The 56884-nt window shown below is 72.3% G+C and carries 54 protein-coding genes; 38 read left to right on the top strand and 16 right to left on the bottom strand.

Annotated features, from left to right (window positions below):
- Positions 1-85 precede the first annotated feature (85 nt).
- The 12 genes from secY to truA all read left to right on the top strand — a co-directional run bounded on the left by secY (position 86) and on the right by truA (position 8368).
- On the top strand, positions 86-1423 hold the full coding sequence (gene secY / locus ABD352_RS30740; protein ID WP_344616051.1) for a preprotein translocase subunit SecY: 1338 nt from the start codon (positions 86-88) through the stop codon (positions 1421-1423).
- Positions 1423-2076 (top strand): adenylate kinase, encoded by a 654-nt coding sequence (locus ABD352_RS30745; RefSeq protein ID WP_344616000.1) that lies wholly within the window; start codon positions 1423-1425, stop codon positions 2074-2076. Before secY ends, ABD352_RS30745 begins: the two co-directional genes overlap by 1 nt.
- A gap of 20 nt (positions 2077-2096) precedes the next feature.
- The gene (map, locus tag ABD352_RS30750; RefSeq protein WP_344616001.1) at positions 2097-2942 is read left to right on the top strand and encodes a type I methionyl aminopeptidase; all 846 of its coding nucleotides are present in this window, start codon (positions 2097-2099) and stop codon (positions 2940-2942) included.
- A gap of 79 nt (positions 2943-3021) precedes the next feature.
- Positions 3022-3510: a DUF1707 SHOCT-like domain-containing protein gene (locus ABD352_RS30755; RefSeq protein ID WP_344616002.1), complete on the top strand. Its 489-nt coding sequence runs from the start codon at positions 3022-3024 to the stop codon at positions 3508-3510.
- A gap of 185 nt (positions 3511-3695) precedes the next feature.
- The gene (gene infA, locus ABD352_RS30760; RefSeq protein WP_007073013.1) at positions 3696-3917 is read left to right on the top strand and encodes a translation initiation factor IF-1; all 222 of its coding nucleotides are present in this window, start codon (positions 3696-3698) and stop codon (positions 3915-3917) included.
- Between the two features lie 82 nt (positions 3918-3999).
- The gene (gene rpmJ, locus ABD352_RS30765; RefSeq protein WP_014440745.1) at positions 4000-4116 is read left to right on the top strand and encodes a 50S ribosomal protein L36; all 117 of its coding nucleotides are present in this window, start codon (positions 4000-4002) and stop codon (positions 4114-4116) included.
- 169 nt (positions 4117-4285) lie between these two features.
- The gene (gene rpsM / locus ABD352_RS30770) at positions 4286-4666 is read left to right on the top strand and encodes a 30S ribosomal protein S13 (RefSeq protein ID WP_344616003.1); all 381 of its coding nucleotides are present in this window, start codon (positions 4286-4288) and stop codon (positions 4664-4666) included.
- A 40-nt stretch (positions 4667-4706) separates the two neighbouring features.
- Positions 4707-5117: a 30S ribosomal protein S11 gene (rpsK, locus tag ABD352_RS30775; RefSeq protein ID WP_223099064.1), complete on the top strand. Its 411-nt coding sequence runs from the start codon at positions 4707-4709 to the stop codon at positions 5115-5117.
- Positions 5118-5134: 17 nt separating this feature from the next.
- Entirely contained in the window at positions 5135-5761 is a 627-nt protein-coding gene (rpsD, locus tag ABD352_RS30780) for a 30S ribosomal protein S4 (RefSeq protein ID WP_344616004.1), read from the top strand.
- A gap of 137 nt (positions 5762-5898) precedes the next feature.
- Positions 5899-6921, top strand: coding sequence for a DNA-directed RNA polymerase subunit alpha (locus ABD352_RS30785; RefSeq protein WP_344616005.1), 1023 nt, complete (start codon positions 5899-5901; stop codon positions 6919-6921).
- A gap of 33 nt (positions 6922-6954) precedes the next feature.
- Complete coding sequence (gene rplQ, locus ABD352_RS30790; RefSeq protein ID WP_344616006.1) at positions 6955-7488, top strand: 50S ribosomal protein L17; 534 nt, start codon at positions 6955-6957, stop codon at positions 7486-7488.
- Positions 7489-7558: 70 nt separating this feature from the next.
- On the top strand, positions 7559-8368 hold the full coding sequence (truA, locus tag ABD352_RS30795; protein ID WP_344616007.1) for a tRNA pseudouridine(38-40) synthase TruA: 810 nt from the start codon (positions 7559-7561) through the stop codon (positions 8366-8368).
- A 178-nt stretch (positions 8369-8546) separates the two neighbouring features.
- On the opposite strand, the gene thiD is transcribed toward truA, so the two are convergent.
- From thiD to ABD352_RS30810, 3 genes are read right to left on the bottom strand one after another with little or no spacing between them, the layout of a single operon-like run.
- Entirely contained in the window at positions 8547-9350 is an 804-nt protein-coding gene (gene thiD / locus ABD352_RS30800) for a bifunctional hydroxymethylpyrimidine kinase/phosphomethylpyrimidine kinase (protein WP_344616008.1), read from the bottom strand.
- Between the two features lie 58 nt (positions 9351-9408).
- Positions 9409-11121: an ABC-F family ATP-binding cassette domain-containing protein gene (locus tag ABD352_RS30805; RefSeq protein ID WP_344616052.1), complete on the bottom strand. Its 1713-nt coding sequence runs from the start codon at positions 11119-11121 to the stop codon at positions 9409-9411.
- Positions 11122-11150: 29 nt separating this feature from the next.
- On the bottom strand, positions 11151-11765 hold the full coding sequence (locus ABD352_RS30810) for a class I SAM-dependent methyltransferase (RefSeq protein ID WP_344616009.1): 615 nt from the start codon (positions 11763-11765) through the stop codon (positions 11151-11153).
- Between the two features lie 135 nt (positions 11766-11900).
- On the opposite strand from ABD352_RS30810, the gene ABD352_RS30815 reads away from it, so the two are divergent.
- Together ABD352_RS30815 and ABD352_RS30820 are read left to right on the top strand one after the other, a co-directional pair.
- The gene (locus ABD352_RS30815; RefSeq protein WP_344616010.1) at positions 11901-14663 is read left to right on the top strand and encodes a hypothetical protein; all 2763 of its coding nucleotides are present in this window, start codon (positions 11901-11903) and stop codon (positions 14661-14663) included.
- A 65-nt stretch (positions 14664-14728) separates the two neighbouring features.
- On the top strand, positions 14729-14974 hold the full coding sequence (locus ABD352_RS30820) for a DUF2630 family protein (RefSeq protein ID WP_344616011.1): 246 nt from the start codon (positions 14729-14731) through the stop codon (positions 14972-14974).
- A 10-nt stretch (positions 14975-14984) separates the two neighbouring features.
- Here the strand turns inward: ABD352_RS30820 and ABD352_RS30825 are convergent, their stop codons facing one another.
- From ABD352_RS30825 to nirB, 3 genes are read right to left on the bottom strand one after another with little or no spacing between them, the layout of a single operon-like run.
- A complete protein-coding gene (locus ABD352_RS30825; protein ID WP_344616053.1) occupies positions 14985-16079 on the bottom strand; it encodes a uroporphyrinogen-III synthase in 1095 nt (364 codons plus the stop codon).
- A 44-nt stretch (positions 16080-16123) separates the two neighbouring features.
- A complete protein-coding gene (nirD, locus tag ABD352_RS30830) occupies positions 16124-16450 on the bottom strand; it encodes a nitrite reductase small subunit NirD (protein ID WP_344616012.1) in 327 nt (108 codons plus the stop codon).
- Complete coding sequence (nirB, locus tag ABD352_RS30835) at positions 16447-18915, bottom strand: nitrite reductase large subunit NirB (protein WP_344616013.1); 2469 nt, start codon at positions 18913-18915, stop codon at positions 16447-16449. The genes nirD and nirB overlap by 4 nt, the downstream gene beginning before the upstream one ends.
- Positions 18916-19287: 372 nt before the next feature.
- On the opposite strand from nirB, the gene ABD352_RS30840 reads away from it, so the two are divergent.
- The 10 genes from ABD352_RS30840 to tsaE all read left to right on the top strand — a co-directional run bounded on the left by ABD352_RS30840 (position 19288) and on the right by tsaE (position 30138).
- Positions 19288-20010, top strand: coding sequence for a hypothetical protein (locus tag ABD352_RS30840; protein WP_344616014.1), 723 nt, complete (start codon positions 19288-19290; stop codon positions 20008-20010).
- A 117-nt stretch (positions 20011-20127) separates the two neighbouring features.
- Positions 20128-21468 carry a nitrate/nitrite transporter gene (locus tag ABD352_RS30845; RefSeq protein ID WP_344616015.1) on the top strand — a complete coding sequence of 447 codons (1341 nt, stop codon included), beginning with the start codon at positions 20128-20130 and terminating at the stop codon, positions 21466-21468.
- Positions 21469-21644: 176 nt separating this feature from the next.
- On the top strand, positions 21645-22088 hold the full coding sequence (rplM, locus tag ABD352_RS30850) for a 50S ribosomal protein L13 (RefSeq protein WP_344616016.1): 444 nt from the start codon (positions 21645-21647) through the stop codon (positions 22086-22088).
- A gap of 35 nt (positions 22089-22123) precedes the next feature.
- Positions 22124-22627: a 30S ribosomal protein S9 gene (gene rpsI, locus ABD352_RS30855; protein ID WP_425553703.1), complete on the top strand. Its 504-nt coding sequence runs from the start codon at positions 22124-22126 to the stop codon at positions 22625-22627.
- An 86-nt stretch (positions 22628-22713) separates the two neighbouring features.
- Positions 22714-24060, top strand: a complete 1347-nt coding sequence (gene glmM, locus ABD352_RS30860) for a phosphoglucosamine mutase (RefSeq protein ID WP_344616017.1) — start codon at positions 22714-22716, stop codon at positions 24058-24060.
- Positions 24061-24073: 13 nt separating this feature from the next.
- On the top strand, positions 24074-24832 hold the full coding sequence (locus ABD352_RS30865) for an SDR family oxidoreductase (RefSeq protein WP_344616018.1): 759 nt from the start codon (positions 24074-24076) through the stop codon (positions 24830-24832).
- Between the two features lie 403 nt (positions 24833-25235).
- A complete protein-coding gene (glmS, locus tag ABD352_RS30870) occupies positions 25236-27107 on the top strand; it encodes a glutamine--fructose-6-phosphate transaminase (isomerizing) (protein WP_344616019.1) in 1872 nt (623 codons plus the stop codon).
- Positions 27108-27131: 24 nt separating this feature from the next.
- Complete coding sequence (locus ABD352_RS30875; protein WP_344616020.1) at positions 27132-28577, top strand: NAD(P)H-hydrate dehydratase; 1446 nt, start codon at positions 27132-27134, stop codon at positions 28575-28577.
- Positions 28578-28597: 20 nt separating this feature from the next.
- Positions 28598-29662, top strand: a complete 1065-nt coding sequence (locus tag ABD352_RS30880; protein WP_344616021.1) for an alpha/beta fold hydrolase — start codon at positions 28598-28600, stop codon at positions 29660-29662.
- A complete protein-coding gene (gene tsaE / locus ABD352_RS30885) occupies positions 29659-30138 on the top strand; it encodes a tRNA (adenosine(37)-N6)-threonylcarbamoyltransferase complex ATPase subunit type 1 TsaE (RefSeq protein ID WP_344616022.1) in 480 nt (159 codons plus the stop codon). The genes ABD352_RS30880 and tsaE overlap by 4 nt, the downstream gene beginning before the upstream one ends.
- 113 nt (positions 30139-30251) lie before the next feature.
- Here tsaE and ABD352_RS30890 read toward each other — a convergent pair whose 3' ends face one another.
- Positions 30252-32315 carry an Hsp70 family protein gene (locus ABD352_RS30890; protein ID WP_344616023.1) on the bottom strand — a complete coding sequence of 688 codons (2064 nt, stop codon included), beginning with the start codon at positions 32313-32315 and terminating at the stop codon, positions 30252-30254.
- Positions 32316-32453: 138 nt separating this feature from the next.
- Here ABD352_RS30890 and tsaB point away from each other — a divergent pair, with 138 nt between their 5' ends.
- The 3 genes from tsaB to tsaD are packed head-to-tail and all read left to right on the top strand — an operon-like array spanning position 32454 to position 34619.
- Positions 32454-33107, top strand: a complete 654-nt coding sequence (gene tsaB / locus ABD352_RS30895) for a tRNA (adenosine(37)-N6)-threonylcarbamoyltransferase complex dimerization subunit type 1 TsaB (protein WP_344616024.1) — start codon at positions 32454-32456, stop codon at positions 33105-33107.
- The gene (rimI, locus tag ABD352_RS30900) at positions 33104-33586 is read left to right on the top strand and encodes a ribosomal protein S18-alanine N-acetyltransferase (protein ID WP_344616025.1); all 483 of its coding nucleotides are present in this window, start codon (positions 33104-33106) and stop codon (positions 33584-33586) included. The genes tsaB and rimI overlap by 4 nt, the downstream gene beginning before the upstream one ends.
- Positions 33570-34619 (top strand): tRNA (adenosine(37)-N6)-threonylcarbamoyltransferase complex transferase subunit TsaD, encoded by a 1050-nt coding sequence (tsaD, locus tag ABD352_RS30905; protein WP_344616026.1) that lies wholly within the window; start codon positions 33570-33572, stop codon positions 34617-34619. Before rimI ends, tsaD begins: the two co-directional genes overlap by 17 nt.
- A gap of 19 nt (positions 34620-34638) precedes the next feature.
- Here tsaD and ABD352_RS30910 read toward each other — a convergent pair whose 3' ends face one another.
- A complete protein-coding gene (locus ABD352_RS30910) occupies positions 34639-35397 on the bottom strand; it encodes a DUF7691 family protein (protein WP_425553698.1) in 759 nt (252 codons plus the stop codon).
- On the opposite strand from ABD352_RS30910, the gene ABD352_RS30915 reads away from it, so the two are divergent.
- From ABD352_RS30915 to ABD352_RS30925, 3 genes are read left to right on the top strand one after another with little or no spacing between them, the layout of a single operon-like run.
- A complete protein-coding gene (locus ABD352_RS30915; protein WP_344616028.1) occupies positions 35294-35551 on the top strand; it encodes a hypothetical protein in 258 nt (85 codons plus the stop codon). The genes ABD352_RS30910 and ABD352_RS30915 overlap by 104 nt on opposite strands.
- Positions 35552-35606: 55 nt before the next feature.
- Positions 35607-37280, top strand: a complete 1674-nt coding sequence (locus tag ABD352_RS30920; protein ID WP_344616029.1) for an ABC transporter transmembrane domain-containing protein — start codon at positions 35607-35609, stop codon at positions 37278-37280.
- Positions 37281-38993, top strand: a complete 1713-nt coding sequence (locus ABD352_RS30925; protein WP_344616030.1) for an ABC transporter ATP-binding protein — start codon at positions 37281-37283, stop codon at positions 38991-38993.
- Here ABD352_RS30925 and ABD352_RS30930 read toward each other — a convergent pair.
- Both ABD352_RS30930 and ybaK read right to left on the bottom strand, forming a co-directional pair.
- Positions 38986-39273 (bottom strand): DUF1707 SHOCT-like domain-containing protein, encoded by a 288-nt coding sequence (locus ABD352_RS30930; protein WP_344616031.1) that lies wholly within the window; start codon positions 39271-39273, stop codon positions 38986-38988. The two genes, ABD352_RS30925 and ABD352_RS30930, sit on opposite strands and share 8 nt — an antisense overlap.
- A gap of 13 nt (positions 39274-39286) precedes the next feature.
- Positions 39287-39766 (bottom strand): Cys-tRNA(Pro) deacylase, encoded by a 480-nt coding sequence (ybaK, locus tag ABD352_RS30935; protein WP_344616032.1) that lies wholly within the window; start codon positions 39764-39766, stop codon positions 39287-39289.
- A 17-nt stretch (positions 39767-39783) separates the two neighbouring features.
- On the opposite strand from ybaK, the gene ABD352_RS30940 reads away from it, so the two are divergent.
- A complete protein-coding gene (locus ABD352_RS30940; protein ID WP_344616033.1) occupies positions 39784-40530 on the top strand; it encodes a hypothetical protein in 747 nt (248 codons plus the stop codon).
- Here ABD352_RS30940 and ABD352_RS30945 read toward each other — a convergent pair.
- Positions 40490-41695, bottom strand: a complete 1206-nt coding sequence (locus ABD352_RS30945) for a THUMP-like domain-containing protein (RefSeq protein WP_344616034.1) — start codon at positions 41693-41695, stop codon at positions 40490-40492. The two genes, ABD352_RS30940 and ABD352_RS30945, sit on opposite strands and share 41 nt — an antisense overlap.
- A 196-nt stretch (positions 41696-41891) precedes the next feature.
- Between ABD352_RS30945 and groES the strand changes: the two genes are divergently transcribed.
- The 3 genes from groES (at position 41892) to ABD352_RS30960 (ending at position 45707) form a co-directional block, all read left to right on the top strand.
- Positions 41892-42206 carry a co-chaperone GroES gene (gene groES / locus ABD352_RS30950; protein ID WP_344616035.1) on the top strand — a complete coding sequence of 105 codons (315 nt, stop codon included), beginning with the start codon at positions 41892-41894 and terminating at the stop codon, positions 42204-42206.
- Between the two features lie 95 nt (positions 42207-42301).
- On the top strand, positions 42302-43942 hold the full coding sequence (groL, locus tag ABD352_RS30955) for a chaperonin GroEL (RefSeq protein WP_344616036.1): 1641 nt from the start codon (positions 42302-42304) through the stop codon (positions 43940-43942).
- A gap of 253 nt (positions 43943-44195) precedes the next feature.
- A complete protein-coding gene (locus ABD352_RS30960) occupies positions 44196-45707 on the top strand; it encodes a molybdopterin-dependent oxidoreductase (RefSeq protein ID WP_344616037.1) in 1512 nt (503 codons plus the stop codon).
- 18 nt (positions 45708-45725) lie between these two features.
- Here the strand turns inward: ABD352_RS30960 and ABD352_RS30965 are convergent, their stop codons facing one another.
- Positions 45726-46232 carry a WhiB family transcriptional regulator gene (locus ABD352_RS30965; protein ID WP_425553701.1) on the bottom strand — a complete coding sequence of 169 codons (507 nt, stop codon included), beginning with the start codon at positions 46230-46232 and terminating at the stop codon, positions 45726-45728.
- Positions 46233-46412: 180 nt separating this feature from the next.
- Here ABD352_RS30965 and ABD352_RS30970 point away from each other — a divergent pair, with 180 nt between their 5' ends.
- Positions 46413-47171: a helix-turn-helix transcriptional regulator gene (locus tag ABD352_RS30970; RefSeq protein WP_344616038.1), complete on the top strand. Its 759-nt coding sequence runs from the start codon at positions 46413-46415 to the stop codon at positions 47169-47171.
- Positions 47172-47429: 258 nt separating this feature from the next.
- Here ABD352_RS30970 and ABD352_RS30975 read toward each other — a convergent pair whose 3' ends face one another.
- Positions 47430-47822: a DUF5319 domain-containing protein gene (locus ABD352_RS30975; RefSeq protein ID WP_344616039.1), complete on the bottom strand. Its 393-nt coding sequence runs from the start codon at positions 47820-47822 to the stop codon at positions 47430-47432.
- A gap of 131 nt (positions 47823-47953) precedes the next feature.
- On the opposite strand from ABD352_RS30975, the gene guaB reads away from it, so the two are divergent.
- Positions 47954-49444, top strand: a complete 1491-nt coding sequence (gene guaB / locus ABD352_RS30980; RefSeq protein ID WP_344616040.1) for an IMP dehydrogenase — start codon at positions 47954-47956, stop codon at positions 49442-49444.
- Between the two features lie 38 nt (positions 49445-49482).
- Positions 49483-50601 carry a GuaB3 family IMP dehydrogenase-related protein gene (locus ABD352_RS30985; RefSeq protein WP_344616041.1) on the top strand — a complete coding sequence of 373 codons (1119 nt, stop codon included), beginning with the start codon at positions 49483-49485 and terminating at the stop codon, positions 50599-50601.
- A gap of 220 nt (positions 50602-50821) precedes the next feature.
- On the opposite strand, the gene ABD352_RS30990 is transcribed toward ABD352_RS30985, so the two are convergent.
- Both ABD352_RS30990 and ABD352_RS30995 read right to left on the bottom strand, forming a co-directional pair.
- Positions 50822-51235, bottom strand: a complete 414-nt coding sequence (locus tag ABD352_RS30990) for a roadblock/LC7 domain-containing protein (protein WP_344616054.1) — start codon at positions 51233-51235, stop codon at positions 50822-50824.
- Between the two features lie 2 nt (positions 51236-51237).
- Positions 51238-54144, bottom strand: coding sequence for a sensor histidine kinase (locus ABD352_RS30995; RefSeq protein ID WP_344616042.1), 2907 nt, complete (start codon positions 54142-54144; stop codon positions 51238-51240).
- Between the two features lie 255 nt (positions 54145-54399).
- On the opposite strand from ABD352_RS30995, the gene ABD352_RS31000 reads away from it, so the two are divergent.
- Positions 54400-55605 carry an ABC transporter substrate-binding protein gene (locus tag ABD352_RS31000; protein ID WP_344616043.1) on the top strand — a complete coding sequence of 402 codons (1206 nt, stop codon included), beginning with the start codon at positions 54400-54402 and terminating at the stop codon, positions 55603-55605.
- Between the two features lie 6 nt (positions 55606-55611).
- Here the strand turns inward: ABD352_RS31000 and ABD352_RS31005 are convergent, their stop codons facing one another.
- Positions 55612-56865, bottom strand: coding sequence for a M48 family metalloprotease (locus tag ABD352_RS31005; RefSeq protein ID WP_344616044.1), 1254 nt, complete (start codon positions 56863-56865; stop codon positions 55612-55614).
- Between the last annotated feature and the right edge of the window lie 19 nt (positions 56866-56884).

Raw genomic sequence — 56884 nt, forward strand, 5'->3', positions numbered from 1 at the left:
CTCATACGTTCGACAGTGTCACCTGTACCACCCGGACCCCACCTCGTCGGCCGAACGACCGGTCGCCTTGTGCAGGAGGATGAAGTTGCTCTCCGCCTTTGTTAGTGCGTTCCGAACGCCTGACCTGCGCAAGAAGATCTTGTTCACGCTGTTCATGATCGCCATCTACCGGCTCGGCGCCACGCTGCCCAGCCCGGGCGTGTCCTACGGCAACGTGCAGAAGTGCCTCAACATCGTTGAGAACAGCAAGGACAACCAGGTCTTCACCCTGTTGAACCTGTTCTCCGGTGGCGCACTCCTCCAGCTGTCGGTGTTCGCGCTGGGCATCATGCCCTACATCACCGCGAGCATCATTCTGCAGCTGCTGACGGTGGTGATCCCGCGCCTGGAGCAGCTCCGCAAGGAGGGCCAGTCCGGCCAGGCGAAGATCACGCAGTACACGCGGTACCTGACCCTCGGGCTCGGCATCCTGCAGGCCTCGGCGTTCGTCGCCCTGGCGCGGTCCGGCCAGCTCTTCGGCGGCGCGTGCGACCAGTCGCAGTACCCGATCATCCCCGACACCCACAAGCTGCCGATGTGGCTGACCCTGGGCGCCCTGGTCATCACGATGACCGCCGGCACCGGCGTCATCATGTGGCTCGGCGAGCTGGTCACCGACCGCGGCGTGGGCAACGGCATGTCGGTCCTGATCTTCACCTCGATCGCGGCCCGGCTGCCGATCGAGGGCATCCAGATCTGGCAGGACAACAAGACCACGTTCTTCGTGATCGTCGGCCTGGCCGTGGTGGTCATCGCCTTCGTGGTCTTCCTCGAGCAGGCCCAGCGGCGCATCCCGGTGCAATACGCCAAGCGGATGATCGGCCGGCGGATGTACGGCGGCACGTCCACCTACATCCCGCTGAAGGTCAACCAGGCGGGCGTCATCCCGGTCATCTTCGCCTCGTCGCTGCTCTACATCCCGCAGCTGATCACCTCGTTCGCCGGCTCCGACTCGACGAACAAGACGATCCTGTGGATCAACCGGAACATCGTGCCGCAGAACGGTGCCTGGCACATCTCGATCTACTTCCTGCTGATCATCTTCTTCACCTACTTCTACGTGTCCATCACCTTCAACCCGACCGAGGTGGCGGACAACATGCGGAAGTATGGCGGCTTCGTGCCGGGCATCCGCCCAGGCAAGCCGACGGCCGAGTACCTCGACTTCATCCTCAGCCGCATCACCCTCCCGGGCGCGCTCTACCTGGGCATCATCTCGATCCTGCCCAACCTGCTCATCGGTATCGTGGGCGGCGGACAGGCTCTGCAGAACTTCCCGTTCGGTGGCACCGCGGTGCTCATTATTGTTGGTGTGGGCCTCGAGACGGTGAAGCAGATCGAGAGCCAGCTGATGCAGCGCAACTACGAAGGGTTCCTCCGGTAGTGAGGCTGGTGCTGGTAGGTCCCCCCGGGGCGGGCAAGGGGACCCAGGCCGAGTACATCGCCGCGCACCTCGCCGTGCCCAAAATCTCGACGGGCGACATCTTCCGGGCCAACGTCGGGCAGGGCACCCCGCTCGGCGTCGAGGCCAAGCGGTACATGGACGCCGGTCAGCTCGTCCCCGACGAGGTCACCATCAACATGGTGTCGGACCGGCTGGGCGAGGCGGACGCCGTCGACGGGTTCCTGCTCGACGGCTTCCCGCGCACGGTGCCGCAGGCCAACGCCCTGGACAAGTTGCTGGCCGACCTCGGCACGGGGCTGGACATCGTCCTGGAACTGGTCGTAGAGAACGAAGAGGTCATCCGCCGGCTTTCGGGCCGGCGGACTTGCCGCGGCTGCGGGAAGATCTGGCACGTCGAGTTCGACGCGCCGACCCACGACGGCGTCTGCGACCGGTGCGGCGGGGAGCTGTTCCAGCGCGACGACGACAAGGCCGAGACGATCGCCGAGCGCCTGAAGGTGTACGCCCGGGACACCTCGCCGCTGGTGGACTACTACGGCGCGCAGGGCAAGCTGGTGGGCATCGACGCCACGGGTCCGGTCGAGGACATCACCGTGCGCGCGATCGACGCCCTCCGCTCCTACGGCGCCTGAGCGCGCGGCAGGTCCGTTCTATGCCCCACCAGGTCGAGATCGAGCTCAAGACCCCCGAACAGATCGGCCTCATGCGCCGCGCCGGCCTCGTCGTCGCCGACGCGCTGGAACGCATGCGGGCCGCGGTCGCCCCCGGGGTCTCTACCCTGGAGCTGGACCGCATCGCCGAGGAGACGATCCGGGCGGCCGGCGCCGTCCCGTCGTTCCTGGGCTACCACGGCTACCCGGCGTCGATCTGCTCGTCGGTCAACGACCAGGTCGTGCACGCCATCCCCAGCGCCCGTCAGGTGCTGCGCGACGGCGACCTGATCTCCATCGACTGCGGCGCCGACCTCGACGGCTGGCACGGCGACGCGGCGATCACCGTCTCGGTCGGCGAGAGCCGCCCCGAGGCCCGGGGGCTCATCCGGACCGCCGAGGACGCGATGTGGGCCGGGATCGCCGCCGCCGCGCGCGGGGCCCGCTCCGGCAAGGGGCGGCTGACCGACATCTCCTTCGCGATCCAGTCGGCGATCCGCAAGGCGGGCCGGTACGGCATCGTCGAGGGCTACGGCGGCCACGGCATCGGCAGCGCGATGCACCAGGACCCGTTCGTGCAGAACTCCGGCCGTCCCGGCAAGGGCCCGCTGCTGCGCACCGGCATGGCGCTCGCGATCGAGCCGATGATCACCCGGGGCAAGCCGAAGGTGGCCGAGCTTGACGACGGCTGGACCGTGGTGACGGTCGACGGCTCGGTCGCCGCCCACGTGGAGCACACGATGGCGATCTGCGACGACGGCGTGTGGGTGCTGACCGCCCACGACGGCGGCCGCGGCCGCCTGGGTGACCTGGTCACCGCCCGTGAGCCGGTGCCCGCCGCCGAATAGCGGCGAGTAAGGGAAAACCCGGGGTGGATGGCCGCGAGTGCGCGGTGGGATGCTGTGTGCAGCGTCCGAAGGGGGAACGGTGGCAGACCGGCGGGAGAACCTGCGTGCGGCCGATGTGGACCGGCAGTTCGTGGCGGAGCGTCTGAAGGCGGCGCTCGACGAGGGCCGGTTGTCACTCGGCGAATACGACGATCGACTCAAGGAAGCGTACGCCGCCCGCACCTACGGCGACCTGGACGCCATCCTCAAGGATCTCCCGGGCTTCCACCCGGTCGGCGCGTCGCAGATCGAGCCGACCGAGCCGCTGGTCGACGACCCGGACGAGCGCCGGGGTGGCTCCGACGGGCGCAACCCGCGGTGGCTGCTCGGCATCTGGAGCGCCTGGCTGGTCGCCGTCTCGGTGAACGTGGTCATCTGGGCCCTGGTGAGCATCTCCAACGGCGAGGCCGCCTACTTCTGGCCCATGTGGGTCGCCGGCCCGTGGGGCGCCGTGCTGCTCGCCTCCACCTTCTCGGTGAAGGCGCTCGGCAACAACTCTGACGCTCAGAAGCGGTACCGCGACAGTTAGACCACCCCGATTTGGTGCCCGGGGCTCCCGAGCGTAGACTTGCGCATTGGCGCAAAGCGTCCACTCCGGCATGCCCCCACGCGCTTCTGTGGCAGGACCGGAGCCGCGGCTGGCTCGAGGTCTCCTGACCTCGAGAAATGGATGCGAGCGTCGACCACCAGACCCGATGTCAGGTAGCGGAGGACATGCCGAAGAAAGACGGGGCCATCGAGATCGAGGGCCGAGTGATCGAGCCACTCCCGAATGCGATGTTCCGGGTGGAGCTCGCCAATGGCCACAAGGTCTTGGCGCACATCAGCGGCAAGATGCGGCAGCACTACATCCGCATCCTGCCCGAGGACCGTGTCGTCGTGGAGCTCTCGCCCTACGACCTCACTCGCGGGCGCATCGTCTACCGCTACAAGTGATCGGTGTCGGTACCCAGGTAACGGTCGGGTTCTGTCGTGCCCGCTCGCAGGAGCGGCGCGCGCAGCGAGAGTTAGGCAAACCGTGAAGGTCAAGCCGAGCGTCAAGCGGATCTGCAACAACTGCCGGGTCATCCGGCGGCATGGCCGGGTCATGGTCATCTGCAGCACTGACCCGCGCCACAAGCAGCGCCAGGGCTGAGTCCCGAAGCCGCTCTAACAGTAAATTGCCCGTTCCAGCCACGGGCGTCTCGCGCCGATCCGGCGCGGCGTGCGTGGCGACACCCCCGGTCGGAGGCCGGGGCCCGTCTGTGGGCAGACGGGGGCGGAGCGGGCACAGACCTCCGTACACACAAGGAGCACGCCCACTTATGGCACGTCTCGTTGGTGTCGATCTCCCGCGCGAGAAGCGCGCCGAGATCGCACTCACCTACATCTACGGCATCGGGCGTACCCGCGCCGTCGAGACTCTGGCCGCTACGGGCATCGACCCGAACAAGCGCGCTCGGGACCTGACCGACGAAGAGGTCGTGCAGCTGCGCGACTACATCGAGGCCAACTACAAGGTTGAAGGCGACCTGCGCCGCGAGGTCGCCGCGGACATCCGCCGCAAGGTCGAGATCGGCTGCTACGAGGGCATCCGGCACCGCAAGGGCCTGCCGGTGCGCGGTCAGCGCACCCGGACCAACGCGCGCACCCGCAAGGGTCCGAAGCGCACGGTCGCCGGCAAGAAGAAGCCGGGCAAGAAGTAACACCGGTCCGATCAGAAACGTATCTAGGAGCGCATAGAGAATGCCGCCGAAGGCTCGCGCCGGTGGGGCCGCTGTCAAGAAGGTCCGGCGCAAGGAACGCAAGAACGTCGCCCACGGGCAGGCGCACATCAAGAGCACGTTCAACAACACCATCGTGTCGATCACCGATCCGACCGGTGCCGTCATCTCCTGGGCCTCTGCCGGCCAGGTGGGTTTCAAGGGCTCGCGCAAGTCGACCCCGTTCGCCGCGCAGCTGGCCGCCGAGGCCGCCGCTCGCCGCGCGATGGAGCACGGCATGCGCAAGGTCGACGTCTTCGTGAAGGGCCCCGGCTCCGGCCGGGAGACCGCGATCCGTTCGCTGCAGGCTGTCGGCCTGGAGGTCGGGCAGATCTCTGACGTCACGCCGCAGCCGCACAACGGCTGCCGTCCGCCGAAGCGCCGCCGGGTCTAAGGGAAGAGACGAAGAACATGGCTCGCTATACAGGTGCCGACTGCCGCCGTTGCCGGCGCGAGAAGATGAAGCTGTTCCTGAAGGGCAGCAAGTGCGACGGGCCGAAGTGCCCGTTCGAGTCGCGTCCCTTCCCGCCCGGCCAGCACGGCCGCGGCCGGCCGAAGGAGACCGAGTACCTCCTGCAGCTGCGCGAGAAGCAGAAGGCCCGCCGCATCTACGGCGTGCTGGAGCGGCAGTTCGCCGGCTACTACGAGGAGGCCGTGGCCAAGCCGGGCAAGACCGGTGAGGAACTGCTGAGGATCCTCGAGTCGCGGCTGGACAACGTCGTGTACCGCGCCGGCCTGGCGTCGTCGCGCGACATGGCCCGCCAGCTGGTCAAGCACGGCCACATCCTGGTCAACGGCAAGAAGGTCGACATCCCGTCGTACCGCCTCCGCGAGCACGACATCGTGCAGGTGCGCGAGAAGTCGCGGGAGCTCACGCCGTTCCAGATCGCGCAGGGCCTCGCCGGCAGCAAGACCGTCCCGGCGTGGCTGGAGTTCATCCCGAGCGAGTTCAAGGTCCTGGTGCACAGCCTGCCGGCCCGGCAGGTCATCGACACCCAGGTCCAGGAGCAGCTCATCGTCGAGCTCTACAGCAAGTAGCAACAACGTCGGCGGCGCCTGGTCTGGGTCGATCCTCGCGAAGCGGCATCGAGCCAGACCGGGCGTGGGCCATGCATGGCCCCGCCGAAGCGGAGCGCGTCAAATAGCGGGCGCGCAACGAACTGGAGGAAACGCAAGTGCTCATCTCCCAGCGTCCCAGCCTCGCGGAAGAGTCGATCAGCGAGGTTCGGTCCAAGTTCACCATCGAGCCGCTCGAGCCGGGCTTCGGTTACACGCTCGGCAACTCGCTGCGGCGCACCCTGCTCAGCTCCATCCCGGGTGCGGCGGTCACCAGCATCAAGATCGACGGCGTGCTGCACGAGTTCACCACGATCCCCGGTGTCAAGGAGGACGTGGTCGAGCTCGTCATGAACATCAAGGAGCTGTGCGTCAGCTCCGAGCACGACGAGCCGGTCTCGATGTACCTGCGCAAGCAGGGCCCGGGCGACGTCACCGCGGGCGACATCCAGCCCCCGGCCGGCGTCTCCGTGCACAACCCCGACCTCAAGCTGGCCACGCTGAACGGCAAGGGCCGGCTCGACATGGAGCTGACGGTCGAGCGTGGCCGCGGCTACGTGACCGCCAACCAGAACAAGCAGCAGGGCCAGGAGATCGGGCGGATTCCGGTCGACTCGATCTACTCGCCGGTGCTCAAGGTGACGTACCGCGTCGAGGCGACCCGCGTCGAGCAGCGCACCGACTTCGACCGGCTCATCATCGACGTCGAGACGAAGGCGTCGCTCACCCCGCGCACCGCGCTGGCCTCGGCCGGCTCGACGCTGGTGGAGCTCTTCGGCCTCGCCCGCGAGCTGGACGAGACGGCGGAGGGCATCGACATCGGCCCGTCGCCGCAGGACGCCCAGCTGGCGGCCGATCTCGCGCTGCCGATCGAGGAGCTGGACCTGACCGTCCGCTCCTACAACTGCCTCAAGCGTGAGGGCATCAACTCCGTCGGGGAGCTGATCAGCCGCACGGAGGCCGACCTCCTCGATATAAGGAATTTCGGTCAGAAGTCGATCGACGAGGTCAAGATGAAGCTCGCCGGGATGGGTCTGGGTCTCAAGGACTCCGCCCCGACGTTCGACCCGGCCCACGTCGTGGACTCCTTCGCCGAGGTGGACTACGACGCCGACGACTACCGCGAGACCGAGCAGCTGTAGTACCACAGCCGCTTTATTAGAGGAGCCCCAAGAATGCCCACGCCCACCAGAGGTCCCCGCCTCGGCGGCAGCCCCGCGCACGAGCGGCTGATGCTGGCGAACCTCGCCACGTCGCTGTTCAAGCACGGTCGCATCACCACCACCGAGACGAAGGCCAAGCGGCTGCGCCCGCTCGCCGAGCAGCTCATCACCAAGGCCAAGCGCGGCGACCTGCACGCGCGCCGTCAAGCGCTCTCCGTGGTGCGGGACAAGGACGTGGTGTTCCAGCTGTTCGACCAGATCGCGCCGCGCTTCAGCAACCGCCCCGGCGGTTACACCCGCATCGTGAAGACGGGCCCGCGCAAGGGCGACGCCGCTCCGATGGCGATCATCGAGCTGGTCGAGGAGCTCGAGGTGGCGGCCCCCAAGGCGCCGCGCAAGACCGCGCGCAAGGCGGCCAAGGCCGACTCGATCGCGGTGCTCGCCGGCGACGAGGCGGACGAGGCTCCGGCCGCCGCCGCTTCGGCCCCGGCGGACGAGGCCGCCGAGGCCGCCGAGGAGAAGAAGGACGAAGAGACCAAGGCCTGATCACCGGTCGAGGTCCGTCGGCCCGGCACCCCCTCGTGGGTGCCGGGCTTTCTTTCTGGAGTTGTACTGCATGAGCGTGCGCATCCGGCTCGACGTCTCCTACGACGGCACCGACTTCTCGGGCTGGGCCGTGCAGCCGTCCCGCCGGACGGTCGCCGGGGAGCTCCTGGGCGTCCTGGAGCGGCTCTTCGGCGCCGTCGAGGGCCTGACGGTCGCCGGGCGCACGGACGCGGGCGTGCACGCCACCGGCCAGGTGTGCCACGTCGACGTGCCGCAGGAGCGCTGGGAGGCCATCGGCGCGGCCCTGATCCGCAAGCTGGCCGGCCTGCTGCCCCCCGACGTGCGCGTCCTGGCGGCCCGCGCGGTTCCCAGCGAGTTCGACGCGCGCTTCTCGGCGTTGGCGCGGCGGTACGAGTACCGCGTCACGGATGCCCCCCATGGCGCGGACCCACTCCGCCGCCGCGACACCCTCGCCTGGCCGCGCCCGCTCGACCTGGACCGCCTCAACGCCGCCGCCGAGGCGCTCGTGGGCGAGCACGACTTCGCCGCCTTCTGCCGCCGCAAGGAGCACGCCAGCACGATCCGGGCGGTGTCGCGGATGGACTGGCGGCGCGATCCGGACGGCCGGCTGGTCGCCACCGTGGAGGCCGACGCCTTCTGCTGGTCGATGGTCCGCAGCCTGGTCGGCGCCGAGCTGGCGGTGGGGGACGGCCGCCGCGATCCGGGGTGGCCCGGCACCCTGCTGACCCGCACGGCCCGGGCCGACGAGGTGGTCGTGGCCCCGGCTCACGGCCTGACCCTGGTCGAGGTGGCGTACCCGCCGACCCCGGGCCTGCTGCGCGAGCGCGCCGAACTGACCCGCCGCCGCCGCGATCTCTAGTGCTTTGTCCGATAAGTCGGGCGCTGGCGCGCCACGACTTATCTAATTTATGCCCCGCCGGGGCAAATATCCGGAGTCGGGTTAGCGGGCGTGATTTGCCGCCTGCCAGGATATAAATCCGACATGTCGCGGCGCGCCAGCGCCCGACATGTCGGGAATGCGCAGGGCAGTACCGCGCTCAGCGCAGGGTCAGGGCGGACCAGCCGAACTGATCGATCGGGCCGGTGCCGCCACCGATGCGCCAGTCCGCCGCGTCGCCGATCGCGCGGCCCACGAAGCCCTTGGCCCACGAGACGGCGGCCGGGGCGTCGTCGCCCGCCGCCAACCGGGCCGCGATCGCGGTCGCGAAGGTCGCGCCCGAACCGTCCGTGTTGCGGCCGGAGATGCGCGGGCTGTGCAGCATCCGCGCGGTGCCCTCGGCCCAGACCACGTCGATCGCCTCGGTGCCGGCCGCGAAGTCGCCGCCGGTGATCACCACGCAGCGCGGGCCGCGGGCGGCGAGCTGAGCGGCGGCCGCGGCCATGTCCGCCGGGGTGAACACATCCCAGCCGAGCAGGGCCGAGGCCTCCTCGCGGTTCGGCGTGAGGACGGTGACGTGCGGAAGGATGCGCTCGTAGGCGGCGATGAGCCCCCGCCGCGCTCCGGCCGCGGCCACCGTCAGCACCGGGTCGACCACCAGGTTGGGCAGCGCGCCGGTGCGCATCCGGGCGGCGATGGCCACCGCGGTCTCCGGGGTCGGCAGGATCCCGGTCTTGACGGCGGCGACGGGCAGGTCCTCCAGGACGCTGGCCAGCTGCGCGGTGACGACCGTGGTCGGCTGGGGGTACACGTCGGCGATCTCACGCGTGTTGCGCGCCACCACGGCGGTCACCACCGAGGCGCCGTGCATCCGCAGGGCGGCCAGGGTCCGCAGGTCGGCCTGCAGGCCCGAGCCGCCGGACGAGTCAGATCCGCCGATGGTGAGGACGACAGTCGGCTCCACGGCGGACAGACCACCACGCGGCGTGCGTGACGAACCACACAAACGGTCCGTCAACGGACTACCCGCGGCCCTCCCACACCGGCTCCGGCACCTCGACCACCTCGCCGTCGGCGCGGAAGAGCACGTATCGGTCGAAGGAGCGGCTGAACCACCGGTCGTGGGTGACCGCCACCACCGTCCCGTCGAAGCCTCGCAGGCCCTCCTCCAGGGCCTCGGCGCTGGCCAGGTCGAGGTTGTCGGTGGGCTCGTCGAGCAGCAGGAGGGTCGCGCCGGACAGCTCCAGCAGCAACACCAGGAACCGGGCCTGCTGCCCGCCGGAGAGCGTGCCGAAGCGCTGGTCGGCCTGGGCGGCCAGCTCGTAGCGGCCCAGGGCGGGCATCGCCTGCGGGCGGGGCAGCCCGTCGCGCCAGTCGTCGCCGCGCCACAGGATCTCGGCCAGGGTGCGGTCGAACAGCTCCGGGCGGTCGTGGGTCTGCGAGAAGTGGCCGGGGCGGACGCGGGCGCCGAGGCGCACCTTGCCGCCGTGCGCCACAGGGGCGATCTCGGCTACGTCCAGTCCGGCTCGATGAGGCTCCGCACCGATCGACCCGGACCAGACGCCAATCACCGGCCCGTCGGGGTCGGTGCCGCCGCGGGCCAGCAGCCGCAGGAAGTGCGACTTGCCGGTGCCGTTGCCGCCCAGGACGGCCACTCGGTCGCCGTACCAGATCTCCAGGTCGAAGGGGTACGTGAGGCCGTCGAGCTCCAGCTGCTCGCACATGATCGCGCGCTTGGCGGTGCGCCCGCCGGACAGCCGCATCCGGATGTCCTGCTCCTTCGGGGGCGCCGGCGGCGGGCCGGCCTCCTCGAACTTGCGCAGCCGGGTCTGCGCCGCCTGCAGGCGGGAGGCGAGACCGTCGTTGTAGGCGGCCTTGGTGCGGTACATCACCACGAGCGCCTTGATCTTCTCGTGCTCCTCGTCCCAGCGCCGGCGCAGCTCGTCCAGCCGCTCGTGGCGCGCGCTGCGGGCCTCGTGCCAGGACGCGAACCCGCCGGGATGCACCCACGCGGAGCCGCCCTCCACCGCGACGACCCGGTCGGCGGACTGGGCCAGCAGCTCGCGGTCGTGCGACACGTAGAGGACGCTCTTGGGCGACTCCCGCAGCCGCTCCTCCAGCCAGCGCTTGCCCGGCACGTCGAGGAAGTTGTCCGGCTCGTCGAGCAGCAGCACCTCGTCCTCGCCCCGCAGCAGCAGCTCCAGGGCGAAGCGCTTCTGCTGGCCGCCGGAGAGGGTGCGCACCGGCCGGTCCCGGGTCTCGTCCCACGGCAGCCCGAGCGCGGCGACGCTCGCCGTGTCGAAGAGGACCTCCGCGTCGTACCCCCCGGCCTCGCCCCACGCCGCCAGCGCATTGGCGTAGCGCAGCTGGGCCTTCTCGGCCGCCGGGCCGGCGTTCCCGGCCTCGTGCATGGCCCGCTCGGCCGTCGCCACCCGCTGCCCGACCTCGCCCAGCCGGGACGGCGCCAGCTCCAGCGCGAGGTCGTACAGCGTGCGGTCGTCGCCGATCATCCCGATGAACTGGCGCATCACGCCGAGTCCGCCGGAGCGCGCGACCGCGCCCGAGCGCACCGGCAGGTCCCCGGCGACCATCTTCAGCAGGGTCGTCTTGCCCGCGCCGTTCGGCCCGACGAGCGCCACCTTGGCGCCCTCGCCGACCCGGAACGACACTTCGGAGAAGAGCTCACGGCCGTCCGGCAGCGTGTGCCCGACCCCTGCGACGTCCACATATCCCACGCCGAAGAGCTTCGAGCCGCACCGGTACCTCACGAAAGCGGTTTTACGACCCTCAGCACCCGGAACCCTTTGTGGCTGGCGTGCCGCTCGGCCGGAAAGCCCTGCTCTTCGAGCCACCGCTGCAGCGAGTCCGCGCCCAGGTTCTTGGCCACGACCAGCCACGCGACGCCGCCGGGGACCATCCGCGGCAGCCAGCGCAGCAGTAGCGCGTGCAGCTCCGGCTTGCCGATGCGGATCGGCGGGTTCGACCAGATCTGCGCGAATCCGACAGTCTCCGGCACGTCGTCGGGCAGGCTCGCGACCACCCGGCCGCCCGCCCCGAGCCGTTCCGCGTTCTCCCGCACCAGCTCGAGGGCGCGCTGGTTGACGTCGACGGCGTACACCGTCGCCGCCGGCGCGGACCTGGCCAGCACCGCCGTGATCGGCCCATATCCGCAGCCCAGGTCGAGCAGCGGCCCGGCGGTGTCCGGGCCGGGAAGCGGGGCCTCCCGCAGCAGTACGGCGGTGCCGGGATCCAACCGGGAGAACGAGAACACGCCGGAGGCCGAGGCGAGCCGGAACTCCTGGTCAAGCGCCTCGAACACGATCTCGTGCCGCTCGTGCGCGACCGCCGGATCGGCCGAGAAGTAGTGCTCGCCCGCCACATTGCCCTCCTACCCGCCGGCTCGCAACGCATTGTCCACGCCCAGGTGACGGGCGGTCCGGGCGGCCACCCGTTCGGGACCGGCGGGACATCGCCGACAAGCCAACGCTCGGCACCGTCGGCTAACCTGTGCGACATGACTTCTCGGGACGAGCAGCGCCGGAAGCGGCGATCCGACTCGTTCCGCCGGGACGAGGCGGACGAAGCCGACAACTGGCTCGCGGGCCTGCGGGGCAGTGGCCGGGGCGAACCAGACCCCTTCGCGGCCCCGCCCGCGGACCCTGGCTCCTTCGACCGCTCCGGCTCCTTCGACCGCCCAGGCCCCCCGGAGCGCTCGGGCTCCTTCGACCGCCCAGGCCCCCTGGAGCGCTCGGGCTCCTTCGACCGCCCGGGCCCGCTGGAGCGGCCGGGCTCCTTCGACCGCGGCGCCCCCGACCGCCCCGGGCCGCCCTCAGTGGAGCGCCCAGGCTCCTTCGACCGCGGCGCCCCCGAACGTCCCGGACCGCCCTCAGTGGAGCGCCCGGGCTCCTTCGACCGCGGCGCCCCCGATCGTCCTGGGGCCCCCTCGACGGATCGGTCGGGCAGCTTCGAGCGGCCCCCGCTGGACCGGGGCGACGCCGCCGACCGCACCACGGCCATCCAGCGGCCCCGCCGCGGCGACGGCACCGGTGAGTCCCGCGGTGGCCGGCGCGGTCGCGACGACTCGCCCAGCGGCGTCTTCGGCCCGTCCGGGCTGCCCCCGGCCCCGCCGCCGGGCCGCCCCAACCTTGACGCCCCCGCCGGTCGCCGGCGCGCCGCCGACGACTCCCCGAGCGGCTCGTTCGGCCGCCCTGGTGACGCACCCGGCGGCGGCTTCGGCGCGCCCGCCAACGGTGGGTACGGCCGCAACGGCGACGACTCGCCCGGCGGCGCCCTGGACCGCACCGCGCCGCCCGCGGCCCGCTCGGGCGCCGACGCCCAGCCACCCGCGGAGCCCCGCGGCCGCCGCCGGGCGCGCGAAGACGGCGAGCGTCGCCCTTCGGAGTCGTACGACCACGGCCCGGAGCTGACCCCGATCATCAAGCCGCTGGGCGACTTCGCCCCGACGGCCGGCTCGGCCGACCCGCCGCCGCTGGTGCCGATCTTCCCGAACATGCGGCCGGACGCGTCCCCCACGAGCGGCGCCGGCCGGCGCGCCCGCCGCGCCGCCGAGGAGACCCCCGCCGCCTTCACCGGCGACGCGGCCGGCGGTGGCCGCCGCCGTCGCGAGGACTCCACCGGCGACACGGCCTCCCGCACCGGCGACCTCGGGCGCCGCACGGGCGACGCCGACCCCCGCACGGGAGAGCTGGGCTCGCGGACCGGCGACCTCGGCTCGCGCGCCGGCGAGCGGACCGGGGACCTCGGCTCGCGTTCCGGTGACCGGGCCGGCGACCTGGGCCGCCGCCCGGGCGACATCGACCCCCGCAGCCGCGACATCGATCCCCGCACCGGGGACATCGATCCCCGCACCGGCGACTTCGACCCCCGCACCGGAGAGAGCCGGCTCGGCCAGTTCGGCTCCCCGCCCGGCGGTGGCCGGCGGCGGGCGCCCGAGGACGAGCCCGCCATCCGCACCGGCGACGGCTTCGGCGCCGAGCCCGGCGCCCCGGCCAACGGCCGCGCGCCGTACGCCGGCGAGACGACCATGTTCCGCCGCGGCGAGGACACCGGCCCCCGCAGGGGTTCCGCGTTCGACGACGACCCACGCCGGGGCCCCAACGGCTTCGACGGCCCGCGCGGCTACGACGACGGTCCGCGGGGCTACGACGACACCGGACGACGTTCGCGGGCCGCGTTCGAGTCGGCGGCCCCCGCGACCGAGGCCGGTCGGCGCGACGACAGCGGCGTGCGCCGCCGCGAAGAGGCGATGCGCCGCCGGCCCGCCCTCGACGAGCCGCCGCAGCAGCGCCGGGCGCCCGACGACGCCATGGCCTACGACCCGTACGACGAGCCGTCGGGCTCGCGGCGGCGGGGCACCGGGGAGTACACCGGCGAATACACCTCCGGCGGCAGCCGCCGCGCCCTGCGCGAGCCTCCCGGCGGCCGGCCGAGCGGCCCGCCCGGCCGCCCGGACCGCTCCCGTCCCGGCACCCCGCAGCGCGCCGTGGTCGACCCCGTGCGCCCCGGGCCGCGCCCGCACCGCTGGGTGGCGCTGTTGAGCGCGATCGCCGTGCTCGTGGTGCTCGGCGCCTGCGCCATGGGCACCTGGTTCATCTTCAAGGACGAGAAGAACGGCCCCGACTCGGCCAAGTCCAGCGCGACGACTGGCCCGAAGCGGCGCGACATCAGCAGCCGCGACGTGGACCCGAAGCCGCTCACCGAGGCCGAGGTGTTCCCGAACAACAACATCGTGGCCGTGCCGGACGAGCCGCCGTACGTGATCATGGCGACCAAGGCGTCGCCGGACTGCAAGGTCGCCGCGACCGAGGAACTGGCCACGCTGCTGGCCGGCGCGGGCTGCTCGGAGGTCGTGCGGGCGACGATGAAGTCGCCGAACCAGGAGTACCTCATCACGGCCGGCGTCTTCAACGTCACCAGCGAGAAGGTGGCCGCGCAGACCTTCGACAGCATCAAGCCCATCGTCGACGGCCAGAAGGGCCGCTTCGCGGGCATGAGCGTGGGCGTCGGCACCGGCACCGACGCCCTGGTGCGCGCCCCCACGCAGCTGGGCTGGAACTACAAGGGCCACTTCATCACGTACTGCGTGATCGCCCGCGTCGACGGTCAGAACTTCGCCCAGGGGGACCCGTACCCGAACCAGATCACGTACGACATCGTCGAGACGTACCTGGACAACGGCATCATCGAGAACCGCGCGGTGATCCAGCCGGAGGCCACCCCGGCGGCGTCCCTGCCGGCCTCCGCGCCGCCGAGCTGACCCTCGGAGAAGGACTACGCCCGGGGCCGGACCCGGCGGCCGGGCGGTGGTGGATGATGCATCCCATGGATGAGAAGACGTTGATCCACCAGATCTCCGGGCTCGTGGACGAGGAGCACAAGCTCCGGACCCAGCTGCAGGCCGGCAAGATCACCGAGCAGGAGGAGCACGACCGGCTGCGCGGGATCGAGGAGCAGCTCGACCAGCTCTGGGACCTGCTGCGCCGGCGGCGGGCGGCCAAGCTGCAGGGGGTCTCGCCCGACGAGGTCGAGGCGCACTCCGTCGACGAGGTCGAGCACTACCTGCAGTAACCGGCCGGGGTCAGTCCACCCGCAGCCGGTAGCCGCGCTTCACCACCGTCTGCACGAAGGCCGAGCCGCCCAGGGCGGCACGCAGGCGGGCCACGGCCATCTCCACCGCGTGCTCGTCCGCGCCGCGCGGGAGCTCGCGCAGCAGCGCGGCCCGGGACAGGACCCGGCCCGGGGAGGCGGCCAGCGCGCGCAGCACCGCCATAGGGCCCGGGGCCAGGGGCTTCAGCGTGCCGTCGATGATGGCGGCGTGGCCACGGAGGGTGACCGCGGCGCCGGCCACGTGCAGCGTCGGCGAGCGCCGGGGCAGCTCGTCGACCAGGATGCGCACGAGCGCGCCCAGGCGGGCCCGGGCCGGCGCGGCCACCGGCACGCCCAGGCGCTGCAGCGGGGCCGCGGTCACGGGGCCCACGCAGGCGGCGAGCACGTCGGTGCGCAGGGCCTCCAGGACGTCGGGCGCCTCCGGGCCGGCCACCCGCAGCAGGGAGCCGACGGCAGGGGCCGACGTGAACGTGACCGAGTCGACCAGGCGCGAGCAGATGAGGTCCACCAGGCGGCGCAGGGGCGCCGGGTCGACCGGGGGCGCCCAGCGGTACACCGGAATCTCCACGACGATCGCGCCGGCGTCGCGCAGCGCGGACGTGAACTCGGGGTTGGGCTCGCCGTGCAGCTGCACGGCGATGCGGCGCCCGGCGATCCCGCCCGGGAAGCCGCCCGAGATGAGGTGGTCGAGGACCTCGTCGCAGCTCTCGGTGTCCGGGGACCAGGTCTCGATCATGCCGGCGGCCCGGACCGCGCCCTTGGCCTTGGGACCCCGGGCGATCAGGTGGGCCTCGCCGAGCCGGGCCCGCAGCGCCTCGCCCAGGCCCCAGCCCTCGGCCGCCTCGAGCCAGCCGCGCAGGCCGATGCCCGTCGTCGCGATGACGATGTCCGGGGCCACGTCGACGCACGACACGGTGGCCGCCTTCAGCTCGGTGTCGTCGGCCACCGGGACGATGCGCAGGGCCGGCGCGAGCACCACCCGGGCGCCGCGCCGCTCCAGCAGGGCGCTGAGCTCGTCGCGGCGCCGGTCGGCGGTCACGGCCACGGTGAACCCGGCCAGCGGCAGGTCCTCGCCCGAGGACGGCCGCGCCTCCAGGGTGCTGCCGGCACTCACCGGGAATCACCGATCTCGACCATGCCGTCGCTCACCCGTACCGGGAAGACCGGCACGTACACCCCCGGCTCGTCCAGGCACTCGCCGGTGGCGAGGTCGAAGGCCTGCTTGTGCATGGGGGAGGCGACCACCACCCGCGCGCCCCTGCTGCCGACGATCCCGCGCGAGAGCACCGCCGCCCCGCTGATCGGGTCGACGTTGCCGATCGCGTGCAGGCCGCCGTCGAAGGTGCGGAAAAGCGCCACCTGTTCGCCGCCGACGAGGGCGGCGACGCCCCGGTCCGGCTCGAGCCGGAGGTACGGGCAGACCACGATCCACTTCATGGGCGCGCTCCAAGGACGACGGGCACGGGCTGTCCGCGCTCGGAAACGAAGGAGATCGTCGGGTCCGGGGTGCCGGGGGCGTTCACGAACGACACGAACCGCGCCAGCCGCCCCGGGTCCTCGACCGTGGCCCTCCACTCGTCCGCATACGACGAGACGTGGTGGGCCATCTGCGCGTCGAGCTCCCCGGCGATGCCCAGCGAGTCCTCGACGATCACGGCGCGCAGGTAGTCCAGTCCGCCCTCGAGGCCCTCGATCCAGGCCGAGGTGCGCTGCAGCCGGTCGGCGGTGCGGATGTAGAACATCAGGAAGCGGTCGACGACGCGGATGAGCTCCTCGGTCGACAGGTCGGCGGCCAGCAGGTCGGCGTGGCGCGGGCGGAAGCCGCCGTTGCCGCCGACGTAGAGGTTCCAGCCCTGCTCGGTGGCGATGATGCCGAAGTCCTTGCCGCGGGCCTCGGCGCACTCGCGGGCGCAGCCGGACACGGCGGACTTGAGCTTGTGGGGGGCGCGCAGGCCGCGGTAGCGCATCTCCAGCTCGATCGCCAGCCCGACGGAGTCCTGCACGCCGTACCGGCACCAGGTCGAGCCGACGCAGGACTTCACGGTGCGCAGGGCCTTGCCGTAGGCGTGCCCGGACTCGAACCCGGCCGCGACCAGCCGGGCCCAGATCGCCGGCAGCTGCTCCACGCGGGCGCCGAGCAGGTCGATGCGCTGGCCGCCGGTGATCTTGGTGTACAGCTGGAAGTCCCGGGCGACCTCGCCGATCGCGATCAGCTTCTCGGGCGTGACCTCGCCGCCGGGGATGCGCGGGACCACCGAGTAGGTGCCGTTGCGCTGGATGTTGGCGAGGAAGTGGTCGTTGGTGTCCTGCAGGGCGGCCTGCTCGCCCTCCAGGATGTAGTCGTTGTGCAGCGACGCGAGGATCGAGGCCACCGTCGGCTTGCACACGTCGCAGCCGTGGCCCCGCCCGTGCTCGGCGATGAGCTGCGAGAACGTGCGGATTCCGCGGATGCGCACGATGTCGAACAGCTCGGCCCGGGAGTGCTCGAAGTGCTCGCACAGCGCCTTGCTCGCGGCGACGCCCTGCTGCTTGAGGATCTGCTTCAGCAGGGGTACGCAGGACCCGCAGCTCGTCCCGGCCCGGGTGCACTCCTTGAGGGCGGGCACGTCCGCGCAGCCCTCGGCGATGGCCGCCACGACCTGGCCCTGGGTGACCGCGTTGCAGCTGCAGACCTGGGCGTCGGCCGGCAGGGCGACGTCGGCCTGGGCGTCGCCGGCCAGCAGGGCGAGCGGGTGGCCGGGCAGGGCGCCGCCGAGGCTGGCCCGCAGCGTCGGGTAGGCGCTCGCGTCGCCGACCAGGATGCCGCCCAGCAGCGTCTGGGCGTCGTCGGAGAGGACCAGCTTGGCGTACCGCCCGTTGGCCGGGTCCAGGTAGACGATGTCGAGCAGGTCGGCACGGCCGCCCGTCTCAGACGTGGCCAGCGCGTCCCCGAAGCTGGCGACGTCGACGCCGAGCAGCTTGAGCTTGGTCGAGGTGTCCGCCCCGGGGAACTCGGCCGCCCCGCCGAGCAGCCGGTCGGCCACCACCTCGGCCATGGCGTAGCCGGGCGCGACCAGGCCGTAGCAGCGCCCGTCGACCTCGGCGCACTCGCCGATGGCGTAGATCGCGGGGTCCTCGGTGCGGCAGGCGGCGTCGACCACCACCCCGCCGCGCGTTCCCGTCGCCAGCCCCGCGGCCCGGGCAAGTTCGTCGCGCGGCCGGATGCCCGCCGCCACCACCACGACGTCGGCCGGCACGTGCGCGCCGTCGGACAGCGTGAGGCCCAGGCGGCCGGTGGGGGAGGTCTGGCGGATCGCGGTGGTGCCGGCGCCGGTGTGCACGCGCACGCCCAGGTCCTCGACGTAGCGGCGCAGCACCGCCCCGCCGGCCTCGTCGACCTGGACCGGCATGAGCCGCGGCGCGAACTCGATCACGTGTGTGCGCAGGCCCAGCAGGCGCAGCGCGTTGGCCGCCTCCAGGCCGAGCAGGCCGCCACCGATGACGGCGCCGACCTCGCGACCCTTCGCGTGGGCGCGGATGGCCTCCAGGTCGTCCAGGGTGCGGTAGACGAAGACGCCCGCCTGGTCGACCCCGCTGATCGGCGGCACGAAGGCGGACGAGCCGGTGGCCAGGACCAGGGCGTCGTACTCGTACACCCCGCGGTCGGTGCGCACCTTGCGGGCCGCCCGGTCGATCGCGGTCACCGGCTCGCCGAGGCGCAGGTCAACGCCCTCGGGCACGGCGTAGGTCAGCTCGTCGGCGGAGACGCCGTCGAAGTACGCCGAAAGCCGCACCCGGTCGTAGGCCGACCTTCCCTCCTCGGCGAGCACCGTGACCTGCCACCGCCCGCCGGGGTCCCGGGAATGCAGTGCCTCCACGAAGCGGTGGCCCACCATGCCGTGCCCGACGACGACGGCCTTCATCGAAGAACGTGAGTCGCTCACGCGTGCCCCCCGGTAACGCGAGCGTGACGGCGACGTTGCGATGCCGTTTCGTACGACAAGAGGGGCCGTCTGGTGGATGGCCTGCGCGCCGCGACCGCTTCGAACATGGCCAAAAGGCTGCCGAAGGGCGGTTTCGCTCCAGGGTCCCGAATGTTTCACGCCTGCTAAGAGCGCCTCACACGCCCCTTGGGCGGCCCGTTACCGTTCCGTGGTGGAATTGACGTCGATAATCGTCGATGCAATCCCGGATGGTGGGCGCCAGGCGTGCCAGATCTTGTCACGGTAGGGTGGCGACGGTTCGCGGCGGGGTAAACAACCATGGACCCCTATGGAGCAGCAAGGAGGAAGCAGATGCGCACGACCGGCAAGGTCGCGATCGCGGCCGTTGCGGTGTTCAGCATCGGGCTCGCGGGATGCGGCGACAACTCCACCCCCGGGGCCGCCACCTCGGCAGGAGCCAGCGGTACCGCTACGAACGGTGCCGGCCCCTCGGCCGGCGCGTCCGGCGGGACGAATGGCGGCAGCACCGGCGGCACCACCGGCGGGGGCCAGGGAAGCGCGGCGACCTGCCTCGTCGGCACCTGGAAGGCCGACGGGCTCACAGGCAGCCTGAGCGGCCCGGTGAACGGCAACTTCTCGGGCGGCGGCGGCACGCTGCTGACGATCGACTCGGCCGGCAAGACGCAGGTCGACTTCGGCTCGATGCAGCCGGTGACCTTCACCTTCGCCGTGTCCGGCAACGACGTGAAGGGCAGCTTCTCGTACGGCGGCAAGGTCAACGGCGCGATCAAGACCCCGTCGGGGGCGACCGGCACGCTGGAGCCCACGGGCACGGTCGACTTCGGCACCCTCACGGTGACCGTCAACCTGACCGCCCCCGCCGCGGTCACGGTGGCCGACAAGATGCCGATCACCGAGTTCACCGGCAGCGGGACCACCGACACCGGCGGCGCCGTGGACGCCCAGCCGGTCCTGAAGAAGAGCCAGTACAACTGCAGCGGCAACACGCTGAAGCTCTCCCCGCCCGCGGGCGGCCCCGACGCCGGCACCTGGACCTTCAAGAAGTCCTCGTAACGCTGCTCTGCGGCGGCGGGTCCTCACAACGGGGGATCCGCCGCCGTGGGGAATTGTTTCGGCTTTGAAAACTTCGGCGCGACGGCCGGAAACAGGCCATCCATAACTTCCACGCTCATGACGACTGCCGTGGAAGAACCCCAGCTTCAGCCCGGGCCGCGCCGCGGCCGATGGATCGACGACTGGCACCCGGAGGACCCGCGGTTCTGGGCGGCCACCGGGGCGAAGATCGCCCGGCGCAACCTGATCGTGTCGATCCTCTCCGAGCACATCGGCTTCTCGATCTGGAGCCTCTGGTCGGTCTTCGTGCTCTTCCTGGGCCCCGCCTACGGGCTCGACCCGGCCCAGAAGTTCCTGCTGACCTCGGCGCCCACGCTGGTCGGGGCGGTGCTGCGGCTGCCCTACACCTTCGCCGTGGCCACCTTCGGCGGGCGCAACTGGACGATCTTCAGCGCCCTGATGCTGCTCGTCCCGACCGTCTTCGCCGGGATCGTGCTGAAGCCCGGCGTCTCGTTCGCCACCCTGCTGGTCGCGGCCGCGGTGGCCGGCGTCGGCGGCGGCAACTTCGCCTCGTCGATGGCGAACATCAACGCCTTCTACCCGCAGCGGCTCAAGGGCTGGGCGCTGGGCGTCAACGCCGGCGGCGGGAACATCGGCGTGGCCGCGGTGCAGCTCGTCGGCCTGCTCGTGCTGGCCACCGCCGGGGCCGCCCACCCGCGGCTCATCGTGCTGATCTACCTGCCGCTGATCGTCGTCGCAGCGCTGCTCGCCGCCCTCTACATGGACAACCTGACGCACGCGTCCAACGACAAGCGGGCCATGCGCGACGTCGTCAAGGACGGTCACGCCTGGATCATGTCCCTGCTGTACATCGGCACGTTCGGCTCCTTCATCGGCTTCGGCTTCGCCTTCGGGCAGGTCCTGCAGGTGCAGTTCAAGGCCGACTTCTCCACCCCGGTCAAGGCGGCCTACCTGACCTTCCTCGGCCCGCTGCTCGGCTCGCTGATCCGCCCGATCGGCGGCATGCTGGCCGACCGCTTCGGCGGCGCCAAGATCACCTTCTGGAACTTCGTGGCCATGGCGGGCGGCGCCGGCGTCGTCCTGGTCGCCTCCCGCGAGCACTCCCTGCCACTGTTCGTGACCGGCTTCGTGCTGCTGTTCCTCTTCAGCGGGGTGGGCAACGGGTCGACGTACAAGATGATCCCGGCGATCTTCAAGGCCAAGTTCCCCTCCGACGAGCGGGAGGCCCGGCGCCTGGCGACCGCGCTCATCGGCGTGGCGGGTGCGATCGGCGCGGCCGGCGGGGTGCTGGTCAATCTGGCCTTCCGGCAGTCGTTCCTGGAGTACAAGACCGGCGACGGGGCCTACATCGCCTTCATTGCCTTCTATGCGCTGTGCTTCGGGGTCACCTGGCTGGTTTACCTGCGCAACTCGGCGAAGCGCCTGCCCAGCGTCTGAACGGGGTGGGCGCAGGGACCCGATTTTGTGGTCTTCGGGGACGCCGAGTATCGTGGACTGCTGTTGTGCGATGACAAGGCGTCCCCATCGTCCGGGTACGCTGGATGGTCGTGCGTCCCGGCGCCCCCATCGAGAGCGCACCCCAAGACCGACGACGCGGAAGACAAGGTAGACCTGTGGGTACGTACAGCCCGAAGCCGGGTGAGATCGAGCGCGTGTGGCACGTCATCGACGCCACCGACGTGGTGCTCGGCCGCTTGGCCACGCACGCTGCGACGCTGCTGCGCGGCAAGCACAAGCCGACGTTCGCCCCGCACGTGGACACCGGCGACTTCGTCATCGTGATCAACGCCGGCAAGGTGGCGCTGACCGGCAACAAGCGGCAGACCAAGGTGGCGTACCGTCACTCTGGTTACCCGGGCGGCCTGAAGAGGGTCGGCTACGAGGAGCTGCTGACCAAGAACCCCGAGCGGGCGATCGAGCTGGCCGTCAAGGGCATGCTCCCGCACAACCGCCTCGGTGCGCGCCAGATCCGCAAGCTGAAGGTCTACGCGGGCGCTGAGCACCCGCACCTGGCCCAGCAGCCCCAGCCGTTCGAGATCAAGCAGATCGCGCAGTGAGCGCGGACGAAGGACTGAGCGTGACCGACGAGACCATCGCCGCCCCGACGCCGGCCGCTGTCGCGACCGTCGAGGCCCCCGCCGCGACCACCGCCACCGCTACGGCCACGGCCACGGCCACGGCCACGGCGCCGACCCGCTCCCGCCGCGCCGGCCAGCCGATCCAGACCGTCGGCCGCCGCAAGGAGGCCATCGTCCGGGTCCGCCTGGTTCCCGGCACCGGCAAGTTCCTGCTCAACGGCCGTGAGCTCGAGAACTACTTCCCGAGCAAGGTGCACCAGCAGTCCGTCAAGGAGCCGCTGGTGATCGCCGAGAAGGCCGAGGCGTTCGACGTCTTCGCCAACCTCCGGGGCGGCGGCACCACCGGCCAGGCCGGCGCGCTGCGGCTCGCCATCGCCCGGGCCCTGGTCGAGAACGACGGGGACGACCGCGCCGCGCTCAAGAAGGCCGGCTTCCTGACCCGGGACGCGCGTGCCACCGAGCGCAAGAAGTACGGCCTCAAGAAGGCCCGCAAGGCCCCGCAGTACTCGAAGCGCTAACGAAGCCTGTCGGCCGGGTGCCACCCTGGAGGTGCGCGCCCGGCCGATTTTCGCTGTGCGCGAGGTACAACCATGGGAGGTACGCAATGGGGCGACTCTTCGGCACCGACGGAGTCCGCGGGCGAGCCAACGCCGACCTGACTCCTGAGCTGGCCATGGCGGTCGCCATCGCGGCCGCCCAGGCGCTGTTCGAGCACGACCACTCGCACGCGCCGGTCGCCGTCGTCGGCCGCGACCCGCGGGCCAGTGGCGAGATGCTCGAGGCGGCCGTGGTGGCCGGCCTCACCAGCGCCGGGGCCAACGTGGTCCGGGTCGGCGTGCTGCCGACGCCGGCCGTCGCGTACCTCACCGGCGTCCTCGGCGCCGACATCGGCGTGATGCTCTCGGCGTCGCACAACCCGATGCCGGACAACGGGATCAAGCTCTTCGCCGCGGGCGGGCACAAGCTGCCCGACGAGGTCGAGGACGAGATCGAGCGCCTCATGGACAACGGCACCCAGCGCCGCCCGACCGGCGCCGGGATCGGCCGGGTCACCGACTACGCCGACGGCGAGGACCGCTACGTCCGGCACCTGCTGACCTCGCTGCCCAGCCCGCTGGCCGAGCTCAAGGTCGTCGTCGACTGCGCCAACGGCGCCGCCTCCTCCGCCGCGCCCGAGGCCTACCGCCGGGCCGGCGCCTCGGTCATCGCGATCAACGCGGACCCCGACGGCCTCAACATCAACGAGGACTGCGGCTCCAACCACATCGCCCAGCTGTGCGCGGCCGTCGTCGAGCACGGCGCCGACCTGGGCATCGCCCACGACGGTGACGCCGACCGGTGCATCGCGGTGGCCGCCGACGGCACCGAGGTCGACGGCGACCAGATCATGGCCATCCTGGCGGTCGGCATGCGCGAGGCCGGCCTGCTGACGGAGGACACCCTCGTCGCCACCGTGATGAGCAACCTGGGCCTCAAGCTGGCGATGGCCGAGGCCGGCATCCGGCTGCTGGAGACCAAGGTCGGCGACCGGTACGTCCTGGAGGAGCTGCGGGCCAAGGGCCTCGCGCTCGGCGGCGAGCAGAGCGGGCACATCGTGATGCCGGCCTTCGCTACCACCGGCGACGGGCTGCTGACCGCCCTGCACGTCATGGGGCGCATGGAGCAGACGGGCAAGGGTCTCAAGGAGCTCGCCGGCGTGGTACACCGGCTGCCCCAGGTGATGATCAACGTCCCGGTGCTGGACCGCGCCGCGGCCGCTCGCTCCCCGCAGGTGCTCGACGCGGCCAAGCAGGTCGAGGCCGAGCTCGGCGGGGCCGGCCGGGTGCTGCTGCGTCCCTCCGGCACGGAGCAGCTGGTCCGGGTCATGGTCGAGGCCGGCACGCAGGAGACCGCCCGCGATGCGGCCGAGCGGATTGCTCACGTCGTGAGGACGGTCTCACCTACTCAGTAGTAACCTGCGCGGCATGACCAATGCCCACACCGTCATCGTCACCGGCGCCTCCCGCGGCATCGGCAAGGCGAGCGCCATGGCCTTCGCCGCCGAAGGCTGCAACGTCGTGCTGACCTCGCGCAAGATCGAAACGCTGAACGAGGTCGCGGCGGAGATCTCCGCCCAGTTCCCCGGCGTCGGCGTGCTCACCCACGCCGCGCACGCGGCCGAGCCCGACCAGGCCGCCGAGGTCGTCAACGCCGCGATGCAGCGCTTCGGCGCGATCGACGTGCTGGTCAACAACGCCGGCACCAACCCGTACTTCGGCCCGCTCATGGACATCGACCCGGTCCGGGCGGAGAAGACGGTCCGGCTCAACCAGTTCGGCGTGGTGCTCTGGAGCCAGCTGGTGTGGAAGGCCTCCATGTCGGCCCGGGGCGGCGCCATCGTCAACGTCGCCTCCGTCGGCGGGGTACTGACCGAGCCCGGCATCGGCTACTACAACGCCACCAAGGCCGCCGTGATCCACCTGACCCGCCAGATGGGCGCCGAGCTGGCCCCGGCGGTGCGGGTGAACGCCGTCGCGCCCGGCATCGTGCGCACGCACCTTGCGCGGGGGCTGTGGGAGAACAACGAGGAGTACCTCCGGGAGAAGCTGCCGCTGGGGCGCATCGGCGAGCCGGACGACATCGCCGATGTCATCACCTTCCTGGCCGGTCCCGGTGCGCGCTGGATGACGGGCCAGACGCTCGTGGTCGACGGCGGGGCGCAGATTCGCTCGTCGTTGAGCTGATTCGCGGCGTTGCGCCGATCTACGGCGTTGCGCCGATCTACGGCGTTGCGCCGGTCTACGGCGTTGCGCCGGTCTACGGCGTCGCGCCGATCTACGGCGTCGCGCCGATCTACGGCGTCGCACTGATTTGCGGCGTCGCACTGATTTGCGGCGTCGCACTGATTTGCGGCGTCGCGCGCTGATTTGCGACGAAAAATCCCGATGCCTGGCGGCATCAGGATTTTTCGGATATTTCTCCTGTCAGGGTATAAGTCCGATAAGTCGCGGCACGAAGTGCCCGACTTATCGGGTTTGCTTTGGGTAACAGGCCGTTTGAGCGTCGCCCATTCGTGAGCATTGTCTGTGCTCGGAGACGACAGTTTCGAGCACGGGCAATGCTCGATTTTCTGCTACGGTACGGGGCATGTGCGGAATCGTGGGGTACGCCGGCGCCCGGCCGGCCTTGAACATCGTGCTGGACGGGCTGCGGCGGCTGGAGTACCGCGGCTACGACTCCGCCGGCGTCGCCATCGTCGGCACCGAGCTGCTCACCACCAAGCGGGCCGGCAAGCTCGCCAACCTCGAGAAGGCCCTCGCCGACGAGGGCAACGCCGCCCTCGGCGCCGGGACGACCGGCATCGGGCACACCCGCTGGGCCACCCACGGCGGCCCCACCGACCGCAACGCCCACCCGCACCGCTCGTTCGACGGCCGGGTCGCGGTGATCCACAACGGGATCATCGAGAACTTCGCCCGGCTGCGGGCCGAGCTCGAGGCGGCCGGCGTCGAGTTCGCCAGCGACACCGACACCGAGTGCGCCGCGCACCTGCTCGCCCAGGCGCTGCAGGGCGCCGTCGGGGACACGCCCGGCGAGCGGCTGGCCGACGCCATGCGGGCCGTGTGCCGCCGCCTGGAGGGCGCCTTCACCCTGCTCGCCGTCGACGTGCAGGCCCCCGGCGTGGTGGTCGGCGCCCGGCGCAACTCCCCGCTGGTGGTCGGCCGCGGCGTGGGCGAGAACTACCTGGCCAGCGACGTGTCCGCGTTCATAGAGCACACCCGCGAGGCGGTCGAGCTCGGCCAGGACCAGGTCGTGCTGATCAGCGGCGACGCGATCGTCATCTCCGACTTCGAGGGCAACGCCGCCGAGGGCAAGACGTTCCACATCGACTGGGACGCCTCCGCCGCCGAGAAGGGCGGCTACGACTACTTCATGCTCAAGGAGATCGCCGAGCAGCCGCACGCGGTCGCCGAGACGCTGCTGGGCCGGCTCAACGAGCACGGCGACCTGATGCTCGACGAGGTCCGCCTGTCCGACCAGGACCTGCGCGACGTCGACAAGGTGTTCATCGTGGCCTGCGGCACCGCCTACCACTCGGGCATGGTGGCGAAGTACGCCATCGAGCACTGGACCCGCATCCCGTGCGAGGTGGAGCTGGCCAGCGAGTTCCGTTACCGCGACCCGGTGCTCGACCGCTCGACGCTGGTCGTGGCCATCTCCCAGTCCGGCGAGACGATGGACACCCTGATGGCCCTGCGCCACGCCAAGGAGCAGAAGGCCCGGGTCCTGGCGATCTGCAACACCAACGGCTCCACCATCCCGCGCGAGTCCGACGCCGTGCTCTACACGCACGCCGGGCCGGAGATCGCGGTCGCGTCCACCAAGGCGTTCCTCACCCAGCTCGTGGCCTGCTACCTCGTCGGGCTGCACCTCGCGCAGGTGCGCGGGGTGAAGTACGCCGACGAGGTCGCCGCCGTCGTCGCCCAGCTGCAGGAGATGCCGGCCAAGGTCGAGCAGGTCCTGTCGATGATGGAGCCGATCCGGGAGCTGGCCCGTGACCTGGCCGAGGCCAAGAGCGTGCTGTTCATCGGCCGGCACGTGAGCTACCCGGTGGCCCTGGAGGGCGCCCTGAAGCTCAAGGAGCTCGCGTACATGCACGCCGAGGGCTTCGCCGCCGGCGAGCTCAAGCACGGCCCGATCGCGCTCATCGACCACGGCACGCCGGTCGTCTGCGTGGTGCCCTCGCCCCGCGGCCGCGGCGTGCTGCACGACAAGGTCGTCTCCAACATCCAGGAGGTCCGCGCCCGCGGCGCCCGCACGATCGTGATCGCGGAGGAGGGCGACGAGGCGGTCAAGCCGTACGCCGATCACCTCTTCTACGTCCCGGTCACCCCCACGCTGCTCGCGCCGCTGGTCACCACGGTTCCGCTGCAGGTCCTGGCCTGCGAGATCGCCTCGGCCCGCGGCCACGACGTGGACCAGCCGCGCAACCTGGCCAAGTCCGTCACCGTCGAGTAAGGCACGTGTGACAGGGTTGTTCCTGTGAGAGCAGCCTGGCGGGTCGCGCAGGTGCGCGCGGCCGAAGCGTCCGTCATGAAGACCCTTCCCGACGGCGCGCTCATGCAGCGCGCCGCCGCGGGACTGGCCCGGCGCTGCGCCGACAGCCTCCCCCGGGTGTACGGCAGCCGCGTCCTGCTCCTCGTCGGCTCCGGCGGCAACGGCGGCGACGCGCTCTACGCGGGCGCGCGGCTGGCCCGCCGGGGCGCGAGGGTGGACGCGCTGCTGTTCGACCCCGAGCGGGTGCACCGGCCCGCCGCCGAGGCCTTCCACGCGGCCGGCGGGCGCCTGCTGGTCGCCGGGGAGGGCCGTCCGGGCCCGGCCGACCTGGTCGTCGACGGCATCCTCGGCATCGGCGGGAAGGGCGGGCTGCGCGAGCCGGCCGCGGCCCACGTCGCCGACCTGGCCGACCTGCTGCGGGCCGCGCCCGTGATCGCGGTCGACGTGCCGTCCGGGGTCGACGCCGACACCGGGGCGGTGACCGGCATGGCCATCCACGCCGACGTCACGGTGACCTTCGGTGTTCTCAAGCCGGGGCTGCTGGTCGGGGCCGGTGCGGTACACGCGGGGATCGTCGAGCTCGTCGACATCGGCCTCGAAGCACACCTCGACGGCGACCCGGCCCTGTATGTGCCCGACGCCGCGGACCTCGCCGCGTGGTGGCCGCGGCCCCGGGCGAACGACAACAAGTACTCCCGCGGCGTCGTCGGGCTGGCCACCGGGTCGGCGAAGTACCCCGGCGCGGCCGTGCTCTCCGTCGGCGGCGCGACGGCGGGCCCGTCGGGCCTGGTCCGCTACGCCGGCGGCGCGGCCGACGCCGTGCGCTTCCAGCACCCGCCGGTCGTGGCCACCGAGCGGGTCGCCGACGCCGGGCGGGTCCAGGCCTGGGTCTGCGGCAGCGGCCTCGGCACCGACGAGCGCGCCTACGGCGAGCTGCGGGCCGTCCTCGGCACCCCGGTGCCTGCGGTGATCGACGCCGACGGCCTGACCCTGCTGGCCAACGCCCCGATGGCCGACCGGTTCCGCGAGCGCGACGCGCCGACCGTGGTGACCCCGCACGACGGGGAGTTCCAGCGCCTCGCCGGCGGCGCGCCGGGCGACGACCGGGTGGCCGCCGCGACCGGCCTGGCCGCCCGGATGGACGCGGTCGTGCTGCTCAAGGGCGACCGCACCATCGTCGCCACCCCCGACGGCCGGGTCTTCGTCAACCCGACCGGCACCGCGGTCCTGGCCACCGGCGGCACCGGCGACGTGCTGGCCGGCCTGCTGGGCTCGCTGCTGGCCGGGGGCCTGCCGGCGGAGCTCGCGGCCATCGCCGCCGCCTACGCGCACGGCCTGGCCGGCCGCCTGGCCGCCGAGCGGGGCCCGGTGACCGCCGCCGATGTGGCCTTCCACCTGCGCGAAGCGGTCGCGATCTTAACTCGCGGGTAACGACCGATTAGGCTCTGGGCATGGGTACCGAGGTGGCGAAGAGCGGCAGCCGGAAGCGAACGGCCGGCATCATCGGCGCGGTCGTGGGTCTGGCGGCGGCCGGCGTCGCCGCCGGGGTGGCCACCGAGCGTTACCTCGTGCGCCGGTCGAAGCAGGCCGACGACCCCTACGCCGAGGAGGAGTTCGGCGTCTGGGACAGCGACGAGCAGCTCACGGTGACCACCGAGGAGGGCATCGACCTGCACGTGGAGGTCGTCGACGGACCCGGCCCGACGCTGGTGTTCGTGCACGGCTTCTGCCTGGATATGGGCACATTCCACTTCCAGCGCAAGTACTTCCAGGGCAAGCACCGCATGGTCTTCTACGACCAGCCGGGCCACGGCCGCTCGGGCAAGCTCAAGAAGGGGGAGTACACCCTGGACTCCCTCGGCGCCGGCCTGCGCGCCGTGCTCGCCGCCACCACCCCGACCGGCCCCGTCGTCCTCGTCGGCCACTCGATGGGCGGCATGACGATCATGGCGCTGGCCGAGCAGGTCCCGGAGCTCTTCGAGTCCCGGGTCGACGCCGCCGTGCTCATCTCCACCTCGGCCGGCAAGCTCGACCAGGTCACCTTCGGCTTCCCCGAGGTGGTGGCCCGCTTCCGCCGCCCGCTGATGCCGGTCGTCGGCTTCGCCGGCCCGATCAGCTCGGCCGTGATCGACCGCGCCCGCCGCGCCTCCACCGACCTGGCCTGGCTGCTGACCCGCCGCTACGGCTTCGGCACCTCCCGCCCCAGCCCGGCCCTGGTGTCGTACGTCGAGCAGATGAACTCGACCACGTCGACGGAGGTGATCGCGCGGTACCTGCGCACCCTCTACACCCACGCGCGCCTGCTGGTCCTCGGCCCGCTGCGCGACGTGCCCGTCCTGCTGGTCTGCGGCGACAAGGACGTGTTGACGCCGCTGGCCCACACGTACGAGATAACGTCTGTCCTGCCCGAGGCCGAGCTGGTTGTGGTGGCCGACGGCGGCCACGTCGTGCTGCTGGAGCACGCCGACGAGGTCAACGAGGCGATGGACAGTTTCTTGACGAAGGTGCTGCCGTGACGCGAATCCTGTCGACCGTTGAGCACACCCGCGCGTTCGGACAGGCCCTGGCCGAGGTACTGCGGGCCGGCGATCTGGTCGTCCTGACCGGCCCGCTCGGCGCCGGCAAGACCGCGCTGGCCCAGGGCGTGGGGGCCGGCCTGCACGTGCGCGGCGACATCACCTCGCCGACCTTCGTGATCGCCCGGGTGCACAAGCCCGACCTCTCCCGTGGCGGGCGGCTGTCCATGGTCCACGTGGACGCCTACCGCCTGGGCAACGTGAAGGACCCGATCGGCGAGGTGGACGCGCTGGACCTGGACGCCACGCTGGAGGACTCGGTCACGCTGGTGGAGTGGGGCGAGGGGCTGGTCGAGCAGCTCAGCGACGAGCACCTGGAGGTCCGGCTGGACCGCCGCGAGGACGACTCGCGCGTGGTCGCCCTGATCCCGCGCGGCGGCGACTGGCCCTCACGCGCGGCCGCCCTGACCGCCTGACTCCCGTTTTGCGCGAAATGTCGGGTGCTGCCGCGCCGCGACATTTCGAACTTATAACCTGACGGGGTATAAGTCCGATAAGTCGTGGCGCGCCAGCGCCCGACTTATCGTATTTACGCGGCCTGGAGCACTTCCCAGACGTCGACCCAGGTGCCCTCGTCGTCCGTGGTGCGGGCCAGCAGGTGCCGCCCCTCGTGGCAGAACGCCGTGCTCACCCGCCGCCCCGGCGGCAGGTCGGTCCGGAACACCTCGGCCTCGGTCTCCAGGTCGCGCACGGAGAGGGCGCCGTCCAGCGCGGCGGCGCGCAGCCGGCCGTCCGGGCTCTCCATCTCGGCGGCGAACGCGTCCGCGCGGGAGGACTCCGCGTAGCCCGCGAACCGCCTCGGCAGGTCCTCGCCCACCACCCGGTCGATGCGGGCGCCCGTGGCCAGGTCCCACACCGTGGCCACGTCCCGGCGGTAGCGCCCGACGCTCGCCGCGCCCTCGCCGGTGGTGACGAGGCGCCATTCGGACTCGTTCAGCAGTACCGCATCCGGCTTGTGCACGTCCGAGAAGGTCGTCGTGATGCGGCCCGCGAGCACGTCCCAGACGGCGAAGTGGCCGTCGGCGTCCCAGGTGACGAGGGAGAGCTGGTGGCCCGGGCCCAGGGCGACCTGGGCGCGACCGGCGCCGCGGCCGGGGCGCAGCTCGGTGACGAGAGCGCCGGAGTCGATGTGGCGGACCTTGACGTACTCGCCGGTGCGCGCGCACTCGACCAGCATCCGGCGGTCGGGCATGAGCAGCCAGTCGCCGGCGACCCGCAGGTGGTGGCGCTTGGCCAGCTGGAAGCGCTCGGCGGAGGCGGGCTCCAGGCGGGCGTGCGCGGCCACGGCGCCGGAGACGACGACGTCGCCGACGGCGACGCGCTGTTCGAGCAGGACGCCCTCGGCGCCGCCGGCGGCCAGGTCGTACACCTGGTCGTCGGAGGTGCGCACCTGCGCGATGGGTGTGCCGCGGCGGTACCCCTCACCCTCCTTCACCAGCCACCGCACCAGCCGCCCGCGGCCGCCCGGGATGGTCCACGACAGCGGCTCGACCCGCCACGACGGGGGGTCGGCCAACACCGTCCGGGCCAAGCGCGCCCGCGCCCAGGCGGCGGCGCCGCGCAGCACGGCGAGCTCGGGGTCGGCCGGCCGGGTGACGGGGCGGCCGATGCCGCCGTGCAGCGCCGCGCCGATGCCGGGCAGCCGGGCCGCGCCGCCGACCAGGAGCACCGCGGTGACGTCGCCCGGGACCAGGCCCGCGCGGGCGATGACGGCCCGGCAGCTGGCGATCAGCCAGCGCGTGGCCGGCTCCGTGAGCTGGTCGAGGAGGCGGCGATCCATGCGGTACGGCGGAACGCCCGCCTCCACCTCGTCGGCCGCCTCCGGCACGTCGGCCAGCCGGTGCTTCAGCCGGCGCACGATGTCGAGGGCGTGCAGGTTGGCCCGCACGCTCGTGTCGCCGCCGGCCGCGAACGCCGGCTCCACCCACTCGGCCAGCGTGGCCCGGAGGTCGGCGGCGAGCATCACGTCGATGTCGCGGCCGCTGCCGGAGCTCTCCTGGCTCAGCGGCACCGGGCGGCCGCGCTGGATCTGCGCCAGCGTGGCGGTCCACGTCGCGCCCAGGTCGCAGACCAGCACGTGGCCGCCCTCGGGCACCTCCAGCAGCGTCATCGGGTCGAGCACCGCGGCCGACGCGTCGACGACGATCTCGGCGTCGGGGAAGCCGGCCATGGAGGCGGCGGCGACGAGCGCCTCGCGGCGGGGATCGTGGGTGCGGTACCCCGCCGGGGCCGTCAGCACGAGACGCCCGATCGGGCCGTAGACCCGTCTGGCCTCGCCGATGATCGCCTCCAGCGCGGTGTCGACCAGCTCCACGCCGTTGACGAGCTGGTCGCCGAGCCAGATCGGGGCGTTGGCGTCGATCGCGCGGCGGACGCCGTCGACGTACTGCCGCGGGTGTTGGTCCCTGGCCTGCTCGGCGGCCATCCCCACGGCGAGGCGGGGGCGGCCACCGCCCGTCACCAGGGTGGCGCTGCCCGGCCAGCGGGTGGCGCCGGTCACCGGCTCGCGGACCGGGTGCAGCTGATCGGGTAGTACGACGGCGGCGGACAGGGCCCAGGACCCTACATCCACGACCAGGATCGGTTCGGTCACAGCGGCTCTCCCGGCGTCGATAGCGGCCGATGCTAGGCCCCGCTCGTTGCGCCCGCGTTAACTGATCGTGCCTGCGACGTCGCAATCCCGAGGGTCACGGCAGGGAATGTGTCCTACCCCTCCTCTAGAGTTGGCCCCGTGCTGGTGATGGTGATGGACACGGCGACGGCAGCGGTGACCGCGGCGCTCGTGCGGGTCGGCGACGACGAGGTGGCCCTGCTCGCGGAGCGGGTGACGGTCGACGCCCGCGGCGCCGGGGAGCTGCTGGCCCCCCAGATCACCGAGGTCCTGGCCGAGTGCAGCGTGTCGGCCGGTGACCTGGCCGCGGTGGTCGCCGGGGTCGGGCCGGGCCCCTTCACCGGCCTGCGCGCCGGCCTGGTCACCGCGGCGGCCATGGGCCACGCGCTCGCCATCCCGGTCCACGGCGTGTGCACCCTCGACGCGATCGGGCTCCGCCTGCGCGGCCGCGCCCTGGTGGCGACCGACGCCCGCCGCAAGGAGGTCTACTGGGCCGTCTACCAGGACGGCGCCCGTCAGGCCGGCCCCGACGTGGCCCGGCCCGCGGCGGTGGCGCTCGACGGGGTCGAGCGGGCCGCGGGGGACGGCGCCGAGAAGTACTCCGACGTGTTCGCCCTGCCGCTCGACGGCCCGCGCTACCCGTCGGCCCTGGCCCTCGCCGAGCTGTCGGCCGACCGGGTGCGGGCGAAGGCGCCGTCGGAGACGCTGACGCCGCTGTACCTGCGCCGGCCCGACGCGGTGCTCCCCGGCGAGCGGAAGCCGGCCCTGCAATGACCGCGGTCGGCGTCGCGGGCGCGGTCGAGCTCGCCGAGCTGCGGTGGTTCCACATCGAGGAGCTGCTGCCGATCGAGGACGAGCTGTTCGGCGAGGAGCGCTGGTCGGCCGGCATGTTCTGGAACGAGCTGGCCAACGGCCACTACTACCTGGTCGCGCTGGACCGGTCCGGCGACGGCGAGCGGGTCGTGGGGTACGCCGGGCTGGCCTTCGCGCCGCCGGACGAGGCGTGGGTGCAGAACGTCGGCGTGCGCAAGGACGCGCAGCGGCGCGGGGTCGGGCGGCGGCTGCTGGAGGCCCTGCTCGGCGAGGCGCGGCGGCTCGGGGCGCGGCAGGTGCTGCTCGAGGTCGCCGTGGACAACGCGGCGGCGCAGAAGCTGTATGCGCAGTACGGGTTCGAGGCCGTCGGCATCCGCCGCGGCTACTACCAGCCCAGCAACACGGATGCACTGGTGATGATGCGTGAGCACGAAGACTGAGCCGCTGGTTCTCGGGATCGAGACCTCGTGCGACGAGACGGGCGTCGGGATCGTCCGGGGGCACACGCTGCTCGCGGACGAGATCGCGTCCAGCGTGGACGAGCACGCCCGGTTCGGGGGCGTGGTGCCGGAGGTGGCCAGCCGGGCCCACTTCGAGGCGATGGTCCCGACGATGCAGCGGGCGCTGGACAAGGCGGGCGTGACGCTGGCCGACGTCGACGCGATCGCGGTGACGGCCGGCCCCGGGCTGGCCGGGGCGCTGCTGGTCGGGGTGGCGGCGGCCAAGGCGTATGCGCTGGCGGCGGGCAAGCCGATCTACGGCGTCAACCACCTCGCGGCGCACGTGGCGGTCGACACGCTGGAGCACGGGGCGCTGCCCGAGCCGGCGATCGCGCTGCTCGTGTCGGGCGGGCACTCCTCGCTGCTGCGGGTCGACGACCTGGCCGGCGGGGTGGTGCCGCTCGGGGCGACGATCGACGACGCCGCGGGCGAGGCGTTCGACAAGGTGGCGCGGCTGCTGGGGCTGCCGTTCCCCGGCGGTCCGCCGATCGACAAGGCGGCCCGCGAGGGGTCGGCGTCGATCGCGTTCCCGCGGGGGCTGACGGCGCCGCGGGATCTGGCCGAGCACCGGTTCGACTTCTCGTTCTCGGGCCTGAAGACGGCGGTGGCGCGGTGGGTCGAGGCGCGCGAGCGGTCGGGGGAGCCGGTGCCGGTTCCCGAGGTGGCGGCCTCCTTCCAGGAGGCGGTCTGTGACGTGCTGACGGCGAAGGCGGTCGACGCGTGCCGTGAGCACGGGGTCGAGACGCTGGTGATCGGGGGTGGGGTGGCGGCCAACTCGCGGATCCGGTCGATGGCGCAGGAGCGGTGCGACAAGTACGGGATCACGCTGCGGGTGCCGCGGCCGAAGCTCTGCACCGACAACGGCGCGATGGTGGCGGCGCTCGGCTCGCACCTGGTGGCGGCCGGGGCGGAGCCGGGCCGGCTGGGGCTGCCTTCCGACTCCGCGATGCCGATCACGTCGGTCACCGCCTAGGGGCGTCGATCGCCGGGCGTCAGTGATAGAAGCAGACCAGGTCCGTGTCCTCGCGGCGGCACTCCCGCAGCCAGGACCGGACCTGTTCGACGGCCGTCACGACGTCCTGGTCGTCGATCCGGGCCAGCTCGGGGGCGCTCAGGAGATCGAGGTGTGCCTGGAGGTCGTCGCGGGTGATGTGGCCCATGGCGGGAAAGTCGTCGGGCGGAGGCACGTCGGCGCCGGGGCCGCCGATGATGAGGTCGGTGAAGTCGTAGGTGACGCCCGCCTGGGCGACGGTCTTGGTGACGGCGTCGAACCAGCCGTACCGCATCCCCCACCACCCGTCGTTCGCCATCGGCGCGCCCCAGAGCTCGCACAGCACCTTCACGCAGTAGCCGTACAGGTGCGCGTTCTCGTTGGCGTGGGGGCGCCCGAGCATCAGGTCGGCCATGTAGTCGGCCGCCGGCCGCTCGGTCTCGAACCACTCGTCGAGCTCGGTGAGGTCGGGCCCGCAGTGCTCGACGACCCAGGCCGCGAGCGATTCGTCGCGCAGGGCCAGCACGTCGCGCAGCGCGTCCAGACGGATACGGACACCGTACTGTCCCGCTCGACGGGGCGCGGCCCGCCCGGCATCGATAGGCTGGACGGCACGGTGATGTTGGAGGGGTGTGGTGGGAGTAGAGTCCAGCGCCGTGATCGTGCGCATGTGGGAGGTCAGGGCGCACCCGGAGGCGTTCGGGGAGTTGCTGTCCTGGGTTTGCGAGGCGATGCTGCCCAAGGTCGAGGTGCACCCCATGCACCTGAGCAGCGAGGTGTACGCGTCGACCGACCAGCGGCTCGTGGTCGTGTCCAAGTGGCGGGGGAGCACGCCCGAGGGGTTCGCCGAGCCGCCGTCGCACCTTGTGGCGCGCAAGCCGCAGTTCTGGGACTTCACGCAGGTCGACCGCTGACCCGCGGCATAAATGTAAGGCGGGTCCGGGCGGGGCGGGGTTACGGTCGCCTACTGTGCGCAGACTGCCTCTCGCCGAGCCCGGGGAGCCCGACAGCCGGTCCGCGGCCCGCTATCTGATCTGGATCGCGCGACAACAGTTCTCGCTGATCGCCGGGGGCGTCTGCTTCGGCGTGCTGTGGATGGTCAGTCAGGCGCTCGTGCCGGCGGCGATCGGGGCCGGGGTGGATGCGCTCGCCCGCGGGGACAAGTCCCGGCTGGGGTGGGCGGCGGCCGCGGTGCTCGGGCTCGGGGCGGCGACCGCGTTCAGCGGGATCATGCGGCACCGGTTCGCCGTGTCGAACTTCCTCAGCGCCGGGTTCCGGACCATGCAGGTCACCGTGCGGCAGGCGGCGCGGCTCGGGGCCGCGCTGCAGCGGCGGGTGGCCACCGGCGAGGTCGTGAGCATCGGGACCTCGGACTTCGACCAGGTCGGGCTCGCGATGGACATCACCGCGCGCGGGTCCGGGTCGGTGGTGGCGATCGTCGTCGTGTCCGTGCTGCTGCTGCGCGTCTCGGTCCCGCTCGGACTGGTCGTGGTGCTCGGCGTGCCGGTGCTGGTGGCGGTGGTGGGGGTGCTGCTGCGACCCCTGCACCACCGGCGGCGCGACCAGCGGCAGCTCGCCGGGGAACTCACGGGGCGGGCGGCGGACATCGTGGCGGGGCTGCGGGTGCTGCGCGGCGTCGGGGGCGAGGCCGCGTTCTCCGCGCGATATCGGACCGAGTCGCAGCGGGTGCGCTTCGCCGGGGTGCGGGTGGCGCGGGTCGAGTCGATGCTGGAGGCCGCCCAGATCCTGTTGCCGGGGTGCTTCGTCGCGCTGGTCACGTGGCTCGGGGCGCGGTTCGCGGTGGCCGGGCGGATCAGCCCGGGGGAGCTGGTGGCGTTCTACGCCTACGCCGCGTTCCTGATCTCGCCGCTGCGGACGCTGACCGAGTTCGCCGACAAGGTGACCCGCGGGCTGGTGAGCGCGCGCCGGGTGGTCGACGTGCTGCGGCTCGAGCCCGACTTCGAGCACGACCCGGCCGCGGCGGCGCTGGAGCCCGGCGACCTCGAGGACCCCGACTCGGGACTGTTCGTCAAGGCGGGCGTGCTCACGGCGGTCGCGGCCGTGCGGCCCGAGGACGCGGCGGGCATCGCGGATCGCCTCGCGCTCCTGGCGCCGGGGTCGGCGGCGCGCCTGTGCGGGGTACCGCTGCGGGAAATGCGGCTCGAGGAGGTGCGGCGACACATCGTGCTGGCCGACAACGACGGGCGGCTGTTCCGCGGTGCGCTGCGGGAGGAGCTCGGCGACGGCGCGACGCTGGACGCCGCGGCTGCCGGGGACATCGTCGACGCGCTGCCCGACGGGCTCGACACCGAGATCGCCGAGCGGGGGCGGGACTTCTCCGGCGGCCAGCAGCAGCGCCTGCGGCTGGCCCGGGCGCTCGCGCTCGACCCTCCGGTGCTGGTGCTCGTCGAGCCCACCAGCGCGGTCGACGCGCACACCGAGGCGCGCATCGCCGATCGGCTGCCGCCGGCGCGGGCCGGGCGCACGACCGTGGTCTGCACGACCAGCCCGCTGCTGCTCGACCGGGCCGACACCGTGGCCTTCGTGGGCGCGGACGGGCGAGTAGCGGCGACCGGGCCGCACCGGGTGCTGCTGGACGGCTGCCCGGAGTACGCCTCGATCGTGAACCGTGGGGAGGACTGAATGCTGCCGATCGCGTCGCCGGCGCAGGTGCGGGCCTACCTGCGCGGGCTGTTCGCCGCCTATCCGGGGCGGCTGAGCGTGGTGCTGGTGCTGCACCTGGCCGCGGCGGCGGCCGGGCTGGCGGCGCCGCCGCTGCTGGGCACGCTGGTGGAGCGGGTCGCGGCCGGCACCACGACGTGGACCGTGGACCGGATCGCCATGGCCATCGCCGGGTTCGTGGTCGCGCAGTCGGTGCTGGTCAGGTACGCGCGGCTGGCCTCGGCGCAGCTCGCGGAGCAGGTGCTGGCCCGGCTGCGGGAGGAGTTCGTCGACGGGGTGCTCTCCGTGCCACTGTCCACGGTGGAGCGGGCCGGCACCGGCGACCTGCTCAGCCGGGCGACGCGGGACGTGCAGCAGACGTCGGAGTCGGTGGACAGCGCGCTGCCGACGATCGTGGTCGGGCTGCTGCAGATGCTGCTCACGCTCGGGGCGATCGCGCTGGTCGCGCCGCTGCTGCTGGTGCCGGCGCTGATCGTGGTGCCCGGGCTGTACGCCGTCTCGCGCTGGTACTTCCGTCGCGCGCCCGACGGCTACCTGCGCACCGGGGCCGCGTTCGCGCGGGTGGTGGACGGGCTGACCGAGACGGTCGAGGGGGCCCGGACCGTCGAGACCCTGAGTCGGCAGCGGGCGCGGGTGGAGCGGACCCAGCAGCACCTGGGGGAGCTGTACGCCGTCGAGCGCTACACGCTGGGCCTGCGCACGGTGTGGTATCCCCTCACGGAGTTCTCCTACGCGCTGCCGCCCGTGGTGACGCTCGTGGCCGGCGGCTGGTTCGTCGCCGAGGGCTGGGCGAGCGTCGGGCAGGTGACGACCACGGTGCTGTACTTCGTGGCCGTCGTCGACCCGCTGGACCGCGTGCTGTCGTACTTCGACCGCCTGCAGCTCGGCCTGGCCTCCCTCGCCCGCGTGGTCGGGGTGCGCGCGGCGCTCGAGCCGCAGGCGGACGGGCCGGCGCGGACGCCGGTCGACGAGCGGCTGGTCGCCTCCGAGGTGCGGTACTCCTATGTGGACGGCCGAGACGTGCTGCACGGCATCGACCTCGAGATCCGGCCGGGCGAGCGGCTGGCCATGGTCGGCCCTTCGGGCGCCGGCAAGTCGACGCTGGGCCGGCTGCTCGCCGGGATCCACGCGCCGCGGTCGGGGTCGGTGGAGCTGGGTGCGGTACCGCTGACGGATCTTCCCCTCGACGAGCTGCGCGGGCACGTGGCGCTGGTCACCCAGGAGCACCACGTGTTCATGGGCAGCCTGCGCGACAACCTGACGCTGGCCAAGGCCGGCGCGACCGACGAGGAGCTGTTCGCGGCCCTGGCCACCGTCGACGCCCTCGACTGGGCGATGGCCCTCGGCCTGGACGCCACCGACCTGTCCCTGTCCCCGGCGCAGGCCCAGCAGCTGGCGCTGGCCCGGCTGGTCCTCGCCGACCCGCACACGCTGGTCCTCGACGAGGCGACCTCGCTCATCGACCCGCGGGCGGCCCGGCACCTGGAGCGCTCGCTGGCCGGTGCGCTGGAGGGCCGGACCGTGGTGGCGATCGCGCACCGGCTGTTCTCCGCCCACGACGCCGACCGGGTCGCGGTCGTGGAGGACGGGCGGATCACGGAGCTGGGCAGCCACGACGAGCTGGTCGCGGCCGACGGCGCCTACGCCGCGCTGTGGCGGTCGTGGGCTACTTGATCAGGGTGTACACGACCCCGATGACGATCAGTGCGCCGATCGCGAGGGCGAAGGTGAGCAGCAGCTGGCGGCCGTCGTGCGACTCGGGCGGCAGGGGAGCCGGGGCGGACGGGGCGAGCGCGGGCAGGTCGGCGATCGCCCCGCGCAGCTCGTCCATGGTCTTGGCCGAGTAGACGGTGCCCGCGCGCTCGGAGAACTCGTCGAGGGTGAGCCGGCCCGCCTCGGTGTGCCGCTGCAGGACCGTGATCACGCGCCGCCGGTCCTCGTCCGATGCCCGCACGCCGCCCATGGTTTCAGTGCGCGGCGATCGGCGCCAGGGTTGCCCCGACGACCTGCACGAGGTCGGCCGGGGCGAGCTCGATCTGCAGGCCGCGGCGCCCGCCGGAGACGTACATCGTCGCCAGCGCCGACGCGGACTCGTCGATCACGATCGGCAGCCGGGAGCGCTGCCCGACCGGGGAGATCCCGCCGGTGACGTAGCCGGTGGCCCGCTCGGCCGCGGCCGGCTCGGCCATCGCGGCCCGCTTGCCGCCCACCGCGGCGGCCAGCGCCTTGAGGTCCAGCGACGCCGAGACCGGCACCACGCCCACGGTGAGCTGCCCGTCCACGGTGGTGACGAGGGTCTTGAACAGCCGCGCCGGGTCGACGCCCAGCGCCGCCGCGGCGGCCTCGCCGTAGGAGGCGGCGCGCGGGTCGACCTCGTAGGTGTGCGGGGTAAAAGCGATCTTCGCGCGCGTCAGCAGTGCGGTCGCCGGGGTGCCCTTGCTCGCCACTGGCCCACAATAGCGACATGCAGATCGGCGCGGTCCAGTTGTACCTCGGCCCCGGCCACCTGTTCCTGGGCGCCACGAACGCCGTCGACCTTTCGGTGTTCGACGGCGACGGCGCGGTCACCGCGACCGAGCACCACGTGCGCATCGCCGCGCGGCCGCAGGTCGGGCCGGTGCGGGTGCGGCTCTGGCAGGGCGCGGGCCCGCGGGTCGGCCGGCTTGTCTTCGACGGGGTGCTCAAGCTGCCCGACGCCAAGTTCTGCGTCGAGGAGGGCGGCGGTGCGTCGCGGTACGTCATCAAGGTCAGCGGCTACGGCCCGCGGGTGCTCGTCGCCGTCGACGACCCCGGCCACGCCTCCCGGGTCGACGTGGTGCTCGAGCCCGAGTTCGTGCCGCGCAGCGCACAGGTCTGGCCGGCCGGCGAGCCGCCGTTCCCGAAGCTGACGGTGTCGCCGACCGCGCCCCGGCACCGGGCCGATGCCGTCGCCGACGCCCTGGCCGGCCACGACTTCCCGCGCAAGCGCCTGGCGGCGGCCCTGCTGGTGGTGGCCGAGGAGCGGCGGCAGCGCAACTCCGAGCAGAGCGTGGCCTTCTACGTCAACGACATCGTCGAGTGGCTGCGGTGGCTCAATGACCGGCTGACGTACGAGATGTGCCGCGACACCGGCCGCCGGCTCATGGGCCAGCTCGGCCTGCGCAGCCCGGACCTGCTGGCCGAGGACGTCCTCACCGATCTGGAGCGGCGCCTGGGCCACCCGCTGGTCTGAGCAGCAGCGCGGCGTGCTCGCCGTTGATCCTGGTCAGCGCCAGCGCGGCCGACCGCGAGCCCTCCAGTCGCAGCTGGCGGCGCAGGTCCTCGACGTCGTGTGCGGAGCCGCGCTTGAGGATCTGCAGCGCGCCGACGTCGAGGGCGCGCAGCGCGGCCCGCAGCTTCTTGAGGGCGATCGGCAGGCGTTCGAGGATTTCGTACTGCCGGGCAAAGGGGCTCGGCGCCGCGTCCGGCGTCGTGACGTACGCGATCTCGGGGTCCAGCAGCGTGCCGCCCAGCGACTCGGCGAGCTCGGCCACCAGGTGGGCCCGCACGACGGCGCCGTCGGGGTCGTGCAGGTAGCCGCCGACCGGGCCGGCCGGGGCGCGCTCCTCGCCGGAGCCGGTGAGCTCGGACGCCTCCCCGCCGCGCAGGACCGTCGCCCGGCGCGGGGCCTTCGCCAGCGGCCCGCACCACGCGGCCGCCTCGACCACGTCGCCGTCGACCGACACCCACTCGCCCTCCGTGCCCTCGGGCAGCAGCGCGTGGTCGATGCCCGGGGCGAGCTTGAGCACGGCGTACCGCACCCGGCCCGGCAGGGCGGCGACGAAGTCCCACGGCGGGGAGTAGGCGCGGGGGTCGAACACCCGGCGGCCGCCCGTCGTGCGGCGGGCCGGGTCGCAGAAGACGGCGTCGAACTCGGCGAGGTCCAGCTCCGTGGCGTCGCGGGCTTGTACGCGTACCGAATCGGCCAATCGCAGCGCGCGGACGTTGGCCTCCGCGACGGCGGCCGTGGCGGCGGCGGCGTCGACGGCCAGGACCTGCAGTCCCGCCCTGGCGAAGGCGATGGTGTCGGCGCCGACCCCGCAGCCGAGGTCGGCGACCCGGCGCGCCCCGGCGGCGGCCAGCCGGGCGGCCCGGCGACGGGCGACGGCGGCCCGGGTGGCCTGCTCCAGCCCCGCCCGCGTGAAGAGCATCACGGCGGCGTCGGGGCCGAACTTGGCGGCCGCCTTGCGCCGGAGCCCGGCCTGGGTCAGCGCGGCCGCAGCCAGGGCCGGCGCGAACCCGCGGGCCCGCAGCGCCGAGGCCGCGGCCAGCGGATCGTCCTCGGGCTGCTCGGCGGCCGCGGCCAGCGCCGCCCGCCCGGCCTCGGTGTCCAGCGCCAGTAGGTCGTCGAGCTCCACAAGCCGATTATGCGCAATGATCGCGGGGTGATTTCGCGGCGTGTTTGGCACTCTAGTTGACGGAGTGCTAGCCGCCGACATAACCTCCGATTAGCACTCTCGTGTCGAGGGTGCCAGTCAACCCGGCCGGGGCCGGCACCCGCGACGACGGCTCTACCGGGCTACAAGATGAGCAAGCTCGATACCCCAGGAGGGTATGCCCGTGACTACCGCGACGCAGGTTGCGATCAAGCCGCTCGAGGACCGCATCCTGGTCCAGGCCAACGAGGCTGAGACGACCACCGCCTCGGGCATCGTCATTCCGGACACCGCGAAGGAGAAGCCCCAGGAGGGCACCGTCATCGCGGTGGGCCCGGGTCGCATCGACGACAAGGGCAACCGGGTGCCGATCGACGTCAAGGTCGGCGACACCGTCATCTACTCGAAGTACGGCGGCACCGAGGTCAAGTACGCCGGCGCGGAGTACCTGGTGCTCTCCGCCCGCGACGTGCTCGCTGTCATCGAGAAGTGACCTTTCTTCACTAGAAGCAGTGGCCACCGCCCCGGACCCGTGCGTCAGTCGCCCGGCGGCCGGGGCGGTGTCGCTTTGAAGGGAATCCAACAAGCATGGCGAAGATCCTGAGCTTCTCCGACGAGGCGCGCCACCTTCTGGAGCACGGCGTCAACCGCCTGGCCGACACGGTCAAGGTCACGCTCGGCCCCCGGGGGCGCAATGTCGTCCTGGACAAGAAGTTCGGTGCCCCCACCATCACCAACGACGGCGTGACGATCGCCAAGGAGATCGAGCTCGCCAACCCGTACGAGAACCTTGGCGCGCAGCTGGTCAAGGAGGTCGCCACCAAGACCAACGACGTGGCGGGCGACGGCACCACCACCGCCACGGTCCTGGCCCAGGCGCTCGTCCGTGAGGGCCTGCGCAACGTGACCGCCGGCGCCAACCCGGCCGGGCTCAAGCGCGGCATCGACGCGGCCTCGGCCGCGGTCGTGAAGGCGCTCAAGGACAAGGCCACCCCGGTCGCGAGCCACACCGAGATCGCGCAGGTTGCCACCATCTCCGCGCAGGACGCCACCATCGGCGACCTCATCGCCTCGGCGATGGAGCGGGTCGGCCGCGACGGCGTCATCACGGTCGAGGAGGGCTCGACCCTCACGACCGAGCTCGAGGTCACCGAGGGCATGCAGTTCGACAAGGGCTTCGTGTCGCCGCACTTCGTGACCGACGCGGAGGCCCAGGAGGCCGTCCTCGAGGACACCTACGTCCTGATCACCACCCAGAAGATCTCCGCCATCGAGGAGCTGCTGCCCCTCCTGGAGAAGATCGTCCAGAACAACAAGCCGCTGCTGATCATCGCCGAGGACGTCGAGGGCCAGGCCCTGTCCACCCTCGTCGTGAACGCCATCCGCAAGACCTTCAAGATCGTTGCGGTCAAGGCGCCCGGCTTCGGCGACCGCCGCAAGGCGATGCTGCAGGACATCTCGATCCTGACCGGCGCCGAGCTGGTCGCCCCGGAGCTCGGCTACAAGCTCGAGGGCGTCGGCCTGGAGCAGCTGGGCACCGCCCGCCGCGTGGTGGTCTCCAAGGACCTGACCACGATCGTGGACGGCGGCGGCGACAAGTCCGAGGTCGAGGGGCGCGTCGAGCAGCTGCGCAAGGAGATCGAGGCCTCCGACTCCGACTGGGACAAGGAGAAGCTCAACGAGCGCGTCGCGAAGCTCGCGGGCGGCGTGGCGGTCATCAAGGCCGGCGCGGCGACCGAGGTCGAGATGAAGGAGCGCAAGCACCGCATCGAGGACGCGATCTCCGCGACCAAGGCCGCGGTGGAGGAGGGTATCGTCCCCGGTGGCGGCGCCGCCCTGACCCAGGTCCTCTCGGTCCTGGACGGCGACCTCGGCCTCACCGGCGACGAGAAGGTCGGTGTGTCGATCGTGCGCAAGGCCCTGGTCGAGCCGCTGCGGTGGATCGCCCAGAACGCGGGCTTCGACGGGTACGTCGTGGTCGGCAAGGTCCAGGCGCTCGACTTCGGCCACGGCCTGGACGCCGCCACGGGCGACTACGTCGACCTGGTGAAGTCCGGCATCGTCGACCCGGTGAAGGTGACGCACAGCGCGGTCGCCAACGCCGCCTCGATCGCCGGCCTGCTGCTGACGACGGAGAGCCTGATCGTCGAAAAGCCGGTCGCGGCGGAGCCGGCGGCCGCGGGCGGCCACGGTCACGGTCACGGCCACTCGCACGGCCCGGGCTTCTGACCCGTTGCGAACGGGCCCGGGGCGGCGTTCCTGCCGACCCGGGCCTTTTTGCTCGAAAAATCCCGATGCCTGGAGGCATCAGGATTTTTCGAACTTTTCTCCTGACAGGTTATAAATCCGGTAAGTCGTGGCGCGAAGCGCCCGACTTATCTGCATCTGGGTCGGTTTGAGCCCATCCGGCGGGCGCGGTCAAAAGCTTAGGGAGTGATTACCGCTGTTGGAACCGCCCGGATGACCGCCGCATGCTAGGGGCGTGCACACTCGCAGGTTCGGGGCGCTCGCCGCGCTGACCGCCGCCGTCGTGGCCCTGGGCGTCGCCGAGGCCGTCGCCATCGTCACGGGCGCCACCACGTCCCCGCTGGTGAGCGTCGGCGGCGTGGTCATCGACAACGTTCCGGCCGCGGTCAAGGACTTCGCGGTCCAGGTCTTCTACACCTACGACAAGCTGGCGCTGAGCGTCGGCACCATCGCGCTGCTCGCCGCGTTCGCCGTGGTCGTCGGCGTCCTCGCGGCCAAGCGGGAGATCATCGGGTACGCCGGCATCGGGCTCTTCGCCGCCATCGGCATCGCCGCCGCGCTCAGCCGGCACGCCGCGCCCTGGTACGCGTTCGTCCCCACGCTCGTCGGGGCGCTGGCCGGCGCCGCCGTCCTGCGCTGGCTGTTCGCCCGCGAGACCGGGTACAACGCCACGCCGGAGGAGCGGCGGGCGTTCCTGCGCGCGGCCGGGTACACCCTCGCCGGGGCCGCCGTCCTGGGTTTCGCGAGCCGCTGGTGGTCCACCCGCCGCGGGGTCGAGGCCGACCGGGCCGCGATCAACCTGCCCCCGGTGCCGCCGGACACCGCCGTGTCGCCGCTGCCGTCCGAGGCCGACGCCGGGCTGCCCGACCTGGCCCCGTTCGTCACCCCGAACAAGGACTTCTACCTGATCGACACGGCACTGGTGGTACCGCAGCTGACCAGCGAGGACTGGCAGTTGCGCATCCACGGCCGGGTGGAGAAGGAGATCACCATCAGCTACAAGGAGCTGCTGCAGCGGCCGATGATCGAGCGGTACGCCACGCTGGCCTGCGTCTCGAACGAGGTCGGCGGCGGGCTCATCGGCAACGCCAAGTGGCAGGGCGTCCGGGTGGCCGACCTGATCCGCGAGGCGCGCCCGAAGGCGGGGGCCGACCAGGTGGTGAGCCGATCCAGCGACGGGTTCACCGCCGGCACGCCCACGGCGGTGCTGCTCGACGGCCGCGACGCGATGCTCGCGATCGCCATGAACGGCGAGCCGCTGCCCGTCGAGCACGGTTTCCCGGTGCGGATGGTGGTGCCCGGACTGTACGGCTACGTCTCCGCGACAAAATGGCTCGTAGAACTCGAACTGACGTCGTTCGCCGATTTCGACGCGTATTGGATCAAACGCGGATGGGCGGCGCAGGGGCCGATCAAGACCGAATCGAGAATCGACACGCCGCGCGACGGCGGTAAACCGAAGGCCGGCGACGTGATGATTGCCGGCGTGGCCTGGGCGCAGCATCGGGGCATTTCCAAGGTCGAGGTCCGCGTCGACGACGGGGAATGGCAGACAGCGACGCTGCTCCCAGTGCCGTCGATCGACACCTGGCGGCAATGGACGCTCAAGTGGCGGGCCACCCCGGGCCGGCACCGGCTGACGGTGCGCGCCACCGACAACGGCGGGCAGACCCAGACAGACGCCGTGGCGCCGCCGGATCCCGACGGCGCCACGGGGTGGCACTCGATTGAGGTGGACGTCCCGTGAGGCGGACGTCCAGGTAGGTCAGCGGGCGGCGGTGCGCGACCGCGCCGTGCCCGCCGACGTCTGCGGCCGACGCTGCGACGGCACGCCCGGGGCCGGGTGCGTCGGGCCGGGGCGCCCGCTGGGCACCATGCGAAGCGGCTGCTGCGGCCCGGCGTTGGTCTGCGGCACGGGCGGCGTCGGGCGCAGGCCGAGCTTGGCCTCCAGCCGCGCCACGTCGACCGTGCTGTGGCGCCGGTCGGCGGTGTCCTCCCAGCCCAGGGCCAGCAGCCGCAGCCGCTCGCCCTCGGTGAAGCCGCCCCACACGCCGTAGGGCTCGCGGGTGGCGAGCGCCTGGGCGGCGCACTCGGCGCGCACCGGGCAGGCCCGGCACACGTTCTTGGCGGCGTTCTCCCGGCGGCCGCGGGAGGCGCCGCGTTCCCCGTCAGGATGGAAGAACTGGGCGCTGTCCCGTCCGCGGCACAGTCCGAGCCGCTGCCAGTCCCAAACGTCCGCGATGGGACCGGGCAGGCGCGTCACATTCGTCATTCGCTCCTCCTTCCAGGCGTGCGGCCTGGAATTCGCGCGTCGCACATTCCCTGTACAACGCGCGAGACCGCCACAGGTAACGGCATGTCGTCGATCAATTTCTCGTAGGCCAATCGCGGCGAAACCACGTCTAGATCTAGCGATTTCGTGTTTCTCTCTTTGAGAGAGAGGAGCACGACGGTGCGTACGATTTTGGTGTGTGTGCGAACACAGGTCGCGGCACAGACGGTCGCCGCAGCCGCGGCCAGACTCGGAGTGGCACACGCGGTGCGGACCGCCGTCACGATGGTCGAGGCCCTGGCGCGACTCAGCGAGCAGCCGGCCGACCTGGTGCTGGCGGACCCGGCGCTGTCCCGCCCCGACAGTGCGGAGTTCTCCCGGCGCGTGCTGGCCGTGTCGCCGACCGCGACGGTGGTCTTCTTCGGCACGGAGGACCCCCGGGCCGCCGCCGCGGCGATCGCCGCCGGCGCCCGCGCGGTCATCCGCGTCGACACGGCCGACCCGGTGACGACCCTCGCGAAGGCGGTGCTGCTGGTGCTGAGCCAGGTCGGCCGCAACAACGGCGACCCGGTGCTCCAGGCCCGCGTTGGCGCGCAGACCCAGGCCGCCGGCAACGCGCTGCAGGCCGCCCGCGGGCTGCCGGGCGCCGCGAGGACAGCGGTCGGCGTGCCGGGGGCCCGCATCGCGGGCGCCGGGGTGCCGCAGCAGCGCGGCGACGGGCTGGGCGAGCCGCCCCGCCGGCGGGTCGAGCTCACCGAGCGGGAGCTGCAGGTGCTGCGGGGCATGGCGGACGGCAAGAGCAACGCCGAGATCGGGCGCGAGTTGTTCGTTTCCGAGGACACGGTCAAGACGCACGCTCGCCGGCTGTTCCGGAAGCTGGGTGCGCGTGACCGGGCGCACGCCGTAGCGGCGGCGTTCCGTGCCGGCCTCGTGAGCTGACGCCTCGCGCGCGCGAGCGGCAGGGGCTGACCGAATGGCCCCGCGCGTTGTCCCGCGTCACTAAGTTGATGCCTGGGGCCCGGACCGGGCCCACGGCGTCCGCCCCCGCGACCGCGCCGAAGGGCGCGAACGGGTCAGCGCCCGCGCGCTCCATCGGGTGCGCGGCGCAGAAGGGCAGAGGCCGATCCGGGCAGGCCGTCCAAGGCATGCCGCAGCGGTACCCGCCGCGCGACAAACCTAAACGGCCGCCTGTTCAGGTCAGCCTTCGTTGTCGTCCGTCGCACTCGCCAGTGCGTCGTGAACCCCGTCAGCGTAACCCCGCGCGTACTCCCATGTGACGTAATGGTCAGGGTCGGGGTCGAAGGCGGGCTCGTGCACGCGCGGCCGGCCGGACGTCAGCAGGTGCTTCAGGTTGCCCCGTAGCAGGTCCCAGTCGAAGTAGTGCGGCTCGTGGCAGTCCTCGCACTCGATGACGAGCCCGCGCACGCCGATCGCCGTGAGCAGCGCCTGGTAGATCTCGAGGTCGGCAAGGTCCTCGAGAACGTCCTGGCGCTCGGCGGCGGTCAACGGGTCGTCGGCCCCGTTTTCGCTGAGCTCGGCCGAAGGGTCGGCCGGGTCACCGGCGAACGGGTCGATGGGCTCTTCGTGCACGCCTCAACGGTAGCCCTATTCGGCCTCGGTGTGGGCCCGGGCACGGCTCTGCCATGGCGGACGGGTGTGGCGCCGGGGCGGAAGTACGATGAGACGCACCCGCCGGACGACCGAGAACTGGGATGCGCTTCATGGACTTCTCCCGACCTGACGTGCTGCCTTTGGGCCTGACCTTCGACGACGTGTTGCTGCTTCCGGGCGAATCGGACGTGGTGCCCAGCGCTGTGGACACCTCCAGCCGTATCACCCGCAACATCACGCTGCGAATGCCGCTGGTGTCCAGCGCGATGGACACGGTGACCGAGGCTCGGATGGCGATCGCCATGGCCCGGCAGGGCGGCATCGGCACCCTGCACCGCAACCTGTCGATCGACGACCAGGCGCAGCAGGTCGACATGGTCAAGCGCTCCGAGGCCGGCATGGTCACCAACCCGGTCACCTGCTCGCCCGACGACACGCTGGGCGACGTCGACACGCTGTGCGGGCGGTACCGCATCTCCGGCGTGCCGGTCACCGACGCGGACGGCCAGCTGGTCGGCATCGTCACCAACCGGGACATGCGCTTCGTGTCCGACCCCAACACCCGGGTCCGCGACATCATGACCTCGGCCCCGCTGATCACCGCCCGCGTCGGGGTGAGCAAGGACGAGGCCCTCGCCCTGCTGCGCCAGCACAAGGTGGAGAAGCTGCCGATCGTCGACGAGAGCGGCAAGCTGCGCGGCCTGATCACCGTGAAGGACTTCTCCAAGAGCGAGAAGTTCCCGCACGCGACCAAGGACGAGGCCGGCCGGCTGCGGGTCGCCGCCGCCGTGGGTGTTGGCGAGGACTCCTACAAGCGGGCCCGCACGCTGATCGACGCCGGGCTCGACATCGTCATGGTGGACACCGCCCACGGGCACAACCGCCAGGTCGTGGAGATGGTCCAGCGGCTGAAGAAGGAGACCTCGGTCGACGTGGTCGGCGGCAACGTGGCCACCTACGAGGGCGCCAGGTCGCTCGCCGAGGCCGGCGCCGACGCGGTCAAGGTCGGCGTGGGCCCGGGCTCGATCTGCACCACCCGCGTCATCGCCGGCGTCGGCGTGCCGCAGATCACCGCGATCATGGAGGCCGCCCGCGCCTGCCGTCCGCTCGGCGTGCCGGTGATCGCGGACGGTGGCGTGCAGTACTCCGGCGACATCGCCAAGGGCATCGCGGCCGGCGCCGACACCGTGATGCTGGGCAGCCTGCTCGCCGGCTGCGAGGAGAGCCCCGGCGACCTGATCTTCATCAACGGCAAGCAGTTCAAGACGTACCGCGGCATGGGCTCCCTCGGCGCCATGCAGTCCCGTGGCCAGGCGCGTTCCTACTCCAAGGACCGCTACTTCCAGGACGACGTGAACTCCGACGACAAGCTCGTCCCCGAGGGCATCGAGGGCCAGGTCGCCTACCGCGGCCCCCTCGCCGCGGTCGCCCAGCAGCTCATCGGCGGAGTGCGCTCCGGCATGGGCTACGTCGGCGCGCCCACGATCGCCGAGATGCACGAGCGTGCGCGGCTCATCCGGATCACCGCGGCCGGGCTCAAGGAGAGCCACCCGCACGACATCCAGATGACCGTCGAGGCGCCGAACTACCACTCGCGGTAGCGGAGTGGACGTACACCCCGAATCCAACAGGAGCCGACATGCGTGACGTGGTCGAGATCGGGCTCAGCAAGAGCGCCCGGCGTGGCTACCACCTGGACGACATCGCGATCGTTCCGACGCGCCGCACCCGGGATGTCGACGACGTGTCGACGAACTGGCAGCTCGACGCGTATCCGTTCAAGATCCCCTGCGTGGCACACCCGTCCGACGCCACGATGAGCCCCGCCACCGCCGTCGCGCTCGGCAAGCTCGGCGGGCTCGGCGTGCTCAACGTCGAGGGGCTTTGGACGCGGTACGCCGATCCGACCAAGATCCTGGAGGAGCTGTCCGACCTCGACGACGAGGCGCCGGCCACCCAGCGGCTGCAGGAGGTCTACGCCGAGCCGATCAAGCCGGAGCTGATCGTCGAGCGGGTCAAGGAGATCCGCGACGGCGGCGTCACGGTCGCCGTGCGGGTGTCGCCGCAGCACACGCTCGCGCTGGCCCCGGTGATCCTCGACGCCGGCGTGGACCTGCTGGTCATCCAGGGCACGCTGGTGTCGGCCGAGCACGTCTCGACCACCGACGAGCCGCTCAACCTCAAGGAGTTCATCGCCGACCTCGACCTGCCGGTCATCGTCGGCGGCTGCACCAACTACCAGACCGCGCTGCACCTCATGCGCACCGGCGCGGCCGGCGTCATCGTCGGCATCGGGGCCGACGAGTGGTCGACCACCGACCGCGTGCTCGGCATCCGGGTGCCGATGGCGACCGCGATCGCCGACGCCGCCGACGCCCGGCGCGACTACCTGGACGAGACCGGCGGGCGGTACGTCCACATCATCGCCGACGGCAACATCCAGACCTCGGGCGACATCGCCAAGGCGCTGGGCTGCGGCGCCGACGCGGTGATGGTCGGCGAGCCGCTCTCGCGCAGCGAGACCGCCCCGGCCGGCGGCGCCTGGTGGCACTCGGCCGCGAGTCACCCGAAGCTGCCCCGCGGCTCCTTCGGCTCGGCCGAGCCGACGCTGGGCAGCCTGGAGAAGGTGCTCTACGGCCCTTCCGAGGACCCCGACGGCGCGCTGAACCTCTTCGGCGGGCTGCGGCGGGCGATGGCCAAGTGCGGGTACCGCGACCTGAAGGAATTCCAGAAGGTCGGCCTGATCCTCGACAAGTAGAACGTCCTCGAGAGGCGGCCCGGGTCGACCGACCTGGGCCGCCTTCGTGTTGCTGGGGTTCTTTGGACGAAAAGTCGGGCACTGCGTGCCGCGACTTTTCGGACATATAACCTGACGGGGTATAAATCCGATTGACCGTGGGAAACCCGGCGAAGCGGCGTTGGGTTGCCGGAAGCGGGGGCCGGGCGCAGGACCCGGCCCCGAGGCGAGCGGCGCCCGATCAGCGGGGCAGCGCCTGCTGCAGCTCGGCCCGAAGCGCCGGGGTCAGCATCTCGCCGGCCTGCTTGGCCAGGCGGGCCATCTCGTAGCCGACCACGCCGATGTCCGCCTCGCGGCCGGCCAGCGTGGCCAGGATCGAGCCGTCCCGGATCGACATGACCAGGAAGAAGCCCTGGCCCATCTCGACCACGGTCTGCTTGACCTCGTCGCCGTCGAAGATCCGCGCGGCGCCGCTGGTGACCGAGACCAGGCCGGACGTGACGGCGGCCAGCTGGTCGGCGCTGTCGCGGGGCAGGTGGTCGGAGACGGCCACCAGGAGGCCGTCGGAAGACACCACCACCGCGTGGGCGATGCCGGGCACCCGCTCGGTGAACGCGTTGATCAGCCAGCTCAGGTCCCGTGCTTGTTGGCTCAGGCTCACGCCGTGCTCCCTCGATGTTCGTTGATCGGCACCGTGGGCACCTCGTCCTCGTTCGCGGCCCGGTGCACGCCACTGTAGAACCGGGTGAGCATGCTGCCCACGCTGGCCGGGTCCGGCTCGGTGTGTCCGACCGTGATCGGCTGGGTCGGCTCGGGCTCGGCGGGCACCTGGCCCGTCGGGTCGCCCGGCAGCTGGGCAAGCGGGACGCGGATGGGCAGCCCGGCGCTGCTGGTGCCGGCGGTGACCGGCTCGCGCTGCGCCGGGATCGCCGGGGCCGGGGCGGGCGCGTCGCCCCCACCGCGGGACCACCAGCGGGTGCCCTTCGCCGCCGGCGCGGAGTTGCCCCGCGCGGCGGCGCCCAGGATGTCCTCGGCGCGGCTGGGACCGCGCCGAGCGACGGCCGCGGGGCCGCCGTTGGTCGAGCGGTTGGCCGGCGCCGTCGACGCGGGTGCCGGAGACTCGGAAGCGGGCGCGGCCGACATGGGCGCCGCTGAAACCGGGGCCGCCGAAACGGGCGCGGCGGACACCGGAGCGGCCGACACAGGGGCCTCCGATACCGGTGCGGCCGAGACTGGCGCGGCGGACACCGGGGCGGCCGACACGGGGGCCTCCGACACCGTCGCGATCTGCCCCACAACGGCCGGGAGCGGTGGCGCGGCAGCATCCGCAATGTCCGAACCGTCCGCCGAAGCATCCTCGACGACCTCGGCGTCTTCCACATCGGCGGAAGGCGGGCGGCCGGGCAGCGCCGGCAGCACCGCGGTCGGTGAGTCGGCCTGCTCGGCCCCGGCCGGCGCCTGCGAGGTGCCGCCGTCGACCGGGATCGGCAGCCGGGCCGCGCCGGCGAGCCGGTTGGGCGCGTTGCCGTACAGCCCCGTGCCCTCCGGCGGGCTGGCCAGCAGCCGGGCGGGGAGCGTGACGTACGCGGTCACGCCGTCGTCGGTGGCGGTGAGCCGGACCGAGACGCCGTGCCGGTCGGCGAGGTGGCCGACCACGACCAGGCCCATCCGCTCGGAGGCGGCCACGTCGATGGCGATCGGGCTGGAGACGCGCTCGTTCGCCTCGATGAGGCCGGACTCGGTCATGCCGATGCCCTTGTCCTCGATGACGATCGTCGCCTCGCGGGCGCCCTGGGCGGGCCAGCCGGTCACCGTCACCACGGTGTCCGGCGGGGAGAACGTCGTCGCGTTCTCCAGCAGCTCGGCGAAGAGGTGCACGATGTCGGAGACGGCGTGGCCGACGACGTAGATGTCGTTGGACACGTCGTGGCGGATGCGGGCGTACTGCTCGATCTCCGCCATCGCCGCCAGCATCACGGCCGACAGCGACACCGGCTGGGCCCACCGCCGGGTCGCCTCGCTGCCGGCGAGGACCAGGAGGTTCTCGTCGTTGCGGCGCATGCGGGTGGCCAGGTGGTCCAGCCGGAACAGGTTGGCCAGCTGGTCCGGGTCGGTCTCGGCCGACTCCAGCTGGTCCAGCAGCTGCAGCTGGCGCTCGACCAGCGTCTGCGACCGGCGGGCCAGGTTGACGAACATCGAGTTGACGTTGCGCCGCATGACCGCCTGCTCGACGGCCAGGCTGACCGCGGAGCGGTGCACGGCGGTGAACGCGTCCGCCACCTCGCCGATCTCGTCGGAGGAGCGCACGCGGGTGGTGGTGTCGACGGTGACCGTCTCGCCGCGCGGCAGCGTCCGCAGCCGCTGGATCGCCTCGGGCAGGCGGTGCTGGGCCACGTCGAGCGCCTGGGCCCGCAGCTGGCGCAGCGAGCGGGCCATCGACCGGCCGATGAGCCAGGACAGCAGCAGGGCCAGCAGCATGACCAGCACGATCGCCGAGGTGGCGAGGATCGCGTTGGTGCGCTGGGTGGCGCTGCGGTCCCCGGCGCCCTTGATGGCGTCCTCCAGCATCTCCTTCTCGATGCTGCGCAGGTAGTCCAGCTCCTGGGTGCTGGCCCGCCACCAGTCCTCGGCGGAGACGCCGACGGCGGCGCCCCGGGACCGGGAGATGACGTCCTGCTGCAGGCGGGCGACGGTGGAGACGGCCGGCTGGCGCAGGTTGCGGTCGTAGAGGGCCAGGTGCCGGGGGCTCGCCGAGGAGCGGAAGCGCTCCACGGCGGCCACCTGCCGGGCCTGGATCTCCGAGAACGTCTCGAAGTCGTCCGGGGCGAACTTGCCGGCGCTGGCCGCGGCGAAGATCCGCCCGCGCAGCTGGTCTTTGAGCTCCTTGGACTGCGCGAGGTCCATCAGCGAGGAGACCTCGGCCACCGACTGGGAGTCGCCGCCGATGTCGGGGCGGTCCGGCACCAGGTCGAACAGGTGCTGGATGGTGACGGAGTACTGCTGGAACACCGCCTCCTCGCGCAGCCAGCGGGACTTGACCCCGGCCCGGACCAGCGCGAGGTCCTGGAAGTCGGCGTTGATGTGGCTCTGGGTCTGGCTGAAGAGCGGGTTGCGCAGCAGCGGCCGGGCCTGGGTGGAGAAGGCCTGCAGGGCCGCGTCGGTCGCGGCGTAGCTGGCCGCGAGCTCATCGGCGGCCGAATTCTGCCCGGGCGGCGCCGGCGTGGTGGTCGACTTGGCGAGAACTCCGGCCGTTCGGTCCCTTTCCACCTGCAACTGGTGGATGAGATCGGTCAGTTGGCGGCCGACCTTGACCCCTTGGGCGAACTGATCCAGCTTCGTCGCGTCCTGCACGGAAAGGTTGATCTGCACGCCGGCGATGACCAGGAAGGCGACGGCGGGCAGCACCAGAACGGCCGCCAGCTTCGTGGGCACACGCCAGTCGCGCACCCGGAACAGGGATGCGCTGCGCCGCTGCGGCTCCCCCGGCCGCCTGCGGCGATGGCTGTTCACCTTCATCACGACGGCGGGAGCCCTCGTGGAAGGCGGCGAAGCGAAGGTCTGCACCCTCACACCTTTCGCATGCGTCATCGCGCTGCCTAGACAGGGTCTGGCAGCGTGCGGCCCTTATCAAACCAGGGATGCGACGTGTGTCCAACCACGTCATAGTGGCACAGGTCACATTACTCGAAGCCGGACAGCGGGCTTGCTACGCATAGATCAGAGAGGAAGGATACGGCCGTCCGACCTCCCGCACGCCACAAGGAGTCATTCGCCGTGCTCACCCGGGGCCTCCGGCCTGCAGTGACCGCCGTGGCGCTGATGTCGGCCTTACTCATGTCGGCGTGCACCACAGATTCGAAGCCGGCGACCACCGCGCCCGCCACCGTCGCGATCGGCCTGCTGGTGCCCAGCAGCGGCCCCAACGCGCAGATCGGCCAGCAGGCGACGCTGGGCGCGAAGCTCGCGATCGAGCTGGTCAACCGGGACGTGCCGGCCCAGCCGCTGCCCCTGCCGCTCGGCCCCGGCGCCGGCCTGCGCAACGGCACCAAGCTGACGCTCATCCCCGGCAACACCGAGAGCGCGCCGGAGAAGGTCGAGAAGGAGACCACCCGCCTGGTCGAGAACGGCGCGGTCGGGCTCATCGTGGCCGACACGATCGACGTCGCGCTGTCCACCGGCCGGGTCACCGACCTGCTCGGCGTGCCCCTGGTCGACGCGCTGAGCACCTCGGACACCTTCGGCGAGCTCAACCGCACGGGGCACTTCCGCATCCAGCCGAGCGACCAGCGCGAGGTCACCACGGCGCTCGACCTGCTGTACCGGCAGAAGGAGACCTCGCAGTACCGCCGCATCGTCACGGCCGCGGGTGCCCCCACGGGCGCGCTGGGCGACGAGGTGGCGAGCCTGAAGAACTCCATCCAGGACCTGAGCCTCGCCGCCGGCTACGAGGCGGCCGGCAAGGACCAGGTCGTGTCGCTGGCCACGCCCAACCCGTCCGCCAACCAGGTGAGCAAGGGCGACGCGGTGCTGGCCGTCGTGACCAGCCCGGCCGAGGCGGCCGCGGCCAACGAGCTCGCGGTGAAGCTCAAGGGCACCGCGCCGGTGATCGCGCTCGGCCCGGCCGTGTCGGCGCTGGACGGGGTGAAGAACCCGGCCGTGCTGCGGGCCGCCGGCTGGTCCAACGAGTTCGCCGCGCGCAACCCGATCGCCCAGGTCATCGGCTCGATGTACGAGCAGGCGTACCACACCAACCTGACCGAGGTGGCGGCCGACGCGTTCATGGCCACCCTGGTCCTGGCCCTGGGCATGGACCAGGCGGTCGACTACACCAAGACGTCGGTGCGCAACGCGGTGCAGGCCGTGAACATCCCGGCGACGCAGACGATCATGCCGTGGAACGGGGTGCGCTTCGACGGCAACGGCGCCAACCAGCTGGCCGCCGGCGTCGTCGAGCAGCGCTCGCCCAACGGCTACCTCGTGGTGCACCCGATGGAGCTGGCCGCGACGCCCACGCTGCTGCTCTAGCGCGCGCTAGCCGAGATACTCGCGCAGGGACCCCGGGTCGCTGCGGACCAGCTCGTTGAGGTCGAGGACCTGCCCGGCACCGCCCGGGGCGGCCAACCGGCGCGGCAGCAGCGGATGCTCGCGCTTCCAGCCTTTGCGCAGCAAGGTGTACTCCACGACCACCGCCAGCAGCGCGGCCCCCATCCAGGGCGGCGCGGCGGCGTCCTCCTCGCCGTCGGGCGGCAGTCCTCGCCGGGCCCGCTCCACGTCGACGGGGCGGCGCAGCAGGGTGCCGGCGAGCTCGCCCCGGGTGTCCGGCGCGCGGCCCAGGACGGCGGTGACCGCCTCGACGTACTGCCGCGCCCGCCGCTCGACGTCGGGCAGGTAGGCCTCGACGGGCAGGTCGGCGAGGCGCACCCAGGGCTCGCCGGCGGGCCCGTCCGGCAGCGCCTCGGCGGCCAGCGCCCGCAGGGCCGCCGGCCCCAGCTCGTCCAGGGCGGCCGCGTGAGGGTCGAGGCGCACCAGCGGCCCGTCGACCGGCGACTGCAGTTCCCCGGCCAGCCCCGGGTGGCGCGCGGCCAGGTCCGCCTGCAGGGTGGCGACGTCCGCGGCCGGGGCGCCCCAGCGGGCCAGCCGCAGCCGCCAGCCCTCGTGCAGGTCCTCGGCCCGGATCGGGCCGGTGACCGGCAGCGAGCCGGTCGCGTGCGGCGACATCGTGCCCGAGGCCAGCGGGGCCGCGGCGAAGGTGGCGAACGCGGCCTCGATCGCGGCCGCCTTGAGCAGCGCCCGGGCCGCGTCCTCCACCGCGGAGAGCCCGCCGCCGGCCGCGGTCACCGCCGCCGCGTCGCGGACCTGCTCGGCCTCGCCCAGCAGCGTCTCGGTGGCGGCCAGCAGCCGGGCGTGCCGGACGGCCGCCTTGTCCGACCCGGGGGTGCGCCTCCGCGCCTCGAGCAGGCCGCGGACCAGGTCGGGGTGGCGGGAGGCGGGCTGCGCCAGCTCGTGGGCGAGCAGCATCCGCAGCTCGTCGGCCGAGAGCCCCCACACCAGCGGGAGCCCGATGACGAGCACGCCGGCCGTGGTGCTGACGGTGGCGGGGCCGCCGAGATGTACCGAAGGCGGCGGCTGGACATCGGCGAACTTCACCGCGTCGAGGACGACCGAGTGCACGGCGGCGTGGTGGGCCGCATCGACCGAGGGCAGCGCGGGTGGCGACGGCGGGGCCGGGGTCCCCAGCAGCCGGCGACCACGCCAAACGGTCAGCCCGCCGGGAAGTCTCGCCATAGTTGACCAGTCTGCCGTA

It is taken from the genome of Dactylosporangium salmoneum, assembly GCF_039532525.1.
In the GTDB taxonomy this organism is placed as follows: Bacteria; Actinomycetota; Actinomycetes; order Mycobacteriales; family Micromonosporaceae; genus Dactylosporangium; species Dactylosporangium salmoneum.

Bases quoted from the DNA above. Each gene is read 5' to 3' on its own strand.
- ABD352_RS31005 (WP_344616044.1), bottom strand. From the start codon at position 56,865: ATGGCGAGACTTCCCGGCGGGCTGACCGTTTGGCGTGGTCGCCGGCTG.
- nirB (WP_344616013.1), bottom strand. From the start codon at position 18,915: ATGAAGGCCGTCGTCGTCGGGCACGGCATGGTGGGCCACCGCTTCGTG.
- infA (WP_007073013.1), top strand. From the start codon at position 3,696: ATGCCGAAGAAAGACGGGGCCATCGAGATCGAGGGCCGAGTGATCGAG.
- ABD352_RS30820 (WP_344616011.1), top strand. From the start codon at position 14,729: ATGGATGAGAAGACGTTGATCCACCAGATCTCCGGGCTCGTGGACGAG.
- ABD352_RS30925 (WP_344616030.1), top strand. From the start codon at position 37,281: ATGCTGCCGATCGCGTCGCCGGCGCAGGTGCGGGCCTACCTGCGCGGG.
- truA (WP_344616007.1), top strand. From the start codon at position 7,559: ATGAGCGTGCGCATCCGGCTCGACGTCTCCTACGACGGCACCGACTTC.
- glmS (WP_344616019.1), top strand. From the start codon at position 25,236: ATGTGCGGAATCGTGGGGTACGCCGGCGCCCGGCCGGCCTTGAACATC.
- rimI (WP_344616025.1), top strand. From the start codon at position 33,104: ATGACCGCGGTCGGCGTCGCGGGCGCGGTCGAGCTCGCCGAGCTGCGG.
- map (WP_344616001.1), top strand. From the start codon at position 2,097: ATGCCCCACCAGGTCGAGATCGAGCTCAAGACCCCCGAACAGATCGGC.
- rpsK (WP_223099064.1), top strand. From the start codon at position 4,707: ATGCCGCCGAAGGCTCGCGCCGGTGGGGCCGCTGTCAAGAAGGTCCGG.
- ABD352_RS30880 (WP_344616021.1), top strand. From the start codon at position 28,598: ATGGGTACCGAGGTGGCGAAGAGCGGCAGCCGGAAGCGAACGGCCGGC.
- rplQ (WP_344616006.1), top strand. From the start codon at position 6,955: ATGCCCACGCCCACCAGAGGTCCCCGCCTCGGCGGCAGCCCCGCGCAC.
- ABD352_RS30940 (WP_344616033.1), top strand. From the start codon at position 39,784: ATGCAGATCGGCGCGGTCCAGTTGTACCTCGGCCCCGGCCACCTGTTC.
- glmM (WP_344616017.1), top strand. From the start codon at position 22,714: ATGGGGCGACTCTTCGGCACCGACGGAGTCCGCGGGCGAGCCAACGCC.
- ABD352_RS31000 (WP_344616043.1), top strand. From the start codon at position 54,400: ATGTCGGCCTTACTCATGTCGGCGTGCACCACAGATTCGAAGCCGGCG.
- groES (WP_344616035.1), top strand. From the start codon at position 41,892: ATGCCCGTGACTACCGCGACGCAGGTTGCGATCAAGCCGCTCGAGGAC.
- ABD352_RS30840 (WP_344616014.1), top strand. From the start codon at position 19,288: ATGCGCACGACCGGCAAGGTCGCGATCGCGGCCGTTGCGGTGTTCAGC.
- ABD352_RS30815 (WP_344616010.1), top strand. From the start codon at position 11,901: ATGACTTCTCGGGACGAGCAGCGCCGGAAGCGGCGATCCGACTCGTTC.
- rpsM (WP_344616003.1), top strand. From the start codon at position 4,286: ATGGCACGTCTCGTTGGTGTCGATCTCCCGCGCGAGAAGCGCGCCGAG.
- groL (WP_344616036.1), top strand. From the start codon at position 42,302: ATGGCGAAGATCCTGAGCTTCTCCGACGAGGCGCGCCACCTTCTGGAG.
- rpsD (WP_344616004.1), top strand. From the start codon at position 5,135: ATGGCTCGCTATACAGGTGCCGACTGCCGCCGTTGCCGGCGCGAGAAG.
- ABD352_RS30985 (WP_344616041.1), top strand. From the start codon at position 49,483: ATGCGTGACGTGGTCGAGATCGGGCTCAGCAAGAGCGCCCGGCGTGGC.
- ABD352_RS30965 (WP_425553701.1), bottom strand. From the start codon at position 46,232: ATGACGAATGTGACGCGCCTGCCCGGTCCCATCGCGGACGTTTGGGAC.
- ABD352_RS30865 (WP_344616018.1), top strand. From the start codon at position 24,074: ATGACCAATGCCCACACCGTCATCGTCACCGGCGCCTCCCGCGGCATC.
- nirD (WP_344616012.1), bottom strand. From the start codon at position 16,450: ATGAAGTGGATCGTGGTCTGCCCGTACCTCCGGCTCGAGCCGGACCGG.
- ABD352_RS30845 (WP_344616015.1), top strand. From the start codon at position 20,128: ATGACGACTGCCGTGGAAGAACCCCAGCTTCAGCCCGGGCCGCGCCGC.
- ABD352_RS30910 (WP_425553698.1), bottom strand. From the start codon at position 35,397: ATGGGGTGCACCTCGACCTTGGGCAGCATCGCCTCGCAAACCCAGGAC.
- guaB (WP_344616040.1), top strand. From the start codon at position 47,954: ATGGACTTCTCCCGACCTGACGTGCTGCCTTTGGGCCTGACCTTCGAC.